This window comes from uncultured Clostridium sp. (assembly GCF_910588715.1).
Classification (GTDB): Bacteria; Bacillota; Clostridia; order Clostridiales; family Clostridiaceae; genus Clostridium.
Window position 1 is genome coordinate 347,625 of the sequence record NZ_CAJURG010000002.1, and the last position, 42,395, is coordinate 390,019.

Annotated in this window: 32 protein-coding genes and 1 other annotated feature (1 of these 33 only partly in view); of the genes, 5 read left to right on the forward strand and 27 right to left on the reverse strand. The window is 26.7% G+C overall.

All coding sequences use genetic code 11. From position 1 onward, the window contains the following. The 6 genes from QZ321_RS06365 to QZ321_RS06390 all read right to left on the reverse strand — a co-directional run. A protein-coding gene (locus QZ321_RS06365) for an ABC transporter ATP-binding protein (RefSeq protein ID WP_291739839.1) crosses the window boundary here: on the reverse strand, window positions 1-122 show its start. Its footprint begins 1,585 nt before the window's first position; 122 of the gene's 1,707 nt are visible here — the first part of the coding sequence; it begins with the start codon at window positions 120-122; the stop codon falls past the left edge of the window. Between the two features lie 26 nt (window positions 123-148). Beyond that, complete coding sequence (locus QZ321_RS06370) at window positions 149-703, reverse strand: ECF-type riboflavin transporter substrate-binding protein (protein ID WP_291739841.1); 555 nt, start codon at window positions 701-703, stop codon at window positions 149-151. A gap of 270 nt (window positions 704-973) precedes the next feature. Then, window positions 974-2,140 (reverse strand): galactokinase, encoded by a 1,167-nt coding sequence (locus QZ321_RS06375; RefSeq protein ID WP_291739843.1) that lies wholly within the window; start codon window positions 2,138-2,140, stop codon window positions 974-976. 29 nt (window positions 2,141-2,169) lie between these two features. Beyond that, window positions 2,170-3,693, reverse strand: a complete 1,524-nt coding sequence (galT, locus tag QZ321_RS06380) for a UDP-glucose--hexose-1-phosphate uridylyltransferase (RefSeq protein WP_291747052.1) — start codon at window positions 3,691-3,693, stop codon at window positions 2,170-2,172. A 63-nt stretch (window positions 3,694-3,756) separates the two neighbouring features. Beyond that, on the reverse strand, window positions 3,757-4,977 hold the full coding sequence (locus tag QZ321_RS06385; protein WP_291747056.1) for an ROK family transcriptional regulator: 1,221 nt from the start codon (window positions 4,975-4,977) through the stop codon (window positions 3,757-3,759). Window positions 4,978-5,220: 243 nt separating this feature from the next. Then, on the reverse strand, window positions 5,221-6,951 hold the full coding sequence (locus QZ321_RS06390; protein WP_291747060.1) for a glycoside hydrolase family 13 protein: 1,731 nt from the start codon (window positions 6,949-6,951) through the stop codon (window positions 5,221-5,223). A gap of 130 nt (window positions 6,952-7,081) precedes the next feature. Between QZ321_RS06390 and QZ321_RS06395 the strand changes: the two genes are divergently transcribed. After that, complete coding sequence (locus QZ321_RS06395) at window positions 7,082-7,753, forward strand: helix-turn-helix transcriptional regulator (protein WP_291739852.1); 672 nt, start codon at window positions 7,082-7,084, stop codon at window positions 7,751-7,753. Between the two features lie 60 nt (window positions 7,754-7,813). On the opposite strand, the gene QZ321_RS06400 is transcribed toward QZ321_RS06395, so the two are convergent. From QZ321_RS06400 to QZ321_RS06425, 6 genes are all read right to left on the reverse strand, one after another. Then, the gene (locus QZ321_RS06400; RefSeq protein ID WP_291747062.1) at window positions 7,814-9,253 is read right to left on the reverse strand and encodes a DEAD/DEAH box helicase; all 1,440 of its coding nucleotides are present in this window, start codon (window positions 9,251-9,253) and stop codon (window positions 7,814-7,816) included. A 204-nt stretch (window positions 9,254-9,457) separates the two neighbouring features. After that, window positions 9,458-10,135 carry an NAD(P)/FAD-dependent oxidoreductase gene (locus QZ321_RS06405; protein WP_291747066.1) on the reverse strand — a complete coding sequence of 226 codons (678 nt, stop codon included), beginning with the start codon at window positions 10,133-10,135 and terminating at the stop codon, window positions 9,458-9,460. A gap of 266 nt (window positions 10,136-10,401) precedes the next feature. Then, window positions 10,402-11,226, reverse strand: coding sequence for a hypothetical protein (locus QZ321_RS06410; protein ID WP_291747069.1), 825 nt, complete (start codon window positions 11,224-11,226; stop codon window positions 10,402-10,404). A 126-nt stretch (window positions 11,227-11,352) separates the two neighbouring features. Then, window positions 11,353-13,014: a ribonuclease J gene (locus QZ321_RS06415; protein ID WP_291739860.1), complete on the reverse strand. Its 1,662-nt coding sequence runs from the start codon at window positions 13,012-13,014 to the stop codon at window positions 11,353-11,355. A gap of 154 nt (window positions 13,015-13,168) precedes the next feature. Further along, entirely contained in the window at window positions 13,169-14,488 is a 1,320-nt protein-coding gene (locus tag QZ321_RS06420; RefSeq protein ID WP_291739862.1) for a LysM peptidoglycan-binding domain-containing protein, read from the reverse strand. Between the two features lie 150 nt (window positions 14,489-14,638). After that, a complete protein-coding gene (locus QZ321_RS06425) occupies window positions 14,639-16,141 on the reverse strand; it encodes a DUF1846 domain-containing protein (protein WP_291739865.1) in 1,503 nt (500 codons plus the stop codon). Between the two features lie 554 nt (window positions 16,142-16,695). Here QZ321_RS06425 and QZ321_RS06430 point away from each other — a divergent pair. Genes QZ321_RS06430 through QZ321_RS06440 form a run of 3 tightly spaced genes read left to right on the forward strand, consistent with a single transcriptional unit; the run spans window position 16,696 to window position 19,769 of the window. Further along, window positions 16,696-16,917 carry a hypothetical protein gene (locus tag QZ321_RS06430; protein WP_294196412.1) on the forward strand — a complete coding sequence of 74 codons (222 nt, stop codon included), beginning with the start codon at window positions 16,696-16,698 and terminating at the stop codon, window positions 16,915-16,917. 59 nt (window positions 16,918-16,976) lie between these two features. Then, window positions 16,977-18,977 carry an EAL domain-containing protein gene (locus tag QZ321_RS06435; protein ID WP_294196414.1) on the forward strand — a complete coding sequence of 667 codons (2,001 nt, stop codon included), beginning with the start codon at window positions 16,977-16,979 and terminating at the stop codon, window positions 18,975-18,977. A gap of 45 nt (window positions 18,978-19,022) precedes the next feature. Beyond that, a complete protein-coding gene (locus QZ321_RS06440; RefSeq protein WP_291747075.1) occupies window positions 19,023-19,769 on the forward strand; it encodes a hypothetical protein in 747 nt (248 codons plus the stop codon). Between the two features lie 29 nt (window positions 19,770-19,798). On the opposite strand, the gene QZ321_RS06445 is transcribed toward QZ321_RS06440, so the two are convergent. The 3 genes from QZ321_RS06445 to QZ321_RS06455 form a co-directional block, all read right to left on the reverse strand. Continuing rightward, complete coding sequence (locus QZ321_RS06445; RefSeq protein WP_291747079.1) at window positions 19,799-21,133, reverse strand: CoA-disulfide reductase; 1,335 nt, start codon at window positions 21,131-21,133, stop codon at window positions 19,799-19,801. Between the two features lie 356 nt (window positions 21,134-21,489). Next, entirely contained in the window at window positions 21,490-22,197 is a 708-nt protein-coding gene (locus QZ321_RS06450) for a hypothetical protein (RefSeq protein ID WP_291747083.1), read from the reverse strand. 87 nt (window positions 22,198-22,284) lie between these two features. Then, a complete protein-coding gene (locus tag QZ321_RS06455; protein ID WP_291739878.1) occupies window positions 22,285-22,965 on the reverse strand; it encodes a DUF554 domain-containing protein in 681 nt (226 codons plus the stop codon). A gap of 113 nt (window positions 22,966-23,078) precedes the next feature. On the opposite strand from QZ321_RS06455, the gene zupT reads away from it, so the two are divergent. Then, window positions 23,079-23,858, forward strand: a complete 780-nt coding sequence (gene zupT / locus QZ321_RS06460; protein WP_291747087.1) for a zinc transporter ZupT — start codon at window positions 23,079-23,081, stop codon at window positions 23,856-23,858. A gap of 122 nt (window positions 23,859-23,980) precedes the next feature. Here the strand turns inward: zupT and QZ321_RS06465 are convergent, their stop codons facing one another. The 12 genes from QZ321_RS06465 to QZ321_RS06520 all read right to left on the reverse strand — a co-directional run bounded on the left by QZ321_RS06465 (window position 23,981) and on the right by QZ321_RS06520 (window position 42,328). After that, window positions 23,981-25,789, reverse strand: a complete 1,809-nt coding sequence (locus QZ321_RS06465) for a PTS mannitol transporter subunit IICBA (protein ID WP_291747089.1) — start codon at window positions 25,787-25,789, stop codon at window positions 23,981-23,983. A gap of 203 nt (window positions 25,790-25,992) precedes the next feature. After that, window positions 25,993-27,153 (reverse strand): mannitol-1-phosphate 5-dehydrogenase, encoded by a 1,161-nt coding sequence (locus QZ321_RS06470; protein WP_291743309.1) that lies wholly within the window; start codon window positions 27,151-27,153, stop codon window positions 25,993-25,995. Window positions 27,154-27,235: 82 nt separating this feature from the next. Next, a complete protein-coding gene (locus QZ321_RS06475) occupies window positions 27,236-29,071 on the reverse strand; it encodes a PTS mannitol transporter subunit IICBA (RefSeq protein ID WP_291747092.1) in 1,836 nt (611 codons plus the stop codon). A 2-nt stretch (window positions 29,072-29,073) separates the two neighbouring features. Further along, window positions 29,074-31,188, reverse strand: a complete 2,115-nt coding sequence (locus tag QZ321_RS06480) for a PRD domain-containing protein (RefSeq protein ID WP_291747094.1) — start codon at window positions 31,186-31,188, stop codon at window positions 29,074-29,076. Window positions 31,189-31,390: 202 nt separating this feature from the next. Continuing rightward, window positions 31,391-31,666 (reverse strand): DUF4176 domain-containing protein, encoded by a 276-nt coding sequence (locus tag QZ321_RS06485; protein ID WP_291747096.1) that lies wholly within the window; start codon window positions 31,664-31,666, stop codon window positions 31,391-31,393. A 201-nt stretch (window positions 31,667-31,867) separates the two neighbouring features. Further along, complete coding sequence (gene glmS, locus QZ321_RS06490; protein ID WP_291747098.1) at window positions 31,868-33,694, reverse strand: glutamine--fructose-6-phosphate transaminase (isomerizing); 1,827 nt, start codon at window positions 33,692-33,694, stop codon at window positions 31,868-31,870. Window positions 33,695-34,255: 561 nt separating this feature from the next. Further along, entirely contained in the window at window positions 34,256-35,116 is an 861-nt protein-coding gene (locus QZ321_RS06495; RefSeq protein ID WP_291750285.1) for a Cof-type HAD-IIB family hydrolase, read from the reverse strand. 174 nt (window positions 35,117-35,290) lie between these two features. After that, window positions 35,291-36,001, reverse strand: a complete 711-nt coding sequence (locus tag QZ321_RS06500; protein WP_291742169.1) for a hypothetical protein — start codon at window positions 35,999-36,001, stop codon at window positions 35,291-35,293. A gap of 213 nt (window positions 36,002-36,214) precedes the next feature. Then, the gene (locus QZ321_RS06505; protein ID WP_291750283.1) at window positions 36,215-38,179 is read right to left on the reverse strand and encodes an SBBP repeat-containing protein; all 1,965 of its coding nucleotides are present in this window, start codon (window positions 38,177-38,179) and stop codon (window positions 36,215-36,217) included. A gap of 145 nt (window positions 38,180-38,324) precedes the next feature. Further along, complete coding sequence (locus QZ321_RS06510; protein WP_291750280.1) at window positions 38,325-38,801, reverse strand: hypothetical protein; 477 nt, start codon at window positions 38,799-38,801, stop codon at window positions 38,325-38,327. A gap of 130 nt (window positions 38,802-38,931) precedes the next feature. Then, window positions 38,932-40,836 (reverse strand): threonine--tRNA ligase, encoded by a 1,905-nt coding sequence (thrS, locus tag QZ321_RS06515; protein ID WP_291750277.1) that lies wholly within the window; start codon window positions 40,834-40,836, stop codon window positions 38,932-38,934. Between the two features lie 55 nt (window positions 40,837-40,891). Next, window positions 40,892-41,119: a binding site (T-box leader), on the reverse strand. A gap of 78 nt (window positions 41,120-41,197) precedes the next feature. Beyond that, window positions 41,198-42,328, reverse strand: coding sequence for a deaminase domain-containing protein (locus tag QZ321_RS06520; RefSeq protein ID WP_291750274.1), 1,131 nt, complete (start codon window positions 42,326-42,328; stop codon window positions 41,198-41,200). Window positions 42,329-42,395 lie beyond the last annotated feature (67 nt).

The following is a 42,395-nucleotide window of genomic DNA, read 5'->3' on the forward strand; positions in this document are numbered from 1 at the left end:
GGTCCTACTATAAGTACTTTTTCTCCTTCATATATAGTTAAATTTATATTATTTAATGTTGGCTTTGCTTGAGCTCTGTATTGAAAAGTAAAATCCACGAACTCAATTACAGGTTTTTTCATAGCAAATCTCCTCGTCTTTTTTTCTTTTAATACTCTTTATCTAAGCTTCCTGTTTTTATCTTAGTTTTAGCATAAGTATGTAATAATATAGTTGCCAGCACAGCAACTGTAATTGAATTTGATATTGCCGCTATAGTACCTTGTAAATAAACTTTATTTGCAGGTTCTGCGTATATAACTATATCTAATGTTGGTGCTACTAATATCCATGCTAGTGCATTTGCAATTATTTGATATATGTTAAAAATAATAATTTGTTTTTTTTCAAAAATTCCTCCATCTATTTTTAACCTTTTTGCTGAAAATCCTATAACAAGTCCAACAACTCCAGATGCAATAACCCAACTAAACCATGGCATGCCATAAAAAACCAAATCCTTTAAAGTATGACCTATAAAACCTATTGCAAAACCGGCTATTGGCCCGTAAATAACTGACATTAATGCTAAAAGCGCATAGCTAGTTTCAATACTAGTATTAGGTATTCCTGTTGGAATAGAACCAAATCTTCCTAGTATCATAAATACTGCCGCTCCAATACCAATTGCAACAATTGTCCTAATTGACAGCTTGTTTCTCATTCTAACGTCTCCTTTATAAATAATATTATATGAATATTATTATAATTAACTTTATTTTAAATTCGTATTATGTCGAAATTTATCTATTTTTATATTTTAGCAATACCTTAAAATTATACTTTTATATTATTTTCTAGTCAATGGTTTTGTAATTTCATTTCTATAAAAACTATTAGAAATTAACTTAAAATAATTAGAATAAATCACTCTAAAATATAAAGCATAAAAAAGTTGTCCAATTAAAATTGGACAACTTTTTTTGTATTTTATTTAGTTTAATACGTGAGTTCCTTCACCTATATTGCTAGTATAAAATGATGGTGTAATTCCAGTAACATTTTCATATGCTAATGATACCTTTTCTTTAAACTCTTCAACTTTAGAATTGTTAACTAAAGCAATAGCACATCCTCCAAATCCAGCACCTGTCATTCTAGCCCCAATACATCCATCTATTTTTAAAGCTTCATGAACTAAAGTGTCAAGATGAAGGCCTGTAACTTCATAATCATTTTCAAGAGACATATGAGATGCTGTTAATAACTTACCAAAACCTAATATATCATTGTCTTTTAACATTTCCATACTTCTCTTAACTCTTTCATTTTCAGTAACAACATGTATAGCTCTTCTCTTTATAACTTCATCAGAAATAAATGTTTCAATATCATCAAGTGTTGCTTCACAAAGATTTGATAATTTTTCAACCTTATTTTCATTTATAATCTCAAGAGCCTTTTCACATTCTGCTCTTCTTTCATTATATTTTGAATCAGCAAGTTCTCTTCTTTTATTAGTGCTCATTATAACTAAACTATAGTCTCCTAAATTTAAAGGTGCATACTCATAATGAAGAGAATCACAATCTAAAAGTATTGCATGATCTTTTTTCCCAACTGCAACTGCAAACTGATCCATTATTCCACAGTTAACACCAACAAATTCATTTTCAACCTTTTGGCAAAGCTTAGATACTTCAACTCTATCAATTTGTTCTTTATTTTCTAAATAAAGTATTATATATGCCATTAAAACTTCAAGAGCTGCTGAAGATGAAAGGCCTGCTCCATCTGGAATATTACTATATAAAACTATATCCATTCCTGATACCTCATGTCCTAAATCCATAAGTGCCTTTACAACGCCCTTTGGATAATTTCCCCAATCATCTTCTTTTTTGTAAACTAAATCTTCACTTAAATCAAAAATCACTTCTCCAGCAACATTCTTTGATCTCATTCTTATTTTATTATCATCTCTTAATGATAATGCAGCATAAATTCCAACTGTTAATGCTCCTGGAAATACAAATCCACCATTATAATCTATATGTTCTCCTATTAAATTAACTCTTCCTGGAGATAAAAATGTTTTTATTTCTCTATTATCTACTCCATATTCACTTTTAAATAATTCTATCATTCTTTCTCTATTCATTTTACTTTTCAACCTCTCTTATATTATATTTAAAGTACTGTACTTAAAAACTTTTCTAACCCAGCTTGTCCTTTTTCAGTTCTCTTAAATACCCCCGCATCTTCAAGAACTCTTGCAAATATACTACCTACTTCAGCCTTTAATAACTCTTTAGCTTCATCATAAGTTAATGAAGATGTTTCAGAAAGCATTCTTTCTATCCATGAAATATGCTTATTAATTTCATTATTATTTTCTGCCTCTTCTCTATTGTAATTCATATCACCACAAAGAATTTTAGCTATAATATCTAATTCTTTTTCCAGTCTTCCTGGTAAAACAGCAAGTCCCATAACTTCAATAAGTCCTATATTTTCTTTCTTTATATGGTGAAGTTCCTTATGAGGATGGAATATTCCATCTGGGTGCTCTTCTGAAGTTCTATTGTTTCTTAAAACTATATCTAGCTCAAAAGCCTCACCTTTTCTTCTTGCAATTGGAGTTACTGTATTATGTGGCACATCACCTGTAAATGCTAATATATCATTTTCTTCATCAGAATAATTTTCCCATGCTTCAAATATATCCATAGCTAAATCTATAACTCTATTTTTATCATTTCCCTTTATTCTAATTACAGACATAGGCCACTTAACAGTTCCAACTTCAATATCTTCATACTTTCTGCTTTCATAATATTTTTCTACGAAGGCCTTTTCCATTGGAAATTCATGTCTTCCACCTTGATAGTGGTCGTGAGTTAGTATTGAACCACCTACAATAGGTAAATCTGCATTAGAACCTATAAAGTAATGTGGTAAAACTTCTGTAAACTCAACTAATCTTTCAATTGAATTTCTTGTTAATCTCATAGGTTCATGCTCTCCACTAAAAACAATGCAATGTTCATTATAATAAACATATGGAGAATACTGTAAAAACCATTCTTTATTAGTTAATGTCATAGGAATAATTCTATGATTTTGTCTTGCTGGATGATTTATTCTTCCTGCATATCCTACATTCTCTTTACACAATAAGCACTTTGGATATGATACTTGTTTCATAAGCTTTGCCTTAGCTATTTCCTTTGGATCCTTTTCTGGTTTTGATAAATTAACCGTGATTTCTAAATCTCCATACTCAGTTTTAGTTGGCCACCAAAGATTTTTAGCTATTCTTTCTGTCATTATATAATTTGAAGCCTTACTTAAGTCATAAAACCAGTCTGTAGCTACTTCCTTAGACTCATTTTCATACTTTTCATAAAAAGTTTTAACAACTTCACCTTCTCTTGGCATTAATAAACCCATTATTCTTGCATCAAATAAGTCTCTAAAAGTTGCCGTGTTTTCTTCTATTAATCCTGTTTCAAAGGCATAATCTAATATATTTTCTAATATTTTAACTGCATTTTCTTCTACACTATCTTCAATTTCGCCTTCATAAGGTCCATCTAACTTTAATAAATCTATAAGTGCATTTCTTGCTGGAATTACATCCCACTTAGAAATCATATTCTTTTTTAAAACAAATTTTAAAAGCCTCTCAATTTCATAACCAATATTATTCATAATCTTCACCATCCACTCTTTATAATTTAATACCCTAAAAATATTTTTAATTAATATAAAAGTTTAGTTTTTATTAATACCGTTAAATATTTCTTGAATAACTAGTGTTGCTGCTCCTATAACAGAAGCATCTCTTCCTAATAAACTTCTAATTATTCTTACATTTTCACTAGATAATTTAAATCCTCTATTTTTTACTATTTCACTTAAAGTATCAATTGCATATGTTGTATTTTCAAATATCTCTCCAACAACTACTATTGCTGTAGGGTTTAATATATTTATCAAATTTGTAATAGCAATTCCAATATATCTAGCAGCTTCTTTTAATACTGTTATAGACATTTCATCACCATTTTTAGCTGCATTGCATATATCTTCTATTGTTAAATTATTTATATTATCTATATCTTTAATAAGTGAGCTACTGACTCCCTGTTTTATAAGCTTGATAGCTTTTTTAGTTATATTATTATTAGATGCAACTGTTTCTAAGCAACCATAATTTCCACAGTTACACTTATCTCCATCTAACTCTACTGCTATATGTCCTATTTCTCCAGCACTAAAATCAACACCATAATAAGGTGTATTATTTATAATAATTCCAGCACCTATACCATTTGATATATTTAAAGTTACAAAGTTTGAAATATCCTTTGTTGCTCCAAATAAACTTTCTCCTAGAGCCATAGCTCTTACATCATTGTCTACATATATAGCTAGTTGTAATTCGTCCTCTAGCCTTTTCTTTATATTTATATTTTTCCATCCATAATACAAAGAATGTATAGACTCTCCTGACTTTGCATTTACTATACCATGTAATGCTACTCCTGCTCCTAATATATTCTTTCTCTCTATATTGCTTAATTCAATCACTTCGTTAATTAAATTAACTAACTCTGCAAAAACTAAGTTATAATCATATCTTTCATCGCCTATTATCATGGACTTTTTACTAATTATTTTAACTGAAAGATTAGTTATAACTACATCTATAACTCCAACCCCTATACCTATACCTATTACATATCTAGCATCTGGATTAAGTTCTAATATTATTGGAGGCCTTCCACCACTCGATTCTCCAATTTTACTCTCTATAAGAAATTTATCCTCAATTAATATTTTCGTTATATTTGTAACACTAGCTGGAGTTAATCCTGTTAACTTTGCAATTTCTGCACGTGATAGACTTCCATTGTCTCTTATAACTCTAAGAACTGCTGAAACATTTAACTGCTTCATTAATTCAAAACTACCTTTTAATACTTCGCTCATCTTCTCACTTCTTTATTAATTATTTTAATAAAGTCCTTAAAAAATTTTTTAAGACCTTTGAAATTGTTTTCTTAATTTAATATTATCATATCTTTATTTTTTGTCAATATTATTTAAATTAAATTTACCTAAAAAAGTCCTCTTTTGTTATAAAAACAATTAAATTAATAAAACTGTTTTTACAAAAGAGGACAAGTTTATAATATAAATTAAATTATTTATTTTTCTAATAAAATACTATATTCATTTAAGAATTTTATATACTTTAAAAGAAAAGCTTTCTATATCTATGTTATTTAAATCTTCAATATCTTCAGTAATTAAGTTTATAGCTTTTAACTTTGAATTAATATTTAAAAAAGTACGATTATCACTATTATTAAATACACATAAAATTTCTTGATTATCTAAAACTCTTTTAAAAATTATAACATTATTCTTACAATAAACTTCTTCAAAACTTCCATAAGTAAAAACTTTATTGTTTTTTCTAATATTAATTAAATTTTTATAAAAATTAATTAAATCTATATTTTGCTTATCCTTTTCCCAAATCATGCACTTTCTATTTTTAGGATCCTCTGCCCCATCTAATCCTACTTCATCTCCATAATATATATATGGAACACCTATATATAAAAATTGATATGCTATTGCAAGTTTTATCTTATCAATATTTCCATTACATTCGTTATAAATTCTTTTTGTATCATGACTTCCAATCAAATTCCACATTTGTTTAGTTATACTATCCATATATAAAACTCTATTTTCAGCCATTATATCTAAAAACTCTCTTCCACTTATAATTCCCTTTGCAAAGAAATCTATAATAGCATTTTTAAAAGGATAATTCATTATTCCATCTAATTGATCTCCTTTTAGAAAAGAGTTAGCCTCATGCATTATTTCTCCAATTATTATTGCATCACTTTTAGTAGATTTAATCTTCTTTCTAAACTCTCTCCAAAACTCATGTCCAACTTCATCACAAACATCAAGTCTCCACCCGTCTATTCCAACTTCTTTAATCCAAAACTCACCTACTTTTAATAAATAATCTCTTACTTCCTTATTATTAGTATTAAGTTTTGGCATATCTTCTGCTCCATTAGCAAAAGTATAGTATTTATTCTTAGATTTTTTTACTGGCCATGAATCTATAAAATACCAATCTTTATAATTAGATTCTTTTTGATTTTTTATTAAATCCTTAAAAGCAAAAAAGTTTGAACCTGAATGATTAAATACAGCATCAAAAACTATTTTAATTCCTAGGTTATGTGCCTTTTCTACCATTTCTTTTGCTTCTTCTATAGTTCCAAAATGAGGATCTATATCAAAATAATCCTCAATATTATACTTATGATTCGTATTAGATTTAAACACTGGTGTAAGATAAATTAAATTTACCCCTAAATCTTTTAGATAAGGTAGTTTTTCTATTATCCCACGCAAATCTCCACCATAAATACTATTTTCATCAACTTCACCCTTCCCCCATTCATTTGTATTTTCACTATTTATAGATGGATTTCCATTACAAAATCTATCAGGGAATATTTGATAAACAATTGCTTCCTTTAACCATTTAACCTCTTTATATAAATCTTCTTCTGCAATATAAGGGAATTGAAACGAATTCATATCATTGTATTTAAATTCTGGATTTACAAATCCCCTTTCATTATATTTAAAACTCTCATCATTCATATCAATAAATTCAAAATAATATCTATATCTATTTCTAAAAGATGATATTTCTGTTTGATAATATGTGAAAAGCTCTGTTTCTGCAACTATTTTCATCGGCTTTTTCTTATATGGATTTTTTACATCATATCTATCTTTATAATAAATATAACATTCCTTAATATCATCCCTTGCCACTCTTACTCTTACACTTAAAGTATCCTTATTCTTTCCGTATGAATAAGGAGTATCTAAAACATGAAAAACAGCATATTTATTCATAAAATTCACCTCTCCCTTTTAAAATATTTATATAATTATTATAAAATTTTCCATATTAATTAATTGTATATTTATAATATAATATATATATAATTAATGTAATTTTTTATTGTATATAGGGGGTAATATTATGTATGAAAGTTTTATTTCTGACTTAAATATTTTTAGTAATGAATTTTCTTCTTTGATTGATACTAGTGATAGACCTGCTATTCTCCATAAAATTAAACAAAAGCACATTGGAGAGCTAGATGATGAATTAAATATAGAAGATAAAAAAATTGATTTATATATATGGAATGCAATATTTTCTAAAGAAATTATAAGACATGGTATTTCAAAAAAATATCTTCATACTCTTTATAATAAATATTATATTAAAATACCAACTCTTACTGATTTAAAGTCTCTTCAAGAGCTTGAGCTAGAGATGGCTGGAGCATATCTTGAATTTTTAATTAGTGATGTAGAAGTTAAGGACAACTTCATAGTAAACAAGCTTCTTCAACACCTACATATGAATATAGAAAGTTTTATGTCACTTGAGAAAATATCTGAACATCTTGGAATAACTCCTGAATATGCCTCAACCTGCTTTAAAAAACATATGGGAATATCATTGATGAAGTATTCTAAAAAAATCAAAATAGATAGAGCTAAAGTCTTATTGCTTACAACAAATAAAAGTATGCTTGATATAGCACTATCACTTGGTTTTTATGATCAAAGCCATTTTTCGAAAACCTTTAAATCCTTTGAAGGAACTTCTCCTTCAAAATTCCGAAATACACACTACAATTAAACCAAAAAATATAAAGAGAAAAAATTAAATGATAATTTTTTCTCTTTATTAAATCTTATATTATCTTTTCGCCTTTTCAACTCGAAGTTTTTTTCCTTTTATAGTTGAATCTTTAAGTCCTGCTATAACCTTATTTCCTTTTCCATTTAAAATATCTACATAAGAAACAGTGTCTTGAACATCTATTATTCCAATATCCTCTGCTGTTATCCCTTCTATTTTAGATATTGCTCCAACAAAGTCTCCTGCTCTTAACTTTTTCTTTTTACCACCATTAAAGTATAATTTAGTTATATTTTTATTTATAACCTTAGCTTTTTCGTTTTTAGCCTTTGGTTTAGATTTTAAAGCTTTTATAGCTCCCTCTCTTTTTTCTTTATTTACTTCTATAAATTCTCCCACAACTGGAATTTCAAAACTTATGTACTCTTGAATCATATCTAAAAGCCTATCTTCATATTGGTTAACAAAAGAAATAGCTTTTCCCTTTGCTCCTGCTCTACCTGTTCTTCCTATACGATGAACATAAGCTTCTTTTTCAACAGGTAAATCATAATTTATTACATGAGTAATTCCTTCTACATCAATTCCTCTTGCTGCCACATCTGTTGCCACTAATATTTTAAAATTACCCTTTTTAAACTTATCCATAACATCAAGTCTTTCTTTTTGAAGCATTCCACCATGAATTTTGTTTACAGAGTATCCTTTTTTATTTAAGTTTTCAAACACCTTATCAACATTCTCTTTTGTTTTACAAAAAACAACTGCTGTTTCTGGAACTTCACTTATTAAAAGTTTGCTTAAATTATCTAACTTATAAAATTCTTCAAACCTATATAACTCATGTTTTATATTGTCCGTTATTAATTTTTGAGATTTAATTTCAATACTACTAGGATTATTCATATATGCTTTGCATAATCCCATTACCTCCTCTGGGATAGTAGCTGAAAATAACAATGTTTGTCTATTTTTATTTAATACATTTATTATATCTCTAACTTGATCTATAAATCCCATATTAAGCATTTCATCAGCTTCATCTATTACTAAATATTTTATGTTTGAAATATCTAGTGTATTTCTATCAATATGATCAAAGACCCTACCTGGAGTACCAACAACTATATGAGTTTTTTGTTTTAATTCTCTTGCTTGATCAGAAAAAGGTTGTTTACCAAATACTGCAACTGATCTTATTCTTTTAAATCTTCCTATATTACTTAACTCTTCCTTAACCTGAATTGCTAATTCTCTAGTTGGTGTTAAAATTAAAACTTGTGGTTTACTGTCATTCCAAAGTACCTTCTCACATAATGGTATTCCAAAAGCAGCCGTTTTTCCACTTCCTGTTTGTGATTTAACTACAATATCCTTTCCTAAAATTATTTCAGGTATAACCTTACTTTGAACATCTGAAGGATTAGTATAACCTATACCATCTAACGCTTTTATTATTTCATCACACAAATTATATTTCTTAAATTTATTTTCCAAATATACTTACCTCATCTTTATAAAGTTTATTATTTATTTAATTAGTATAACCTATATTTGACTTAATTAGATACAATTTAATAATTAAAATGTTAATTCTTAAAATAAATTTTTATACATTTCAATAAAAATCTTATAATTAAAAGAAGTTGTATCCTATTAAATTTTTTTAATTCAATAGAAGCACAACTTCCTTTGATATTTTTAAGCCTTTAAAAACTCTTCAATATTTAATAACTTTTTAAATTCATCTAATCCAATTCTATCAATATAGTTTCCAAGTCTTTCTCTTCCTTGACCATTTTCTGCATAAATATCTATTACTTTTTCCACAACTGAGAAAATCTTTTCATCTGGAATATTCATAGCAATTCTATCACCTAATCTTGGAATAACTCCACCTCTTCCTCCAAGGTAAAGAATCCATCCTTTAGGTCCACCTATTAAACCAATATCTCTAGTATGACTATCAGCACAACTATTTGGACATCCACTAACACCTATTTTTAATTTATTAGGAAGATTTCTTCCATGGAATGCTCCATCTAATTTTGCTCCAATAGCTACAGAATCTTGTAATCCTCTCTTACAGAAAGTAGTTCCTGGACATATTTTTACGCTTCTTACACATAAACCTATTGCAGCACCTGGCTTCATTCCTAAATCAGCCCATGCATTATCAATATCTTCTTCCTTTAATCCTACAATAGCAATTCTTTGAGCCCCAGTTACTTTTACCGCAGACGCATTATACTTTTCTGCAACATCTGCAATATCTCTAAGTTGTTTTGGAGTTATAAGTCCTCCAGTTAAATGTGGTGCTATTGCATATGTTTCCATATCTCTTTGTATTACAGCGCCTTTGTCTAATAAGTCTTTCATAAAAAAATTCTCCTCTCGTATAAATACATTTATATTTTCTACTTTCAAAACTTATTTATGTATTGCTAATACAATAAGCCTTGTGCTTCATACTATTTTTATATCATCTATTTAAAAATAAATCCATAAAATTTTAAGTATCTACAACTTATTTATAAAAAATAAACTACTTATAATATAGTAATTATAAGCAGTTTTCCCTTATTTATGTTAAACTTTTACTTATATATTTTATAACAACAAAATTTATCATACTTCATTTTCTTTTATTTATATTGAAGCTTTACCATTTCATTTAATATATAAGCTAATTTAATAGCTTTTATTTCAATAATATTTTCATTTATCTCAAATCTAACTGTTTCAATACTATCAGTTATTGAGTTAATTGCATTTTTTAATTCAATAATATTAAGTTCCTTAGCTTCTTTTCTACCATATCCAATATCATATTTATGAATATTTGCATCTTCCTTTTTAGAAAAAATATTAAGTATACCACATCTATCTGATGCTAATATGTTTTTACCTTTAATATCTTTTTCATCACTTTCAATTGCATATACTAACTTTTTATGGAACTTCATCATTGTAAGTAATATCATTATCTCATATTGACTTTTATCTAAAAATGTTCCTTCTCCTCTATTAACTAAATAAGTATTTAATAAGTCATACGGCACCATAACCATTGTACGCTTACCTTCATCTATAGAAAATTGATATACTCCATTAAATATTCCAAACTTTATAACATTTATTAATTCTTCACCTTGAAGCTTTATTATATATTCTATTTCATCTTTTATAATTCCAAAATGTTTAACAAAATTTTGTGCAAATTCTTTTTCAGAGAAAAACCACATACATGGTAATTTCTTATGATTTAATGCACATAGTGGTCTAGCTTTATTTTCTTTAACTTCATCAATACTTGCACTTCTTGAAGCTATTACATAAACTTCATTTAAGTTTAAAAAGGCATTTAAAACTTCTTCATATTTATTTCTAAACCCCTTAACATCGCTTCTTGGAATTTTTAAAAATTCCTGCATTAAATCCTGATAACTTTTAGCTGTTACTGTATTCATATGTTTCCCCTTCTCTTCCCCTTAAATGTTTACATTTAAATTATACAACAAATATCTACTTACTTTCAATGATAACTACAAATATAAATTATTTTTTACAAATTCAAAGTATAAAATAGTATAATTTTAAGTTTCCATAATAATAGGAATTATAGTTGGACGCCTTTTTGTAGTTTCATAAATATAATTCTCAACAGTTTTTTTAATGTTTCCTTTTAATACATACCATTCAATAACACCCATACTTAAACATTTATCTAATTCATTTACTGATAACTCCTTAACTTTTTTTATAAGTTCTTCTGATTCTTTAACATATACAAATCCTCTTGTAATTACATCTGGTCCTGAAACAATGCTTAAAGTATCCCTTTCAATAGCAACAACAATCGTTACCATTCCATCTTGAGCTAAATGCCTTCTATCACGCAATACAATATTTCCAACATCTCCAACACCTAAACCATCAACAAATATTGCTCCAGTTCTAACTTTACCTTCTTTTTTGCAATCATTTTTAGTGAGCTCTAAAACATTTCCTGTTTCTAATATAAATATATTATTTTTTTTCATTCCTAAACTTTCTGCCAAATCACCATGATGCTTTAAATGTCTATACTCTCCATGAACTGGCATAAAATATTTAGGATTAACTAATGAATGAATAAGCTTTAATTCTTCTTTATAAGCATGACCTGACACATGAACATCTTCTAAATCTTCATATATTACATCTGCACCCTTTCTAAATAATTGATTTATAACTCTTGATATAAGCTTATCATTTCCTGGTATTGGTGATGCAGAAATTATAAAAGTGTCATTATGTTCGATACTTATTTTTCTATGATTTGAAAATGCTATTCTAGCTAATGATGCCATAGGTTCTCCTTGGCTTCCTGTTGTTATTAATGTTATTTTATCATTTTCATATTTTTTTAAATCATTAATACTTACAACTTCACTCTCTGGTATATGTAAATATCCTAACTCCATAGCTACCTTAGATATATTTTCCATACTTCTTCCATTAAAAATTACTTTTCTATTATTTTTAAGAGAAGCATCAGCAATTTGTTGCATTCTATGTATATTAGATGCAAATGTAGCAACTATAACTCGTCCTTTAGCTTTTCCAATAATTCTATCTAATGTTAGTCCAATGCTTTTTTCTGATAATGAATGTCCTTGCCTTTCAACATTAGTGCTATCAGCCATTAATAAAGCTACTCCTTCCTTACCTAAATTAGATATTCTTTGTAAATCCATTCTTTCACCATCTATAGGTGTATAATCTATTTTAAAATCACCTGTGTGAAGTATTATCCCTACAGGTGTAAATATAGCTAAACTACAAGAATCCGCAATACTATGAGTGTTTCTTATAAATTCTACTTTTAGTTTTTTAAATGAAATTATATCTCCTGGCACAACATTATTTAACTTTGCTTCTGATAAAATATTATGTTCTTCAAGCTTTGTTTTAACAATTCCTATTGTTAGCTTAGTTCCATAAAGGGGTACATTAATTTGTTTTAATACATATGGTAATGACCCTATATGATCTTCATGTCCATGTGTTAAAAAAATTCCCTTTATCTTTTCAACATTGTTTTTTAAATAAGTTATATCAGGAATTATTAAGTCAACCCCATACATTTCTTCATCAGGAAATGCTACTCCACAATCAATAACAATAATTTCATCATCACATTCTATAGCCGTAATATTTTTGCCTATTTCCCCCAACCCTCCAAGAGGTATTATTCTAACTTTCTCTTCACTCATCTCAATAAATTCCTTTCATAAAAATATCTAGTACTTCTATATTTATTATTCCTAAACAAATTATTACTTATTCTTTAATTTAAAGTTAAAAGGGAAATAAAATTAAATTTTATTTCCCTTAAACTTTTAAAAACTTATTTTTACCTTAAAATAATTATACTCTTAAAACTTGTCCAGAATATATTAAATTAGGGTTTGATATATCATTTAATGCAACTAAATTAGAAACTGTAGTTCCAAACCTTGCTGCTATTCCGCTTAAAGTATCACCATATCTAACTACATAAGTTCTGATAGCACTTCCACCTTGTGATGACACTCCTGATGAAGTTATTTTCAATACTTGCCCTGTATAGATTAAATTTGGATTTGATATTCCATTTATCCTAGCTAAATTTTGTACAGTAGTTCCAAATCTTGCTGCTATTCCACTTAATGTATCTCCAGACTGTACTACATAAGTTGTTTGATGTTGTTTAGATGATGCTCCACTCTTAACAGTTGTAGAAACTGGAAGTTTTATTACTTCTCCAACATATATTAAATTAGGATTTGATATATGGTTAAGCTGAGCCAATATTTCAACGGTAGTTCCATACCTTAATGCTATTCCACTTAATGTATCTCCAGCTTGAACTACATAAGTTCCACTAAAATTAATTTTCTTTTTTTGCACCTTATTATCTCCATATATTTTCAAAACTTGTCCTACGTGTATTAAATTAGGATTTGATATATTGTTTAATTGAGCTAATGCTTGAACTGTAGTTCCATATCTTTCTGCTATTCCACTTAATGTATTTCCAGGTTGAACTACATAATATTTAACAGCACTATTTTCTGATTCATTATTTCTGTCTCCTGAAATACTAGATTGACTATTTAACAATATTCCACTATTAAAAGTATCTAAATCACAATTTCCACTTACGCCTGGAACATATCCTGTATCTGAATATTGCCATCCTGCATAACTACTTCCCCATATTGGATTACTTTCTGGAGCACTAGTTCCATACTCTGCTATCCACAATGGGTATTTTTCTAATCCATATCCAGGTACAATATTGTTATTTGCAAAACTTGCATAAGTGTATAAAGCTACATCTAATCCAGTGTTAGCTTGAACATCCTCTAAAAATTGATTTGACATACTAGATAATGTTGCTGGCCAATAGCCTCCTGTTTCCTCTAAATCTAACACTAATTTACAGTCACTTTTCATTCCTCTTATAGCATTAGAAAAATATGATGCTTGTGATGATGCTGAAATTGACGGACTAAAAAAATGATAAAAACCAACTAATAATCCATTATTAGTAGCTCCATCATAATATTCTTGAAGATATGGATCTATATAAAAGTTTCCTTCTGTAGCCTTTATATAAACTATTTGTACTCCACTATTTTTTACTGCAGCAAAGTTAACACTACCTTGCCAATTACTAATATCTATACCATTATAAGTTGCCATCTCTTTTTTCTCCTTTCCTAATCTTTTGATTATACTTTATAATATTCATACTAAAAAAGAATAGTGAGTACTTTTTAACTTAGTAAAAGAGCCATAAAAATAAAGAGATTACTATAAAAATTATAATAATCTCTTTATTTTATCTATATATTAATTATTATAGAAAAGACTTTGAGATGCATATTCAGCATCGCAAGTTACATCAATTCCAAGTTTTCTTAATGTTTGCTCATCACTTACAGATAATATTGTAGTTGAATGAGCTTGACAATTTTTAAGCATTGCTAACTTTTCCATTGCAACTTGTGCAGTTGGATTAGTTGCTGCTGAAATGCTTAATGCAATTAAAACTTCCTCACAATTTAATGATACCTTTTGATTTGATAATGTTTTATACTTTAAATCTAAAATAGGTTCTAAAATAACTGGAGAAATTAAATGAATATCATCTGCTATATTTGCTAAATGTTTTACTGAATTTAATAATGCTGCCGCTGCCGCATCTAAAAGTTCTGAACTTTTTCCTGTAAGAACAGTTCCATCATTTAATTCAATTGCAACTGCTGTAGAAATATTATTATTTTCTTCTTTTAATCTAGCTGCACGTTCTCTAGCTGGTATAACAACTTTTCTATCTTCTGGTTTTAAATTAACTTGTTCCATTATAAGTTTTGCGTGTTCAAATACTTCTTTGTCAACATAACCTTTTTTGTATTCACAACCAGTTTTAAAATATCTTCTTATTATTTCTTGCCTTGAAGCTTCCTTAACAACTTCATCATCAACTATACCAAATCCAACTCTATTAACACCCATATCCGTTGGTGATTTGTAAACAGATTCTTTTCCTGTAATTTTTTCTATTATTCTCTTAAGTACAGGGAATGTTTCTAAATCTCTATTATAGTTAACTGCTGTTTCTCCGTAAGCATCTAAATGAAAATAATCTATCATATTTACGTCTTTTAAATCAACTGTTGCAGCTTCATAAGCTATATTTAATGGATGCTTTAATGGTACATTCCATACTGGAAATGTTTCAAATTTAGAATATCCAGCAACATTTCCTCTTTTATTTTCATGATATAATTGACTTAAACATGTAGCAAGCTTACCACTCCCTGGTCCCGGTGCAGTAACAACTACTATTGGCTTACTTGTTTCTATATATGGATTTTTTCCATATCCCTCTTCGCTAACTATAGTATCAACATCAGTTGGATATCCCTTAGTAGCTCTATGTTTATAAACTTTTATTCCACGTCTTTCTAGCTTGTTTATGAAAACAGTAGTCGAAGGTTGATCATTATATCTAGTTATTACAACTGAATTAACCTCTAGATCATAACTTCTTAAATCATCAATAAGTCTTAAAACATCCATATCGTAAGTGATTCCGAAGTCACCTCTTATTTTATTTCTTTCTATGTCTCCTGCATAAACACAAATAACTACTTCTACATTTTCTTTTAATTTATGTAATAATTTTATTTTCGCATTTTCATCAAATCCTGGTAAAACCCTTTTTGCATGTAAATCAAATAAAAGTTTTCCACCAAATTCTAAGTATAATTTGTCGTAGTTATTTACTCTTTCTAATATATACTTTGATTGCTCCTCTAAATACTTTTCATGATCAAATCCTATTTTCATATGTCCACTCCTAATTTTATAGTTTTTTTTTAGCATAATATATTCCTAATTTAGAGGAAATAATTATGCTAATTGCAACTATTAATAGAAAATTACTAAATTTTTCTTATTAATTAGGCACAAAATATATAATATTATTACACAAAAATTTAATAAAGTAAACTACAAAATCCCAAATTAATTATATTCAAAATATTTATATTTTATAATATTTATATATAAATTTTTTATAAAATGCATATTTATTTTTTGCATTTAAAATATTGACATGAATTCAAGTATAATGTTAGAATAATTCCCATCAAGGCACTGAGAAGTATATTCTATATTTGGGTACCTGGAATATATGGAGTTATTGGTACAACCGACTGATTTTAATCAGTCGGTTTTTTTTATGAAAAGCATTAATAATAGGAGGTAATTATGTTGTCTATAATTTTATTAAAAATATTCTTTAATTTTAATATATAAACTTTGAATAAAGCAATTTTTATTAACTTAATTAAATTAAAATATTTATTAAGATTAGTTATTTATTTTAGGAGGAGATATTATTGAAAGATAGATTTCAAATCAATAGAAAATTAGTTGCTATAGCCATTATTTTTATGCTTATATTTATAATAGCAAGTACAGGATTAATAAATATTATTTTAGATAATGATGTTAAATTAACCAGTGATGTTCATTTTAAGCAATCTACCATTCAACTTGAAAAAGATATAAGTCTTCTAAGGTCAACAACTGAAAAATATCTAAAAATGATAAAATCATAGAAATTTTTACCAATAATCCATCTTTTGATCAATTAGATAATGAAGAAAAATCTATTATAATGGAACAAATTAACTTATATGAACAAAATTTAGAATCATCAAGCTTTGTAGATACAGTTAATATAATAAATATACACGGAAATTATTTATTTTCTAAAGGAACTACCTATGATAACTTTAAATTAGATGATAGACCATGGTTTAAACAAGAATATTTTAAATTAAACAAAGATAGTTTTATAACAGAAATTCATAAAGATTTTATAACAGGCAAAGATACCATATCTATTGTTTCTTTTATTTATACAAAAGATAATAAAGAATTAATAGGTGCTACTATATTAAATTTATTAGTAGATGATTTATTAAATACATTAGAATCAAACTTCCATATTGGAAATTTAAAAGCTATTATAATTAAAAATGAAAACATAGATAATTTCTTAAAAAATAATATTGATAGTAATAAATTTTATGTTAAATATGCTAATAATATATTATCTAACAAAAACGGAATTTTATTTTTATTTAATAAAAATTCCATTAAAAATGACTCTTTTATAAGACCAATTTTAATTACTACTAAAATAATAGTAATTTTAGTAGGAGTAATTATATCTATTAGTTTAATAATTAGCGTTAAATTTGCTTTTAAGCCCGCATTACAATCAATAGATAAATTAAAAAAATTAATGAATAAATTAAGTACTCCTGATGATAAAATTGCTTTAGATAATATGGATGAATTTACACAGTTAGAAGTTATATCATCTGGACTTGGAAAATCCTTTGATGACAAAATTCAATCTCTTATTTATCACGATTCTTTAACAGGACTACCTAATAGAAAAAAGCTAAATTTAATTTGCAAAGAATTAATAGAAAAAAATAAAGAATTTGCATTAATATTCATTGATCTAAATAAATTTAAAAAAGTAAATGATATTTTTGGTCATTCTGTAGGAGACAAATTATTAATCACTTTTAGTACTATTTTAAGAGAAACATTAAAAGAAAAAGGAGAATTAATAAGATATTCAGGTGATGAATTTATAATTGTTTATAAAGAATTTTTAGAAGATAAAAACTTTATAGAATATTATAAAAACGAAATAATTTCCAAATTTATAAATCCTATAGAAATTCAAAAAGATATAAAAATAAACATTGAGTTTTCAAGTGGAATAGCTGTATATCCAAGAGATGGAGATAACATTGATGATTTAATAGATAAAAGTGATTTTATGATGTATACAAGTAAAAATACTAATGCACCTTATGAATTACTATTTTTTAACGATAATATCTATAAAAATATGATATACATAGAAACATTAAAAAACGAATTAAAATACTCTATAGAAAAAAATGAAATTATTATAAAATATCAACCTATATTTGATGTTAATAAATCTATTGTAAAAGCAGAAGCATTAATAAGATGGAATAGCAAAACACTAGGTATGATAAGACCAGATAACTTTATTAATTATGCAGAAGAAACTAGAGAAATTATTCCTATTGGATATTGGATTATTGAAAATGTATGCGATTTTATTAATAAAAATAAAATTCAAATATCTATTGGAATTAATATATCTCCAATTCAACTATTAGAGGCTGATTTTGTAGAAAAAACTATAGATATTTTAAATAAATATAATATAGATACAAATAAAGTTTATTTTGAAATAACAGAATCTGTCCTTCTTGAAGATAATAAAATAGTAAAAGATAATATTTTAAATTTACGTAAAATTGGAATTGCTATAGCCTTAGATGATTTTGGAACAGGATACGCTTCTTTTAGTTATCTAAAAAAATACAAACTTGATATTTTAAAGATAGATAAACTATTTATAGATAATGAATCTGATAACGAATTCGCAATTGTTGGTTATATAAAGAGAATTTCAAATTTATTAAATATGAAGGTCATAATTGAAGGTGTAGAAACTGAAAAACAGTTTAACGAACTTAAAAATATAGGATGTAATTTCTTTCAAGGATACTATTTATCAAAAGTTATAGACAAAGAGGATTTATTAAAATTACTATAAAATATACTATAATTATATAGTTAGTAATATAATTAAGGAGTTTATATGGCAATTAGTTTTAAAAAATTTAAAAGAGTTTTATTTTGTGCACTAATATTTATTTTAGTATGGACCTTAGGACTTTACATTTCTCAAAAAATTAGGGTTTTTGGCATAAAATCTACAGAATTAATAAATCCTAAAGCTCAAACATTTGAAGAAATAATGAATATTTCTAATGAAATAACTCTTGAAAAAAAGATTTTCTCCTTTAAAAAACATTACTATATCCTTAGTGATGGAGTTTTAGTTGGTGAGGTTACAGGAAAGTTATTTCCAATATTCGGTGATACCTTAAAACTAAAAGACATTAATGGAAATCTTATAAAAAAGGAAAATCAAATTAAAAGACTTGGATTAACTCAAGTTAAACTATTTAATATATCTATAAACAGATTAGCACAAGTTAAAGATTCAAATGGAAACATAACTGGCTATATAGGTGAACAAAAACTTAAAGACTTTTGGCGATTAAAAAGAGTTGAACATTTTTATGATTCAAATTATAAAAAACTAGGTAAAGGAATTCCAGATTCAATAATTTTTTGTAGAAACTATAAAATTTTTGATAATGATAATAATATTGATTATATTATTGATGGAAACATTTTTAGCCTAACTCATAAATACAAAATCATTATTAATGATTCAACCGACATAGATGTTGAAGATGCTATATTTTATACAATAATTGAAAATTCTATTAGAACTGAAAAACTTAAAGAATCTAAATCAAATAAAAATAAAAAATAAAAAGTGGATAAATATCCACTCTTTATTTTTTATTTAGAAACATTACCAGCAACATTTAATACATCCCAAGTTCTTGAAAACGGAGGTGAATAACAAAGGTCTAACATTCCTAATTGATCTGTAGTCATCTTAGCATAAATACATGCAGCTAAAACATTGCATCTTTGAACTGCATCTTTATATCCAGCAACTTGCCCTCCATATATAACCTTAGTGTGTGCATCATAAATAAGCTTAACATAAATTCTTTCCCTACCAGGATAATAACTAGTTTGATTCATATCAGTTATAAACTTAGTTTTATACTCAAATCCTAAATCCTTAACTTCCTTTTCAGACAATCCAGTTCTAGCTGCTTCCATGTCCATAACTTTAATGCAACTTGATGCCATAGAACCTTGAAACGAATTATTTTTTCCTGCTAAATTTTCTCCAACTATTCTTCCAAGCTTATTAGCTCCAGTTGCAAGAGGAACATAACTTTCTTTTCCTGTAATTAAATTATTTATAGTAGCACAATCACCAGCTGCATATACATCTTCTACTGATGTTCTTCCATAGCTATCTACTACTATTGCTCCATTTCTAATCATTTTTATATAATCAGCTTTTAAGAAATCAGTATTTGGTCTTACCCCTGTTGCAAGTATAACTATATCTGCTTCAATTTCTCTCTTATCAGTTTTAACCTTAGAAACCTTTTCTTCCCCTATAAGTTCAACAACAGTTTCTGATAATAAAAGATTAACTCCTTTATCTCTTAATTCTTCTTCTAAAATATCAGTAATATCCTTGTCAAATACCTCTTCAAGAACTCTATCTTGAAGTTGAATAACAGTTACTTCTTTTCCCATATGTTTAGCAGCTTCAACAGCTTCAAGACCTATAAATCCAGCTCCTATAATAGTAACTCTTTTATATTCATCTATCGCCATTAATTCTTTTAACTTATTACCATCATCCATTGATTTTAATGTAACTACATTTTTTAAATCAATATTTTTTATTGGTGGAATTATTGCCCTAGCACCACTAGCTATCATTAGCTTATCATAAGAATCTTCTAATATTTCATTTGTAACAATATTTTTAACTTTTATTTTTTTATTTAAAAAATCTACATCTATTACTTCATGTTTTGTATATATTTCTACTCCTGATTCTCTAAACTCTTCTGGAGTTCTTGCTATCATTTCTCGTGAATCATCAAAAAATCCTCCAACATAATAAGGCAATCCACATGCACCAAAAGATACAATATCACCTTTCTCATATACTATAACTTCATCTTTAGGCGATAGCCTTTTAAATTTAGCTGCTGCACTCATTCCTGCAGCTACTCCACCAATGATTATAACCTTCATTTTAAATGCCTCCTATATAATTAAAATTTATTTATACCTTATTATTTAAACTATCTAGAAATAAAATAAAGTACTTATTAAATAATATTTATTATTATTATAAATGAAATTTTAAAAAATTAATAAACTAAATTTATTTTTTTAAATCATAACTTATCTTTATAAAAAATAAAAAGATTAAGAAATATTTCTATAATATCTCTTAATCTTTTATCCATGCTTATATAATAAAACTGCATGCTTTCTCTGGAAACAGAAACCTTAGATACTAACCCCTATAAAAATAAATTATATTTTAATTCTATTTATATCCAAACATAACTTATAATTTAAAATATATTTCTAATTAATTCATATTATTTAATTTCTATTCCACCTAATACCACAGTATATTTAATTCTAACCTTAGGACCTGAAGTGGCATTTCTATTAACCTTATGCTCAAATCCTCCTAATACAGGAACCCCCGATATTATTTCAACTCTTACATCATTAGGAAGAAATACATCTATTCCTCCTAAAATCGTAGTTAATTCTAAAACTATATCTTCAGTTATTTTAGCCTCTCTTAAATCTATTGATAAACCACCTAATATAGCTTCCGCAGTTAACCCTTTTAAATCTACAGAATTATTTACATAATCTCCACCACCTAAAATGGCTGTATACCTTGGATACTGTGTTGAATCATATTTATATGATTTACTTTTACTATATTCACTACCTTCAACACTTCTCTTATTTCCATCTCTAAAAAATGATGCAATTATAGATATACCAACTGCAACTAATGCTATCGGAAAAATAAGTCTCCATACAACACCATCATCTATTATATCTAAACAATCAAATAAAAGTATTAATCCTATTACTATTAAAGCACCTGATCCTAAGTTAAATCCATATCTAAGCATAGATACTAATCCCGGAATAATTAAAAACAATGTCCACCAACCTGGAAAAAATAAATTTACATCCCAAACATTAAGAGCATTTCCTGCAAACACAATTCCTACACCAATAAATACTAGTCCCCAAATAAGTGCTGAATAATCTTTTTTCATTGCTTACCCCCTAAAAATATATAATTATAATTACAATTGAATTATAACACACAACATATCATTTAACTATATTTGGAAATTATTAAATTAAAATATCTGAAAAATTGCTGGTAAAAATATAGCAGGAAGTAAATTTGCTATTTTTATTTTTGTTATACCAAGCATATTAAAAGCGAGTCCAATTATAAGTAATCCACCTACTGCACTCATATTAGTAATTACATAATCACTTAGTACTCCAGACAAAAATCCTGCACCAATTGTTATAAGTCCTTGATAAACAAATACAGTAATTGCAGAAAATATTACACCTATTCCTAATGAAGATGTAAAAATAATAGATGATACTAAATCCAAAACAGACTTTGTAAATAATGTATCATGATTTCCTTTTAATCCACTTTCTAATGCTCCTACTATAGTCATTGCCCCTACACAAAATAAAAGACTAGATGTTATAAAACCTTCCGCTATAGAAATATTATTTTCTTTTTTATTATTAAACTTGCTTTCCAAATAATTTCCTAAATTATTTAATCCCTTATCAATATCTATAATTTCTCCAATCAATGCACCTACTGCTACTGATATTATCATTATCAACGTATCTCCACCATTTAATGCTCCCGATATTCCTATATATAAGGTGCATAATGCAAGTCCATTCATTATTGTTGTGCTTATCTTTTCCGTTAATCTTCCTTTTACTATAAGTCCACATAAACATCCAACCATTACTGTTATTGAATTTACTATTGTTCCTAACATAATTCACTCCCCTTATTATTTATAATTATACTAACACTTAACAAATTTTATATTCTTTTTATTTCTAATTATTCATAAAATAATTTTGTAACAATAATATAGAGAGGTTAAAAATGATTGATAAAACTTCATTATTTCCATTATTACTTTCAACCATTGCAGGATTATCAACAGTTTTAGGTGCAATAATTATTTTTTTTAGCAAAACTAGAAATGAAAAATTTCTCACTTTTTCTTTAGGATTTTCTGCTGGTGTTATGATTACTGTTTCATTTACAGATTTATTTCCAACAGCTCAAGAAGCAATTTCAAAATATCATGGAAAAGTTAATGGCATATTATGGTCAATATTATTTTTATTAATAGGTGCATTAATGGCTTACTTAATTGATATATTTATTCCTGAGGAAGAAAAAAAGAATATATCTAAAAGTAATAATAATTTCGATATTTTTAGAGTTGGTTTAGTATCAACTATAGCTCTTATGATACATAACTTTCCTGAAGGTATTGCAACATTTGTTTCTGGATACCAAAATACATCTCTTGGAATTGCTGTAACTTTAGCTATAGCTCTTCATAATATTCCTGAGGGTATTGCCATTGCTATGCCAATTTATTTTGCAACTAAAAATAAGTATACAGCAATTAAATATTCTTTTTTATCCGGAATGACAGAACCATTAGGCGCATTAATTGCTTGTCTATGTTTAAAGCCCTTTATTAATGAACTTATACTTGGAATAATTTTTGCTATAGTGTGTGGAATAATGATATATATATCATTAGATGAGCTTATTCCTTCCTCTAGGAAATACGGATATACTAAACTCTCTATTGCATCTGTATTTTTAGGAATTAGCATAATGCCTATTACTCATTTATTTATTTAAATATAAATTTCTATATAAAAGTAATTTTTTATATAGTACTTAATAAAAATTTTATATAATAAAAAGAAGCTATGTCATATTAAATTTTTCTAATTAAATATGATATATCTCCTTTTTACATATTAAATATTAAAAATTTCTAACATCTTTGAAGTGTTATCAATTTTTCTAATTTCATCTATTATATTAGGAGCCTCAAGAGCTGTTGCAATTTTTGATAATATTTCTAAATGTTCATTTTCCTTTGCTGCTATAGCTATTATTATATACGCCATTTGCCCTTGAAACTCTACTCCATTTGGATACTGTAATATAGTAACTCCTGCTTTTTTAACAGCTGACTTTCCAATTTCAGTTCCATGTGGAATAGCAATTCCCATACCTATATATGTTGAAATTTTATTTTCTCTTTCAATCATTGAATCAATATAATCATAATCTATATATCCGTTTTCTAACAACCTCTCCCCCGCTCTTATTATAGCCTCTTCCTTAGATTCACTTTCTAATCCTAATAAGATATTTTCTTCATTTAATAACCTATTATTTTCTTCCTTAACTTTTTCTTTATAATCTTTAATGACATTAATCTTATATAATTCATCAAATAAAATATCTAAGTTTTCATCTTCTAAAAAGTTTTCTATAAAAATAAATTTTGACTTATTAAAATCACCTTTTATACTACTTAATAAACCCGTATGAGTTACTATTATATCTGCATCATCAGGAATATTGTTAATAGATGCGTTAACAATATCTATATTAAAATTAAATTTTTTTATTCTACTTCTAAACTTTGTTGCTCCCATAGCACTTGATCCCATTCCCACATCACATACAAAAGCTATTTTTTTAATATTTTTTATATCTAATTCTGAAATTTTCATACTATCTTTGTTTCTCCTTTTTTCATTATCCTTTATATATTTTCTCTTTAATATAATTGAAGAGATAAAAAATGAAATTAAAGCTCCTAAACAAACTCCTAAAAAGTTTATTAAAACATTACCTCTGTGAGATAACATTAATATAGAAAAAATACTTCCTGGTGATGCTGTTGATACTAGCCCAGAATTAAAAACTTGAAAAAATATTATAGAACAACAATTTCCTATTATAGCAGCTAATAATAATATAGGATTTAAAAGTATGTAAGGAAAATATATTTCATGTATACCGCCAAAAAGTTGAATTATAGCAGCACTAGATGCTGATTGTTTTATAGTTCCTTTGCTATACACTAAATAAGCTAATATTACACCTAATCCTGGTCCAGGATTAGCCTCTAATAAATATAATATTGATTTCCCATGTTCATTAACTTGGCTCATTGCCATTACGTCTATGATTCCATGATTTATTGCATTATTCAAAAATAATATTTTTATTGGTTCTATAAAAATTGCCAGTAATGGTAAAAGACCTTTTCTAATTATAAACTCTAATCCCAAATTCATTATTATTGTAATAATAGACATTAAAGGACCAACTATAAATAAGCCTACTATAGATAATATAATTCCAATAATAGCAAGAGAAAAATTATTTACTAACATTTCAAAACCTGAAGGAACTTTTTCATTTATAAATTTATCGAATCTTTTTATTAATACTCCAGATAAAGGACCAATTACTATAGATCCTAAAATAATAGGCATATCACTTCCAACTATTACTCCAATAGTTGATATTGCTGCAACTACTCCACCTCTTGCTCCACCTGTTACTTTTCCCCCTGTTACTCCAATTAATATTGGTAATAAATAAGTTGTTACTGGATCTACTAATAAAGCTATTTTTTCATTTGGAAACCATCCTGTAGAAGTAAATATAGCTGTTATAAATCCCCAAGCTATAAATACCCCTATATTAGGTATAATCATACTACCTACAAATTTCCCAAATTTTTGTATTTGCTCTTTAATCACTAAAATTTTCCCCTCTCTAGTTTCCTTTTATAATTTATAGAATAATTTTATCCCCATCTTTATTTTATATCAATTATTTTATAATTAATAATATTAGTAAATTATATATAAAGAATAACACCAAAAGTATTTAATTTTACTTTTGGTGTTACAATTTTAGGTATTAATTTTTGAGTTTTAAATGATTGTTTTATATAAAAATATTATGCTCCTATTAACTTCTTAACTTCATCATAATATTTTTCTACCTTATCTAATACATCAGTATCATCTGATATTTTTGATATTTCTGCTAAAGATTCTTTGATACCTTTTTCATTAATTAAGCTTTGTAATTTAACACTTTGTGCATCTTCTTTATTATCATAATGAAGTGCTGCACCTACACCTAATAATAGGTTGTCTGTATTAATATTATATCCTCTTGCAGTAATTAATGGTTTTATTAATCTATCATTTTCATTTAACTTTCTTAAAGGCTCTCTTCCAACTCTAGCTACATCATCTTTTAAATATGGATTTTTAAATCTATCTATTATCTTATTTATATATTTATAATGAGCTTCTTCATCAAAATTATATTTAGCAATTAATCCTTTTCCACTTTCAATCATTGCCTTTTTAACAAAATCGTAAATTACTTCATCTTTAATACTTTCTTCTATTGTTTCATATCCCTTTAAGTATCCGAAGTAAGCTGTTATTGCATGTCCAGTATTTAATGTAAATAACTTTCTTTCAATATATGCCATTAAATTATCTACTAGATTCATACCTTCTATTGTAGGAATTTCACCCTTAAATGCTTTTTCTTCAACATTCCATTCATAATAATTTTCAACTACAACATCTAAAATATTTTCACTCTTTACTGGAGGAACTATTCTATCTACTGAGCAATTTGGGAATCCTACAAATTGTTCTAAATATGCAATTTCTTCTTCATTTAAATATTTTTTAACTTCTTCTTTAAGTTGTGAACTAGCTTTAATTGCATTTTCACATGCTATTATATTTAAATAACTTTCTATACCATTTTCTCTTCTAAGAGATATACCCTTTGCTATTGTTGGTGCTATCTTTGGTAAAACAACTGGTCCAACTGCTGTAGTTATAATTTCAGCTTCAACTATTTCTTTATATATTTCATTATTTATTGATATAACACCACTTATATCATTAATCTTTTCTTCTGAACAAACGCTATCCATTACATGAATAGTATAATTTTTATCACTATTAATTTTATCTATAATTTCAGCATTTACATCTGCAAATACTACATGATATCCTGCTTTTGATAATAATGATCCAATAAAACCTCTTCCTATATTTCCTGCTCCAAATTGAATTGCTTTTTTCATTTATAATTCCTCCTAAATATATCCATAAAATCATACATTAAATATCTTTAAATCATCAAAATCTTATTAAAACGTTTTCTTGCTATTTGTTAAATGTTTTTAATATTTCAAACTTATCATCTGTATTTTTAAGCTTGTCTACAAGAGTTTCATCTTCTAATGATGTTGCAATGTTAGATAATATTTCTAAGTGATCATCTCCAACTCCTGCAATACCTATAACTAAATATGCTAAGTCATCACCAAAAACTACTCCTTCTGGATATTGAAGCACAACTATTCCTGATTTCTCAACTTCTTTCTTTGCTTCACCAACACCATGTGGAATTGCTATTCCCATACCTATATAAGTAGATACTATTTTTTCTCTTTCTTGCATTGCTGCTATATATTTATTGTTAACATATCCTTCTTTAACTAATATCTTTCCAGCTCTTTCAATAGCTTCTTCTTTACTTTCACTTGCTAATCCTAAGATTATGTTGTCACTCTTTAATATTGAACTTTCTTTAACTTGTGTTGATGCTGCTACTTCAGCCACAGCAACTTCTTCTATTTCACTTCCAGCAAATCTTTTTTCTAGTATAGAATATAAACTATCTAACTTACCATCTTGCAGGAAGTTTCCTATAAATACATGATTTGCTTGTGGTGAATTTTTTCTTGCTCTTTCTTCTAACTTATTATGACTTACAACTATATCTGCATCAGCTGGTATTGTATCTACTGATGAGTTTATAACTGTTATATGAGATGCAAATCCTTTTATTCTATTTCTGAACTTTGTTGCTCCCATTGCACTAGAACCCATTCCAGCGTCACAAGCAAATACTATTTTCTTAATAACTTCTTTATCAATTACAACTTCACTATCTGTATTTGAATCTTCTTTAACATCATCACTTGATTTCTTAGCAGCACTTCTAACTAATGGTACTGCAACAGCAAATGATACTATTGTTGATGTAAGAACACCTGCTAAAATTCCAATCATTCCACCCTTTGGAGCTAATGCCATTAATGCAAGTATGCTTCCTGGTGATGGAGTTGCTACTAATCCAGCATTAAAAATTGAAAATACTACTATACCTGCTGCACTACCAACTATTGGTGCTATAATTAATAATGGATTCATTAATACATACGGGAAGTAAATCTCATGAATTCCTCCGATTGCATGTATGATTGCAGCCCCTGGTGCTGATTGTTTCATTGCACCTTTACTATAGAAACAGTATGCTAATAATACTCCAAGCCCTGGACCTGGGTTTGCTTCTAATAAATACATTATAGATTTTCCAAATTCTTGAGTTTGTTCAATTCCAATTGGTCCTATAATACCGTGGTTAATTGCATTATTTAAAAATAATACCTTAGCTGGTTCAATAAATATTGATACTAAAGGAAGTAATCCCTTTGAGATTATTACTTCAACTCCTACTTTAAGAGCTTCAGTTACAACAACTACTACTGGTCCTATAGCATAGAATCCAACTATAGCAAGTATTAATCCAATAATTCCAACTGAGAAATTGTTAATAAGCATTTCAAATCCTGCTGGTGCTTTACCTTCAACTGCTTTATCAAACTTTTTAATAGTATATCCAGCTAGTGGACCCATTATCATAGCTCCAATAAACATTGGAATATCTGCTCCAACTATAACTCCAGCTGTTGCAACTGCACCAACTACTCCACCTCTTACATCACCAACTACTCTCCCACCTGTATATCCAACTAGTAAAGGAAGTAAGTATTTTAACATTGGATCAACTAATCCACCTAATTGCTCATTAGGAAACCATCCTGTTGGGATGAATAATGCAGTAATTAATCCCCAAGCTATAAATGCTCCTATGTTAGGCATTACCATTCCACTTAAGAACTTACCAAACTTTTGAACTCTTTCCTTAATCATCTCTATTCCTCCATAATACTCTTTAATTCCTTCTTATATAAATCTCCTAAGATTTTCTCTATAATCTCTTTCAGTTCTTCTTCACTACTTTTTTTAATAGCTTCTCTAAAACTTTTTTTCTCTATTATTTCTCCATTTATATGACTCATTATATTTATCTGAGTTTCTGTATTTTTTTCTGGAATTAAAGAAACAATTGCAAAATCAATTTCATTATTATTTTCTACTAACTTTTCTTTTAATCTTATAATTCCAAATTTACAAGAGGTAATCTTTTCATCTTTACAATGTAAAAGCATCATATTAAATCCTTTTAAATAAGTGCTAGATTTCATTTCTCTTTCGATTAATGATTTCTTTATTTCTTTAGAATGGCTAAGGTTATCTGCAAAAATACTACTAGCCACCCCCATCAAATCGTTTACTGATTCTACATAATTTAACTCTCTTAAGACTACACCTTCTATTATTGAAACTATTTCTGTACCTAAATTTGTTACACTCTTTATTTTATCTTTATCACACTTAAGCTCTTTTTTTGCTACTTTTTTTAATATTCTATTTTTAGAATATCTATGAATAAACTCTTTTAGCTTTATTTTATCCTTTTGCAAAAACATTGGATTTAAACAAATATGTTGATAATCCACATCTAGTTCTACTGTTGATATTATAAAATCAATTCCTTCACTTTTTAACTTATCTGTATCAATATTTATAGCTGATATACTTCTTTTTATATCTAAGTTTTCAAACTCTTTTTTTATATTTACAGCTAACAGTCTAGATGTTCCAATTCCTGTTGGACATGCAATTACAACTGATAAATTTTCATTTTTTATATTTTCTTCTATTGCTGCTGCAATATGCATTGCTATATATGCAACCTCAGATTCCGGTATTTTATCTAATTTAGTAATTTTCTTTAATATTTCACAAGCCTTTTCGCAAGAATTATATACTTCTTTATACTTTTCCTTTATATTTTCTAATAATGGATTCCTAATGTTAAGCTTCATAGTCATTCTGCTAACTGCTGGAACTAAATGATTATATAAATCTCTATTTAATTTCTGTTTATTAGCTATTTCAATATTAAAGTCTTTTTCAACTTCTGATATTATATAATTACAAATTTGTTTAATATCTAAATTGTCTAAATTAATATCATTTTCTACTTTGTTTAATCTTAATCTTGCTCCCTTTAAATGCATTGTTATATATCCAATTTCATCCTTAGGAATTTCGATAGCAAATATCTTTTCTAATTCCTTTGCAATCTCAGTTGCAAATAAAAATTCTGATAGTATTTCTAATTGACTTAATGATTCTTCATCCATTGAAATTCTTTCACCATTTTTTATTCGTTGAACTGCTAATGATAGATGAACAACTAGTCCAATATAATCGCTATCTATAAGCTTAAAACTAACTTTTTCTTCTAAATCAGATACTATCTTTTCTATATCTCTAATTATTTTTTTATCAATAAAACTAAGCATTCTATTTTCTATTGAGAACTCTATACTATTTTCGGTATTAGGAGTATTCAATGATTTTTTTAAAAGCTTTATTAATTCTTTTTCATCTAAGGTTTTATATAAAATATCAGCTAATACCTTCCTGTAATTCTTTTCATTTCCCTCTAGATAAATACCTAATCCTTGTTTTCTAATAAGCTTAATATCAAATTCCTTTAGCCATTCCTCAATTCCATCTAAATCATTACTTAGTGTTCCTTCAGAAACCTTTAATTGATTAGTGAAATAAAATAATTTCAATGGCTCTTTACTTACTAATAACTCACCTAATATGATTTTCTTTCTTTCATCTTTGGTATATTCTTTTTGAACGTTTTCAACTTCTAGAAGTTCTAATATTAATTGTTGATTTTCTAAATTTTCATCTATTATTAAACCTACACCAGGTTTTTTAATGAAATTAAATCCATTTTCATCTAACCATTCTTCAATCTTAGGCATCTCTCTTAATACTGTTCTTGAACTTATATTTAAGCTTTCAGCAATTGTTGAAACTGTTATAGGATTTTTAATAGTTGATTTAGTTAAAATCTGTATAATTTGTTTTTGTCTAGACATTAATTTTTTCTTTTTCATGAGATCTCCTATTGGTGACATTTTTAAATATAAACTTCTTACAAGTTTATTTTATTCTTTTTATTCGTTTACATCAATTAATTCATATGACATAAATGTCTTTATCACTTAGTGACAAATCTAAAGATATTTATGTCATTAATATAATTATATATTTTTAAATTATAATTACAAGAAAAAAGAAGTGCTATAAAAAGCACTTCTACTCTACCTTATAATTCTTTATTGCTAATTTTAAAGCTTCATCTTCTAAGTCAGAATATCCCTCAAAAATAATTTTATCAACATCTTCATTATTAAATAAAAATTTATAACTATCTCCTAAATATCCTTCTGGATATAAAACCCCTAGATAATCCCAAAGCTTTTCTTCTTCACCTTGAAGTTGCATTCTCCCTATTATCATAAGTTTTTTAAATCCACCTTTTAAAACTACAATCGATCCTAATGATAAAAGTTCTTCCTTATTATTTTCCACTTTATGTACCCCCTCTACAATGTAATATTTTAATATCATCATTATAGATTATACATACTTATAGAAAATTATAATAGATATTTCAAAAAACTCTCTTATTTATATTTTTATATATAAAAACTTAATTAAAATAAAAAGGACTATATCAAAATCTACTTCATTAGAATTTGATATAGTCAATATTATTTTTAATACTATTTATTATTCAACAGTAACTGATTTAGCAAGATTTCTTGGTTTATCTATGTCACAACCTCTTTCAGCTGCAACATAATATGCTAATAATTGTAATACAACAGCTCCTAATACTGGTGCTATTCTCTTTGAAATTTGTGGTATTCTTATAACTTCATCAAAAATAGATAAATCTAAATCTTGATTTTCATAAGCTACACCAATAATTTCAGCTCCTCTAGATTTAACCTCTCTAATATTACTAATCATTTTATCCATTAAATTAGTTTGAGTTAGTAATGCTATTATTTTAGTTCCTGGCTCTATTAAAGCTATAGTTCCATGCTTAAGCTCTCCACCAGCATATGCTTCTGAATGGATATACGCTATTTCCTTTATTTTAAGAGCACCTTCTATAGCTAAAGCATAGTCAACGTCTCTTCCTAAATAGAATAAATCTCTTTCATTAGCTACAAGTTTTGCAATTTCATATATTTGCTCTTTTTTCTCTAAAACTTCTTCTATTTTACTTGGTAATTCTAATAATGAATTTTTTATCTCAGCTTCTTCCTCTGGATTTAATAATCCTTTTAAATCAGCTAAATACATTCCTAATAAATTCATTATAACTGCTTGAGTTGTATAAGCCTTAGTTGATGCTACTGCAATTTCTGGTCCAGCCATAGTATATATTACACTATCTGCTTCTCTGGAAATACTGCTTCCAACAACATTAGTTATAGCTAAAGTCTTAGCCCCTATCTTTTTAGCATCTCTAAGAACTGCTAATGTATCAGCAGTTTCTCCTGATTGGCTTAGCGTAACTATAAGTGTTTTATTTGTTACTATTGGATTTCTATATCTAAACTCCGATGCTATTGCTACTTCAACAGGTATTCTTGCTAAATCTTCAATTGCTACCTTACCAATTAGTCCAGCATTATATGCAGTTCCACAAGCAATAATATATATTCTATCTATATTTTCAAGCTCATCTGCTGTAAGTTTAAAATCTCCTAAATTAACTTTTTCATTTAAAGATACCTTTCCTGACATTGTATCTCTCATAGCCTTTGGTTGTTCATGAATTTCCTTTAACATGAAAGAATCATATCCACCCTTTTCTGCTGAGTCTTCATTCCATGTTACTTTATATATCTCTTTATTAATTCTTTCGCCATTTGCTTCAAACACTTCTACTTTATCATTAGTTAATACAACAAATTCATTGTCTTCTAAAAGATATATATCCCTAGTATAATTTAATACTGCTGGTATATCTGAAGCTATAAATGATTCATTTTCTCCTATTCCAACTATTAATGGACTGTCTTTTCTAACGGCTACTATTTTATCCGGTTCTTGTCCACAAACTACACCTAAAGCGTAACTTCCTTCTAATTTTTCAGTAGCTTTTACTACAGCTTCAAAAAGATTTCCATCATAATAATAATGAATTAAATTAGGTATTACTTCTGTATCAGTTGCTGATTTAAATTCATACCCTTCGCTCTTTAACCATTTTGTAAGTTCATTATAATTTTCAATAATACCATTATGAACTACAGTAATATCACCTTTTGAAGTTTGGTGAGGATGAGAGTTTACATCTGATGGCTCTCCATGAGTTGCCCATCTTGTATGTCCAATTCCTATTGTTCCATCTGCTGAATTACTCTTTAATTCGTCAACAAGATTTGATAAACGTCCTTTATGCTTTCTTATTTCAACATTACCATTATTAATAACTGCAATACCAGCTGAATCATATCCTCTATATTCTAACTTAGATAATCCTTCTATTAAAAAATCACTTGCTTTTTTTCTTCCTACATAACCAACTATTCCGCACATATAAAATCTTCCTTCCCATTATACACTTTTTATTTTTATAAAATTTTATTGTAAAATCTAGCATTTAATTTTAAAATACAAATTAATACTTAACTAGATTACAATGAAGGTTTTAACACCTGACTAGACCTGTCCTACAAATCACTTCATAGTTTTACTAGTCGCTAACGGTAGTGCGATACCGTGGGGCACCCGCCGAAGAATTCGATACTCCCCATCCTCGTCAACTCCTAAGAGTCCTGGCGCTTTAAATTAAAAACTTATTCCTATTATCACTCTCCCTTTGCTAAAGTTAATAAATATAATAATATTCATTTAACACTATTAATTTTATATTCATTAAGTAAGTACTTCAATTAATAGATGCCACATAATTGTCACTAATTAATTAGTGACAAAATTAAACAATTTCATAATATAAAAAATTAACTCAAAAAGTCATAAACTTATTAAAATAAATTTAGATATATCATAAATAAAATTAATATAATAAAAAAAGAATTTATACTAATATTAAAATTTCTGATTAAATATAAGTATAAACTCTTTTCAATTATTAAATTATACTTCTAATGATTTATAAATTGCCTTTGCTACTCCATCATTATTATTATTATCAGTGATATATTTTGCAATTTCTTTAATTTCTGGAATTGCATTTTCCATAGCATAAGAGTTCTCAAATTCAGTAAACATAGAATAGTCATTAAAACTGTCTCCAAGAACTATTACTTCGCTTTTATCTATTCCCATTTTTTTAATAGTCTTTGCTAAAATTAGACCCTTTTGAGCTTTAATATCACTTATTTCAATATCATTTGAAAAAGTTGATGCAATTGCTAAATCTGAAGTGTTTTCTCTTAAATTTTCTTTTAAATCTGCTATTAACTTTTCATCATTATCAAAAGTTACTATTTTTAATATATCTATATCACTTTCTAAAATATCATAAACATTATCTATCTCTTTAATACCCCTTTGTTTACCAAACTCTTCAACAAATTCTATTACTTCTTCTTCAGTCATCTTAGGATTAAATAATTTAAATCTATCAATAATAGCCTTTTTGTCGCTTTCTTTATTTGTTATGTAAGTTCCTTTATTAGTCATTAATTGAATACATAAACCAGCTTCATTTAACATATCTATTACTATTTTTACGCTATTTTTATTCATATGAACGCTTTCAATTACATTTCCCTTTACATCTCTGTATTCTGCACCATTATTTAAAATACATTCACATTTTAAATCACATTCTTCTAAGTAATATTTTACTGCTTCATAATCTCTCCCAGTTACAATTGTAAAATGTCTTCCCATCTCTTGTGCTTTTCTTATAGCTTTTAAATTTTCTTCTGATATTATATGGTCATCATTTAATAATGTTCCATCCATATCACTTGCTATTAACTTTATCATAAATTAGTCCTCTCTTCCGTATTTAATTCATATATATTATAACAGAGTTTTTTTATATTTATTTAAATTATATAATCCCAATTTCAAAAATCAAAGTAAAAAAATAATAGATATTATAATAAAACAACATTTATCATAATATCTATTAATATATCTTTTTAACTTTCCAAATTTTTAAGCTGCAATAGCGTTACCACTATTTTCTTTACCTTTAACAATATCATCAACAAATCTTTTACCATATGGTAAACATAATTGAATAAATGGTCCTATTGCTAACATAGAAATTATAGTACCTATACCAATTTTTCCACCTAAAATAAATCCAACTACTAAGAACGTTGCATCTAAAGCAATTCTAATCCAACGATATTGGAATTTTAATTTATCTTGAATTATAAAAGGAACTATGTCATTTGGAGCAACTCCAATATCAGCTGCTGACATTACCGAAAATCCAATTGCAATTACAAAGCATCCTACTAATACTAATATCATTTTTAAGAAAATATTAGCTGACTCTACTGGGAAATATGAAACTGCCTTTACACCTAAATCTATTATTGGCCCAACACCAACAACACAAATTAAAGTACCTATCTTTATCTTTTTCATATCAACTATAAGTATTCCAATAAATAATATTATTAATATTATCATATTTGCAACACCAGGAGTTACTTCAGCACTTCCTGAAATCATATGTACTATTGATAGATTTTTTAATCCTGTTTTATTTAGAACCGTTGCCAATCCTTGCGTAAAAACAGTAAATGGATCAGATCCAATGCTTGTCTTTAAAAATAACGCAACTCCAAATTGAATTATACTCATTCCTACAAAAAATAATACTAAACGTTTAATTAAATTAATTGCTTTATTCAATTTTTTCACCCTCTACTACTCTATTTTTTTCTTCGACTTAATACTACATCTTCTAAAACATTTACATTAATTTAAAATTACTTTATTATTTTATCTAAAAATTATTATTTTGTCAAAAATTTATCATAATTTTAGTCATTGCAATATATTCAAATAAATTCAGTTTAATAAATAACCCCTAAAGCATTATCAAAATCACTTTAGGGGTTATATCTAAATTAAATGTCTATATACTTTACCAAAATACATTCCACTTCTATATACATCTAAATTTCCAAAACTATCTATTAAAATAATATCTTTATAATTAAAATTATCTATATGGAAATTTTTAAAATCTGTAAATCCTACTATATAAACATAATTGCTATTATTAATTTTTATATAAGAACATATATCAATATTATTTTTATCTAAATACCTTCCATATATTAAACTTTCCTCTCCAAAAAATTTTGTATCTAACTTTATTAAAAACCCATTTTCTTTTTTATTACCTTCTTCTACCTTAAGTAAATTTTTTGTTATTGGAAATTTTTCATTTGAAGTCGTTAGTCCCATTATATATGCACACTCATTATTATCTACTGCTACTGAATATCCTATATCGTCTCCATCCCCACTTAAATAAGTTGAGTATAAAAGACTTTCTTCTCCACTTTTAGTTAAATCAAATTTAACTAAAAAAGCATTATTTAAAGAGTTAAAACTAGATTTTTGATATCCACTATCTGTTGTTTTAAAGTCATTTGATTTAGTAACTCCAGTTATATAAACATAATCATTATGATCTATAGCTAATGAGTAAAAACTATCACTTATTGTACCACCAAAATATGTTCCATATAATAGTCCCTCTTCCCCTGTTCTTTTTGTATCTAATTTAAGTAAAAATCCACATCTATTTTTTTCATTATTAACATTTTTATATGAATTATCTGTTATTGGAAAACCCTTATTTGATGTTGTATCTCCTACAACATATATATTTTTATTTTTATCTAATGCGATAGAATATATATAATCACTGCCATTTCCACCCAAATAACTTCCATATATTAGACTATTTACTCCAACTTCATTTGTATCTATATTTATTAAAAATCCTGTTATATCACCACCTGGATAATTAGATAAATATGCCCCTTCTGTTGTTGGAAATCCTTCTGTAGAATTTGTAATTCCAGCAACATATACTCCACCATTATAATCTACAGCTAAAGAAATCCCCTCATCAACACCATTACCACAAATATACGCTCCATATTCTAATGAAGCTTGACCATTTTTAAGTAAATTTATTTTTGCTATATATACACTATAATCCTTTCTTGAATAAATAGGCTTATATATTCTTTTTTTAGGAAATTCTTGAATATTTGTAACACCAGTAATATAAATACAATTATCATTATCTGAAACAATAGAATTTTCTCTAGATGTAACTTTAGTTGACTTAAAATCATCAAATAAAAACTTTGTATTTATTTTTAATACTTCATTTAAATCGCGGTTTAATATATTAAATTTAACTTTTAAATTATCTTTTATTTCAAAATCACATTCTACTTTCTCTTCATTTCCTTCTTGAATACCTTCCAACTTTAAGAGCTTAATAAACTTATTATCAAAAAAAACTACTAAGTTTTTCTCATCATCTATTTCTATTTTATCTGCACCTTCAAAATTTAAACTTATACAATTTGAATTTTGATTAGGTTGTACAATAAACTCTAATTTCAAATCATTTTGCTTCCCATAATACAACAAATCCACTCCTGAGTAAATTTCACTATATAATACCTTTTCATATATAGGTATAAAACTTTTCCAATCCGATTGATTATTTCCCTCAAAATAATTTATTTTGCAATTAAATTCATTTTTACCTATTATTTGAGGGGTTTTATTAGAATCTTCAAAGCTTATTCTAATTACATTTGACTTATATTGATTTAAGCTATTTAAAGTTGACTTTACTGTTAAATTATTATCTAAATCTTCTACCTCTTCTTTCAAGTTACTATTAAATGCTAAAACTAGCTCTTTATCAGTAAAAAATGTTGTACACTCCTTTTTATTTAAAATAAATTGTACATCTTTGTCATGTTGTCCTATATTTCTTTCAAAAATTAATGGCAAGCTATTTAAAACCTTCGGTAATTTTAATTCTTCCAAATATACCATCCCTTTAAAGTATTTTTATATATATTAAAATATGTTTATATTAATTTAATTATCACTATTTAACTATAATAAAAGGAGGTTAACAATTAGCTAACCTTCTTCTTTTTATATTCTATTTATTATAAAAAATATATCTTTAACATTCACAACTATCTTTTTCTTCATGCACACATTCAACATATTTTTGGAATGCTTTATCTAATTTTTTTTCTAAACATTGAACATGTTCAAGTTTTTTTATTGTACAATTAAGATCATTTACTGCTTCTAAAACTTCTTTTGTAATTTCTTTTAATATCATTTCTACATCCCTATTTAATTTTTTACATTCACAACTATCAGCATTGCAATCATAACAATTACAATCATCATCTAACCATTCTTCTATTTTAACATAGCTTTCTAAAGTACATTGTTGATCTTTTAGTGTACATTTCAAATTACAAACTACTTCAATTAATTCTTCTAAATTTTCATCTAAACTATCCTTGAAATCTTCATTATTCATTAAAAATTCTTTTACTAAATCATGAAGTTCTTTTAATTCTCCACAACAAAGCGGATTAACCTTATTACAACTATTACAATTACAATTATTATTTCTGCATCCCATGCTCTTTTCCTCCGTACAGTATATATAAGATATTCTCATATAATATAATCTTAATATATACTATGAAGGAAATTTGAATTAGTTACTTAATATTTCTTATAATATAAATTCATTTTAATAAAAATCTGTTTTAATTTCTATTCTTTATTTCATCCATAACTCTATAGATAAAGCTATTTAAATCTACAGATCCTTCATCACCATTCTCTCTACTTCTTAATGAGATAGTTTTGTCATTTTTCTCTTTCTCTCCTACTACAATAATATATGGAACTCTTTCATTTCTAGCTTCTCTTATCTTATATCCTATTTTTTCAGTACGTAAGTCAACTTCAACTCTTATTCCTTTAGATTCTAGGCTTTCTTTAATTTCATCAGCATAATCAACAAACTTATCAGAAATAGGTAAAATTTTAACTTGAATTGGTGAAAGCCATGTTGGAAACTTACCTGCAAAATGTTCAATTAATATTCCAATAAATCTTTCAATACTTCCAAAAATAACTCTATGAATAACTATCGGTCTATGCTTTTCACCGTCACTTCCAATATAGTCTAATTCAAATCGCTGTGGTAATTGAAAATCTAATTGAATAGTTCCACATTGCCATGTCCTTCCTAAACTGTCTTCAAGATGAAAGTCTATTTTAGGTCCATAAAACGCTCCATCACCTTCATTAATTTTATATGGTAAATTCATTTCCTCAAGAGCAGCCTTTAGCGAATCTTCGGCCATATTCCAATCCTCATCACTACCCATTGAATTTTCTGGTCTTGTAGATAACTCAACACCATATTTAAATCCAAACTTTGAATAAACTATATCAATTAATGAAACAACACCTTTTATTTCTGCTTTTATTTGATTTGGCAACATAAATATATGAGCATCATCTTGAGTAAATGCCCTTACTCTCATAAGACCATGTAAAGCCCCTGAAAGCTCATGCCTATGAACTCTTCCAAGCTCCCCAACTCTCATTGGAAAATCCCTATAAGAATGTGTTTCTGTTTTATAAACAATCATTCCACCTGGACAATTCATAGGTTTTAGTGCAAATTCTTCATCATCAATGATTGAAGTATACATATTTTCTTTATAATGATCCCAATGACCTGAAGTTTCCCATAATTTTTTATTTAACATTATTGGTGTTTCAACCTCAACATATCCAGCCTTCTGATGTAACTCTCTCCAATAACTAATTAAATTATTTTTTAGTGTAACTCCTTTAGGTAAGAAAAATGGAAATCCTGGCCCCTCATCAACAAAAGTAAATAACTTTAATTTCTTACCTAATTTTCTATGATCTCTTTTTTTTGCTTCCTCTATATTAATTAAATAAGTTTTTAAAATTTCTTTATTAGCAAATGCTACTCCATAAATTCTTTGTAGCATTTTATTTTTTTCATTACCTTTCCAGTAAGCTCCTGCAACGCTAGTTAATTTAAAATCCTTTATTCCTTTAGTAGATAAAAGATGTGGGCCCCTACAAAGATCTATAAAGTCTCCTTGCTTATAAAGAGAAATTGTTTCTCTCTCTGGAAGTTCTTTTATAAGTTCTACCTTATAAACTTCACCTCTTTCCCCCATTAATTTTAAAGCCTCTTTTCTACTTACTATCAATCTTTCTAATGAAATATCTTCCTTTATAATTTTATTCATTTCTTCTTCTATTTTAACTAAATCATCATTATTAAATGGTGTTTCAATATCAAAATCATAATAAAAACCATTTTCTACTGTTGGTCCTATAGCTAATTTTACATTTTTATAAAGTCTCTTTACAGCTTGAGCCATTACGTGTGAGGTAGTGTGTCTCATAACCTCAATTCCAGCTTCATCTTCATAGGTTACTATATTCACCTCATCATTATCTTTAAGATTATAATCCAAATCAACTAAGGTTCCATTAACTTCACCTACAACTGCAGATTTTCCAAGCTTTTTACTAATTAATTTAGCTAAGTCTAATACACTTGAATTTTCTTCAATTTCTATTGTTGATCCATCTTTTAACTTTACATTAATCATTTCACATCTACCTCCTTCGTAGTTATTTTTAATATAAAAAAACATCCATCCCTAAGCTTGGGACGAATGCTATATCCGTGGTTCCACCCAAATTGAATTTAAAAATTCAATTCATCTTTAAAAGTGTTATCGATCTTCACCGATGGTATTTCTCATTATCTTGATACTAAACCATAACTCCAGGGTAGTTTTCTTATAGGCATATTTAAAAGTGCTTTCAGCCTATGACACTTTTTCTCTAAAAACTGTATTCTATAATACTTTTCCCTTTCAACGTATACTAAATATTAATTACATTTACTATTATACGAAATTTATATTAAAATAATACTAACACTTTTACATTTATTTGTAAAGATTTTTATTTTTCACCATACTCCTTGTAATACATAATTTTTAAATTTATTTTTGGATATATCTTACTAAACTGACTAATAACATAATAACAACTAGGACATGGTTCCCATTTACTGTACAAAATAAGTTGTCCTTCATCAGATAAGCTTCCATTTTCTATAAGCTTATGTATTCTTTCAAATATCTTCTTTTCACTATCATTAACTCTATTATATCCTATCCCTAATTTACCTAGCTTATTTACCTTACAACTTTCAAAATATTCTTTACCTAAAGGTATTCGTGTACAACTATTTTCAATATCATTTTTTCCACTAACAGCTCTAAATTCTTCATCATTATATATTGCTATTGCCATATTTACAGAGTCTTGAATTACAATACTTTGATTAATTTTATATGTATTATCACTATGTTTTATAATATATTTGTCTAAATTCTTAATCAATCTTTTCATTCTAGGAATATAACTTTTTATATGCTTATAATATTCAACACTTCCTTTTTCTGCTTTAACATAATCAAAATTTATATCTTTTGGTACTTCAATTATTAAAGTTTTAATTTGACTATTTTTATCATAATCTTCTTTTACATTTTTATTATTAAAAAGAATAATTCTTTTTAATAATTCAATATCTTTTGAATAAATATATTTTCTATCAATTTCATCTTCTAATTCTTCTAACTTTAATTTTCCTTCTTCATTAATCTTTCTTGATATAGAGTTTTTAATTTCATCTACTATTCTTAAAATATCTTCTACATCATCTTGACCAGTTAATATTCTTTCATACTCAACCCTATCTATAATTAAAGTTCTTATATCACTTATTTTTTTACATAAATTATTATGCTCTTCTTCAAAAAGAATCTCATCTCCTATATAATTTATAAAATCTATGATTCCACTTACCTTATAAGTAATCTTTTCATCCTCTAAAATTTTATACATTTTATCTATTATTTTTTCACTAATATTAAAATTATGAATCATTTCTTTTTTGAAATTTTCTCTTGTTAATATACTAAAATTATAATTTTCAATCTTTAATGCATTATTAAAATCATTTAAACTTTTAATTTTAATTCTTTTCTTTTTTACACTATTTACTTTATCAATTGTTTTAATCATAATTACCGTTATTGAAAACTTATAAAAATCTATAAAAAATTATAAAATCTTATGTTTCATTCCTTTT

Excerpts from the sequence above, each read along its gene's own strand:
- QZ321_RS06370 (WP_291739841.1), bottom strand. The coding sequence starts at position 703 with ATGAGAAACAAGCTGTCAATTAGGACAATTGTTGCAATTGGTATTGGA.
- QZ321_RS06375 (WP_291739843.1), bottom strand. The coding sequence starts at position 2,140 with ATGAATAGAGAAAGAATGATAGAATTATTTAAAAGTGAATATGGAGTA.
- galT (WP_291747052.1), bottom strand. The coding sequence starts at position 3,693 with ATGAATAATATTGGTTATGAAATTGAGAGGCTTTTAAAATTTGTTTTA.
- QZ321_RS06385 (WP_291747056.1), bottom strand. The coding sequence starts at position 4,977 with ATGAGCGAAGTATTAAAAGGTAGTTTTGAATTAATGAAGCAGTTAAAT.
- QZ321_RS06390 (WP_291747060.1), bottom strand. The coding sequence starts at position 6,951 with ATGAATAAATATGCTGTTTTTCATGTTTTAGATACTCCTTATTCATAC.
- QZ321_RS06395 (WP_291739852.1), top strand. The coding sequence starts at position 7,082 with ATGTATGAAAGTTTTATTTCTGACTTAAATATTTTTAGTAATGAATTT.
- QZ321_RS06405 (WP_291747066.1), bottom strand. The coding sequence starts at position 10,135 with ATGAAAGACTTATTAGACAAAGGCGCTGTAATACAAAGAGATATGGAA.
- QZ321_RS06410 (WP_291747069.1), bottom strand. The coding sequence starts at position 11,226 with ATGAATACAGTAACAGCTAAAAGTTATCAGGATTTAATGCAGGAATTT.
- QZ321_RS06415 (WP_291739860.1), bottom strand. The coding sequence starts at position 13,014 with ATGAGTGAAGAGAAAGTTAGAATAATACCTCTTGGAGGGTTGGGGGAA.
- QZ321_RS06420 (WP_291739862.1), bottom strand. The coding sequence starts at position 14,488 with ATGGCAACTTATAATGGTATAGATATTAGTAATTGGCAAGGTAGTGTT.
- QZ321_RS06425 (WP_291739865.1), bottom strand. The coding sequence starts at position 16,141 with ATGAAAATAGGATTTGATCATGAAAAGTATTTAGAGGAGCAATCAAAG.
- QZ321_RS06435 (WP_294196414.1), top strand. The coding sequence starts at position 16,977 with ATGGAACAAATTAACTTATATGAACAAAATTTAGAATCATCAAGCTTT.
- QZ321_RS06440 (WP_291747075.1), top strand. The coding sequence starts at position 19,023 with ATGGCAATTAGTTTTAAAAAATTTAAAAGAGTTTTATTTTGTGCACTA.
- QZ321_RS06445 (WP_291747079.1), bottom strand. The coding sequence starts at position 21,133 with ATGAAGGTTATAATCATTGGTGGAGTAGCTGCAGGAATGAGTGCAGCA.
- QZ321_RS06450 (WP_291747083.1), bottom strand. The coding sequence starts at position 22,197 with ATGAAAAAAGATTATTCAGCACTTATTTGGGGACTAGTATTTATTGGT.
- QZ321_RS06455 (WP_291739878.1), bottom strand. The coding sequence starts at position 22,965 with ATGTTAGGAACAATAGTAAATTCAATAACAGTAATGGTTGGATGTTTA.
- zupT (WP_291747087.1), top strand. The coding sequence starts at position 23,079 with ATGATTGATAAAACTTCATTATTTCCATTATTACTTTCAACCATTGCA.
- QZ321_RS06470 (WP_291743309.1), bottom strand. The coding sequence starts at position 27,153 with ATGAAAAAAGCAATTCAATTTGGAGCAGGAAATATAGGAAGAGGTTTT.
- QZ321_RS06475 (WP_291747092.1), bottom strand. The coding sequence starts at position 29,071 with ATGATTAAGGAAAGAGTTCAAAAGTTTGGTAAGTTCTTAAGTGGAATG.
- QZ321_RS06480 (WP_291747094.1), bottom strand. The coding sequence starts at position 31,188 with ATGAAAAAGAAAAAATTAATGTCTAGACAAAAACAAATTATACAGATT.
- glmS (WP_291747098.1), bottom strand. The coding sequence starts at position 33,694 with ATGTGCGGAATAGTTGGTTATGTAGGAAGAAAAAAAGCAAGTGATTTT.
- QZ321_RS06495 (WP_291750285.1), bottom strand. The coding sequence starts at position 35,116 with ATGATAAAGTTAATAGCAAGTGATATGGATGGAACATTATTAAATGAT.
- QZ321_RS06510 (WP_291750280.1), bottom strand. The coding sequence starts at position 38,801 with ATGGGATGCAGAAATAATAATTGTAATTGTAATAGTTGTAATAAGGTT.
- thrS (WP_291750277.1), bottom strand. The coding sequence starts at position 40,836 with ATGATTAATGTAAAGTTAAAAGATGGATCAACAATAGAAATTGAAGAA.
- QZ321_RS06520 (WP_291750274.1), bottom strand. The coding sequence starts at position 42,328 with ATGATTAAAACAATTGATAAAGTAAATAGTGTAAAAAAGAAAAGAATT.